Genomic DNA, 55,961 nt, shown 5'->3' with positions numbered 1-55,961 from the left:
GATCCACTTCAGGCCGCCAAGCGCATTGGCGTCCTTGAGGGCATAGTACTGGTCGAGGCAGGTGTGCATGCGACCCTTTCCGGGGGTCTCGCTGGCATATTTCGGCGAGATCGCGGACGGGAAGGTGACGCCCTTGGGCGCAACCGTCGTCGGCCTCGCCGGCTCCTTGGTGTAATTTGCTTCACTCGGGGCAGGCACGGTGTCGTCATCCGAGGCGCTGGCGCCGCATTCGGCCTTGCGGAAGTCGTTCCACTTCATGCCCTTCAGGGTGTTCGCCGTCTTGGCAGCCTGGTACTTGGTGCTGCACTCGGCCATGCTCAGGCCCTTGCCGCCACTGTCGGCGGGAGCCGCGGCTGCCTTGGTGGTTGCCGGCTTGGTGGTGTCAGCGGCGGCGGATGCGCCGGCGGCGCATTCGGTCTTGCGGAAGTCGTTCCACTTCATGCCGTTCAGCGTGCCGGCGGCCTTCGCCGCCTGGTACTTGGCGCTGCATTCCTTGGCCGTCAGCCCCTTCGCGGCGCCCGCGTCGGCGGCCGCTGCCTTGGCTGCCTTGGCCGGCTTGGTTTCGGCGGCCTTCTTGGTATCGGCCGGCTTGGTGTCCGTGGTGGCGGCGGCATCGGTGCCGCATTGCGCCTTGCGGAACTGGTTCCAGGTCTGGCCGGCCAGTGTCCCCGCATCCTTGGCGGCGTTATACTTCGTGCTGCACTCGGCCATCGTCAGTGCGTTGGCTGGCGCGGCCAGGAACAACGTCACTACGGCGAGGCCGGTCAAAGTGGCAAGTCGGTGGATGAGCATAGCGTTTCTCCATTGCAGCAGCCCATTATACGTCCCTGCGAATCAATAACGCTCAACGGTCGGTTGCGCCAGATGCTAAGTGGCGTATATATCGCCCAAAGCTTGCTCCTCCGATAAGGTGATGAAATCATTGTGCCTTACCGGGTCAAAAACAAGATTTTCCGCGTGCAGCTGCGGCATATAGCTCGCAGAACTGGTATATTGCAGCGCCGCGGTGCCATCATGTTGGGCCGCTGCCTTGTTGTGTGCAGCGCACAACAATGATTTTCTAAGGATTGGTAACATATAATCACACAATGTGATCATGGCTCGCCGGTCAATTATGGCATTAAAGCGCCGGCAAAGAACCTTCAGGGAATTGAACTCGCATGGCAGGGAATTACTTCGGCACGGACGGCATTCGCGGGCGCGCCAACAAGTTTCCGATGACCGCGGAGATCGCCATGCGGGTCGGGATGGCCGCTGGCCTTTCGTTCCAGCGCGGCAGCCACCGCCATCGCGTCGTTCTGGGCAAGGACACCAGGCTTTCCGGCTACATGATCGAGAATGCGATGGTGGCGGGTCTCTGCGCCGCCGGCATGGACGTGTTCCTGCTAGGCCCGATCCCGACCCCGGCCGTCGCCATGCTGGTGCGTTCCCTGCGCGCCGATATCGGCGTCATGATCTCGGCCTCGCACAATCCCTATTACGACAACGGCATCAAGCTGTTCGGTCCGGATGGCTACAAGCTTTCGGACGAGATCGAAGAGCGCATCGAGAGCATGCTCGACAAGGATATCGAACTGACACTCGCCGATTCCGACGGGCTTGGCCGCGCCAAGCGTGTCGATGGCGTGCATGACCGCTATATCGAGTTCGCCAAGCGTACGTTGCCGCGCTCGATGTCGCTTTCCGGCCTCAGGATCGTCGTCGATTGCGCCAATGGCGCGGCCTACAAGGTGGCGCCCGAGGCGCTGTGGGAACTCGGCGCCGAGGTCGTGGCCATCAATGTCGAACCCAACGGCTTCAACATCAACAAGGAATGCGGCTCGACGCATCCGGCCGGCCTGCAGAAGAAGGTGCATGAAGTGCGCGCCGATATCGGCATCGCGCTCGATGGCGATGCAGACCGCGTCGTCATCGTCGACGAGAATGGCGCTATCGTCGACGGCGACCAGATCATGGCGATGATCGCCGAGTCCTGGCACCAGAGCGGACGGCTTGCCGGCGGCGGCGTGGTATCGACGGTCATGTCCAATCTCGGCCTCGAACGCTTCCTCGGCGACATGAAACTGCAATTGCACCGCACCAAGGTCGGCGACCGCTATGTCGTGGAGCATATGCGCGCGCATGGGCTCAATGTCGGCGGCGAACAGTCCGGCCACATCGTGCTGTCGGACTTCTCGACCACCGGCGACGGCCTGGTGTCGGCGCTGCAGGTGCTGGCCTGCATCAAGCGCCAGGGACGCCCGGTCAGCGAACTGTCGAAGAAATTCGAGCCGGTGCCGCAACTCTTGAAGAATGTCCGTATCGCCGGCGGCAAGCCGCTCGAGGAAGCTCCGGTCAAGGCCGCGATCGAGGATGCGCGCAACCGTCTCGGCAAGGCCGGGCGTCTGGTCATCCGTCCGTCCGGTACCGAGCCGCTGATCCGTGTCATGGCCGAAGGCGACGATCCGCAACTGGTCGAGGCCGTCGTCAACGACATTGTCGAGGTCATTTCGGAGACCCGCAGCGCAGCCTGATCTCCAGCGCGCCCTCAGCGTGTTTCACCGGTTCACGGAATTGCTCTGGGGGTCACGTCACTGCTCCGGTTGCATATCCAGGCCCGCCATTTCGGCGGGCTTTTTTATTGGCCGGAGAGCGACCCCCTTACTATCGAAATCATGCCCGGATTCCTCGAATTTTAGAGATTCGTGGTTAACCGACAGGGTTAAACGCCTTTTAACTTTTCCAATTCATTATCCACGCCTGAAAGCCAATCTCGTTCGGACGCGATCGCGTTCCGAGGGTTCCTAGGGGTGACAAGCATGTTCAATACAGCAAGAAAGGCCCTGTTCGCGTTGCTGTTCGCGGGCCTGGCCTGGCCGGTGTTCGCGGCCGACCTGCCTGAGCCGCAGGTAGAAGAGGCACCGCCGCCGGTCTACGAACAGCCGGTCGACGTCGGCGGCTGGTATATCCGCGGCGACATCGACTATCACAAATCCGATGTGCGCGGCATCGACTACATGACCTACGGCATCGATCCCTGTAATTGTACGGTCATACCGGGCGGCAAGAGTTTCGACTACGGCAAGCTCAAGGGCGGCTTCTCGCTCGGCGGCGGTGTCGGCTACAAGATCAACGATTACCTGCGTACGGACGTGACCGCCGACTACTGGTTCAAGTCGAACTTCAACGGCGGCACCTCGGATCTCGTCTCGACGTCGACCGAAGTGTCGAAGATGAGCGCCCTGCTGCTGCTGGCCAATGCCTATGTCGATATCGGCACCTGGCACGGCATCACGCCTTATGTCGGCGCCGGTATCGGCGGCGCGCACGTCAAGTGGGATACCGTCTACGACCCGAACACCACCGAGACCAACCCCGGAGCATCCAACTGGCGCTTCGCTTATGCCCTGATGGCCGGTGCCTCCTACTGCTTGACCGACAAGATCATCCTCGATGCGGGCTATCGTTTCTCCCATATTCAGGGCGGCCGCATGTTCGAATGGGATGCGAGCAGCACCGGCCCGGGTTTCGACCGCGGCTTCAACACCCACGAGGTGCGCGGCGGCCTGCGCTATCAGTTCGGTGGCAACAATGGGTGCGCGGCACCGGTGGTGGCCTACCAGCCCGAACCTGAGCCGGTCTACACCAAGTAAGAAATCTACAGCTTCCAATATACACGAACCGCCCGGCTTGACCGGGCGGTTTTCGCTTGAGCTGTCGCCAATGAAGCGCCCTGACAGGGAGGGCAATTTAGGCGCTATGTATTAGCTGAGATGAATTCGCTAACGCTCTATTAGCCTTAACCGTGACTTAACCACTATGGTTAACAATGCTCCCTGAAACGATGGCTGCCGTGTTGATCGCAGGTGTCGTCAAATCCGGGAGTCGGGGACTATGACACTCACATCGCGTACTGTGCTGGCGCTTGCCGGACTCGGTCTCTTGCCACTGACGCCGGCAATCGCTGCCGACTACGATCCGCCGATCTATACCGATCAGGCGCCCGACTATGTGCCGGTCGAGGTCGGCTCCGGCTGGTATCTGCGAGGCGACGTCTCCTATCTGGTGCAGAAGAGCTTCAAGAATGATGATTTCGCCTTCACGCCGGCGAGCTTCGACGAAAAAGAAGATCCGATCTTTGCCAGCATCGGCTTTGGCTACCACTTCAACGACTATCTGCGCGCCGATCTCAATCTCGGCTATCTGCCTGGCAACAAGATCGGCGTTGGCTATGATGATTCGGGATCCACGATCGCGTATACCCAAGCGTCGGCTGACCTGAAGAATTACGCCTACTCGCTCATGCTCAACGGCTATGTCGACCTTGGCACTTATGTCGGGATCACCCCTTATCTGGGCGGCGGCGTCGGAATCGTACAGAGCACGCGCAAGCTCTCGGCCAGCTATTTCACCAACAATTTCGATCCCACCGACGATTTCGAGCAGACCGACGACAAGACGAAGTACTCCTTGGCCTATACGCTGAATGCCGGCCTTGCCTACCAGGTGTCGAAGAACGTTTCGGTCGACCTCGGCTATCAGTATTTCTCCGCCCCGGATGCCGAATATGTCACGGCCGCAAGTCTGACCTCCTTCCCCGTCCACAAGGGCATCAGCAATCACCAGATCAAGCTCGGACTGCGCTACGATCTCTGGTAGGCCAGGGCCCGGGCGAGACTTTAGCGGCGGATCCCTGTGGTCCGCCGTTCGTGTTTGATATCACGCGATCCTGATCACGGATCGCCGGTATCCCGGCAGCGACAAAAACTTTCCTCTTGACGCCCGAGGCCTGAACGCATATCGCCGTCCGTGGGCTACCCCTCCCCAACGAGGGGCCACTATCTGGAAGGATAGACCACGATGACGACGCATACGAAGCCCGGACTCCGTCCGGCAAACCCCAATTTCTCCTCAGGTCCTTGCGCAAAACGCCCCGGCTGGTCGGTCGAGGCGCTCAAGAATGCCGCGCTCGGCCGTTCCCACCGCGCCAAGATCGGCAAGACCAAGCTCGAACAGGCGATCGAGCTGACGCGCGAAATCCTCCAGGTTCCGGCCGACTACCGCATCGGCATCGTGCCGGCGTCGGACACAGGCGCCGTCGAGATGGCGCTGTGGTCGCTGCTCGGCGAGCGCGGCGTCGACATGGTCGCCTGGGAAAGCTTCGGCTCCGGCTGGGTCACCGACGTGGTCAAGCAGCTGAAGCTGCCCGACGTGCGCAAGCTCGAGGCCGGCTATGGCGAGTTGCCGGATCTGGCCAAGATCGATTTCGACCGCGACGTTGTCTTCACCTGGAACGGCACCACGTCGGGCGTGCGCGTGCCGAATGGTGACTTCATCCCGGCGGATCGCAAGGGCCTGACCATCTGCGACGCCACTTCGGCGGCTTTCGCGCAAAGGCTCGATTTCGAAAAGCTCGATGTCGTCACTTTCTCCTGGCAGAAAGTGCTGGGCGGCGAGGGCGCGCATGGCATGCTGATCCTGTCGCCCCGCGCCGTCGCGCGGCTGGAGAACTACAAGCCTTCATGGCCGCTGCCGAAAATCTTCCGCCTGACCTCCGGCGGCAAGCTGATCCAGGGCATTTTCAAGGGCGAGACCATCAACACGCCGTCGATGCTGTGTGTCGAGGACTATCTCGACGCGCTGCACTGGGCGAAGTCGATCGGCGGCCTCGATGCACTGGTCGCCAGGGCGGATGCCAATGCTGCCGTGCTCGACGAATTTGTCGACAAGTCCTCCTGGCTCGGCCATCTCGCCGTCCAGCCGGCGACGCGGTCGAACACGTCGGTCTGCTTGTCCTTCACCGATGCCGATGTGGCGGCGCTCGACGCCGACGGTCAGGCGGCTTTCGCCAAGGGGCTGGTCTCGGCGCTCGACAAGGAAGGTGTCGCCTACGACATCGGCTCCTATCGCGACGCGCCTCCGGGCCTGCGTATCTGGTGCGGTGCGACGGTCGAGACATCGGATCTCGAGGCGCTGCTGCCCTGGCTCGACTGGGCCTTCGCCGCGCAGAAGGCGTCGCTGAAAGCGGCGGCCTGAGACTTTCCGTGGCGGCCCGCGGGCCGCCCGTTCCCGGATCAATCCCATTTCAAGGAGGCCGCAATGGCGCCCCGCGTTCTCGTCTCTGACAAACTCTCTCCCACCGCCGTGCAGATCTTCAAGGATCGCGGCGTCGAGGTCGACTATCTGCCAGACCTCGGCAAGGACAAGGAAAAGCTGCTCGAAGTGATCGGCCAGTATGACGGCCTCGCCATCCGCTCGGCTACCAAGGTCACCGAAAAGCTGATCAACGCCGCCACCAGGCTCAAGGTCATCGGCCGCGCCGGCATCGGCGTCGACAATGTCGATATCCCGGCGGCGAGCCGCAAGGGTATCATCGTGATGAACACGCCCTTCGGCAATTCGATCACGACAGCCGAGCATGCCGTGGCGATGATCTTCGCGCTGGCGCGCCAGATCCCGGAAGCCAACGCCTCGACCCATGCCGGCAAGTGGGAGAAGAACCGCTTCATGGGTGTCGAGATCACCGGCAAGACGCTGGGTGTCATCGGCTGCGGCAATATCGGCTCGATCGTCGCCACACGCGGCGTCGGCCTGAAGATGCATGTCATCGCCTTCGACCCGTTCCTGTCGGACAAGCGCGCCGAGGAGCTCGGCGTCGACAAGGTCGAGCTCGATGAGCTGTTTGCGCGCGCGGACTTCATCACGCTGCACACGCCACTGACCGACAAGACGCGCAACATCATCGACGCCGGGGCAATCGCCAAGATGAAGAACGGCGTGCGCATCATCAATTGCGCGCGCGGTGGGCTGATCGTCGAGGCCGATCTGATCGCGGCGTTGAAGAGCGGCAAGGTGGCGGGCGTCGGCATCGACGTGTTCGAGGTGGAGCCGGCCGAGCAGAACGCCCTGTTCGGCATGGAAAACGTGGTGGCGACGCCGCATCTCGGCGCCTCGACGGCGGAAGCGCAGGAGAATGTCGCGCTGCAGGTCGCCGAGCAGATGTCGGACTATCTGATCAAGGGCGCGGTCTCCAACGCCATCAACATGCCGTCGATCACGGCGGAAGAAGCGCCGCGGCTGAAGCCCTTCGTCAAGCTCGCCGAAGTGCTCGGCGCCTTTGTCGGCCAGGTCACCGAGGATCCGATCACGGAGGTCGAGATCCTGTTCGACGGCTCGACCGCGACGATGAACACGCGCGCGCTGATCAGCGCGACGCTGGCCGGGCTGATCCGGCCGCAGGTCTCCGACGTCAACATGGTTTCGGCGCCGATCATGGTGAAGGAGCGCGGCATCATCGTCGCCGAGGTCAAGCGCGACAAGTCGGGCGTGTTCGACGGCTACATCAAACTGACGGTCAAGACCGAGCACAGGACGCGCTCGATCGCCGGCACCTGCTTCTCGGACGGCAAGCCACGCTTCATCCAGATCAAGGGCATCAACCTTGACGCGGAGGTCGGCCAGCACATGCTCTACACCACCAATGCCGATGCCCCCGGCATCATCGGCCTGCTCGGCACGGTGTGCGGCGAGAATGGTGTCAACATCGCCAACTTCCAGCTTGGCCGCAACCGGCCGGGCGGCGACGCCATAGCGCTGCTCTATCTCGACGCGCCGTTCCCGGAAAAGGTGCTGGAGCAGGTGCGGGCGCACAAGTCGATCGATTCGGCCAAGCGGCTGCAGTTCGACGTCGGCGGGATCTGACCCCCGGCTTTTCGCCAAGATCAGAAGGCGCGGCGTCTGTCGCGCCTTCCTGCTGCTCAGCGCGCCCTGGCCTGCCGGGTCATCGCGCTCTTGCGCCCGCTATGTTCGGCAAGCCCGATGCCGCCCAGCACGAGCACAAGCGCCAAGGCCTGATAGAGCTGGAACGTCTCGCCGACGATCAGCACCGAAAGCAGCGTGCCGAAGATCGGCACCAGGTTGATGAACAGGCCGGCGCGGTTGGCGCCGATCAGCTCGTTGCCCCTGATGTAGGTTATCTGCGAGACGACCGAGGCACCGATGGCGGTGTAGACGATGACCGTCCAGCCGCGTGCGTCGGGCACGATGGCCTTGCCGGCGGCGACCTCCCACAGCAGGAAGGGCAGCGAGGTGATGAGCGCGGCGATCGACATGGCCAGCATCAGGCTCTGCCAGTGCAGCGCCGGCTTCAGCCGCAGCCCGACCGAATAGCCGCTGTAGAGGACGACCGCCACCAGCATGATGGCGTCGCCGAAATTGAGCTCCAGCGTCAGCAGCCGGCGCGGATCGCCGTGGCAAGCGGTCAGGATCACGCCGGCGATGGTCAGCACGACGCCGGCGATCTGCGCCAAGTTCACGCGCAGCCGGAAGAAGACGAAATTGGCCGTCATGATCAGGATCGGCATCGCCGCCTGTTCGATCGAGACGTTGATCGCCGTCGTGTAGTTGAGTGCCGTGTAGAAGATCACGTTGAACAGCGTGAAGCCGCTGGCGCCGAGTGCCGCCAGAACGAGCCAGTGCCGGCGCACCACCGGCCAGTCCTCCTGGATCGTGCGCCAGCCGAGCGGCAGCAGGATCGCCACCGCCAGCAGCCAGCGCAGGAAAACCAGCATCATCGGCGAGACGTGATCGACCGCCAGCTTGCCGGCCACCGAATTGCCACCCCACAGCAAGGTGGTGAGCAGCAGGAATAAGTAGGCGCTTCGATGCATCGCAGGATTCCGGCCGCGACGGATGCGTTGCGGTGTTTGCCGGCCTATTGCCCCTCTCAGCCCAAGTAAATGATGTCAAAGCCGAAAATTGTTGTGCCTCAGGGCATTTTCGGCGGCAAAGAAAGGTCGCGCTCGCGAGGTCTTGACGCTATAGAGGCCTGTCGTTTCGAACCATATCCAAGCCGCTCGGCGGCGTCTCAAGGGAAAAGAAACATGGCCAATGTGGTGGTCGTCGGCTCGCAGTGGGGCGACGAAGGCAAGGGCAAGATCGTCGACTGGCTGTCGGAGCGCGCCGATGTCGTGGTGCGTTTCCAGGGTGGCCACAATGCCGGCCACACGCTGGTCGTTGACGGCAAGGTCTACAAGCTGTCGCTGTTGCCGTCCGGCGTCGTGCGGCAGGGCAAGCTGTCCATCATAGGCAATGGCGTGGTCTTCGACCCGCATGCTTTCGTGGCCGAAGTGTCAAAGCTCAAGGCGCAGGGCGTCGAAGTGACGCCGGATCGCCTGAAAATAGCCGAAAACACAGCGCTTATCCTTTCGCTGCACCGGGAGCTGGACGGATTCCGCGAGGACGCCGCGTCAAATTCCGGAACGAAGATTGGCACGACCCGCCGGGGCATTGGTCCGGCCTATGAGGACAAGGTGGGTCGGCGCGCGGTGCGGGTGATGGATCTGGCGGATTTGGAAACGCTGCCTCTGAAGGTCGACAGGCTGCTGACGCATCATAATGCGCTGCGCCGCGGGCTTGGCCATGGCGAAGTCACGCATGACGCGATCATGGCCGAATTGACCTCGGTTGCCGACGAGATCCTGCCCTACATGGACCGTGTCTGGAAGATCCTCGACGACAAGCGCCGCGCCGGCGAGCGCATCCTGTTCGAAGGCGCGCAAGGCACGCTGCTCGACATCGACCACGGCACCTATCCGTTCGTCACCTCGTCCAACACGGTGGCCGGCCAGGCCGCCGCCGGCTCGGGCGTCGGTCCAGGCGCCATCGGTTATGTCCTTGGCATCACCAAGGCCTACACGACGCGCGTCGGCGAAGGTCCGTTCCCGACCGAACAGAAGAACGAGATCGGCGAATTCCTCGGCACGCGCGGCCATGAATTCGGCGTCGTCACCGGACGCAAGCGCCGCTGCGGCTGGTTCGACGCGGTGCTGGTGCGCCAGGCTGTCGCCGTCAACGGCATCATGGGCATCGCGTTGACCAAGCTCGACGTGCTCGACGGGCTGGACGAGATCAAGGTCTGCACCGGCTATCGCCTCGACGGCGAGATGATCGATTACCTGCCTGCGAGCCAGGGCGCGCAGGCCCGTGTCGAACCGGTCTATGAGGCGCTGGAAGGGTGGAAAGGCACCACTGCCGGCGCGCGCAGCTGGAACGACCTTCCGGCCCAGGCCGTCAAATATGTCCGATACATAGAGGAGTTGATCGGCGCGCCGGTGGCCCTCCTCTCCACCAGCCCGGAACGGGACGATACGATACTTGTGACCGATCCGTTTCAAGACTAGTTTCTGAAGCCTTTCCGGGCATCACGGCTGATTTGCGGGGGCCGGCGCGGAAGCAAAATACAGGTCGACTGAAGCATGGCAGATTTTGTTGCTGTTCTGAAAAAGGCGCTCGACAAGCACGGTGACGAGACGCCTGAAAAGCGTACGCGCATCTATGACAGCGTTCGTTCCATGCTGGCCAAGAAGCTCGCGGAATATTCGCCGCCGCTGGCCACCGAAGCCATAAGCGCGCAAAAGCGCTCACTGGAAAACGCCATTACGAGCGTCGAGCGCGAGTATGCCAAGAGCGTGCCGGAAACGGACCCGCTCGCGGAGCTGGAGCACATCTTTTCCTCGATCGACCGCAACAAGAACCAGCCGAGCCACACGCGCCAGCCGGTGAAGGCGGAGCCGGCGTGGCCGGCACCGCCAGCCGCCAAGGCCGAGCCTTACCGTCCCGCGCCGCCGCCTGCCGCCACGCCGGAACCTTACCAGTCCGCGCCTTCGCCCGTGGCCAAGGCCGAGCCAGGCTGGCAGAAACCCACGCCGGTGCAACCGGTGGCCCCCGATCTCGCCGATCCTGCCTTGCCGGGCATGGATACGGACCAGGACGATGATCGCGCCGACGTCTTCCCGGACGATGAGGAACCGGCGGCAGCCGATACTTTCCGCCTGCGCCCTGCCGAGCGCAAACGCAGCTATGGCGGACTGATCGCCGCCGTCGTGGCCTTGCTGGTCGTTGCCGGCGGCGGCTATGGCATCTGGCTCAACAAGGACGCCTTCAGCAAGATGCTGGGCCTCGACGGCAGCAAGGTCGTCGCCAAGACCGAACCCGTGAAGCCGGCGCCGGCCAAGCCGGCGACCGACGCCCCGGCGGCGCCAGCGCCCGCGGCAGGTGCCGAGGGGACGAAATTCACGCAGCGGCTGACGCCCGAAGGCGGCGAAACCGACCCCGGCCCGGCCGCTGGCCAAACCGGCATAGGCGAGGGTGAATCCGTCGCAGCGCTGACGACACCGCCATCGGCGACGAATGCCCCGGCCAATCCGCCCCCGGCCGCAGCCGCGCCCGCGCCAGCCGCGGCGGCGCCTGCCGCACCCGCACCGGCGGCTGGCACCGCGCCCCCCGCGACCCCGCCTGCCGACAGCGCCGCACCAGCCGCGCCGGCCAATGCCGCCGCCACGCCACCGCCCGCCCCGGCGGGCGCCACGCCCGCGGCACCGGCGGCTGCCCCAGCGACGCAGACCTCGGTGCCGGTCGGCCAGAAGGCGATCTTCTATGAGGAGCGCACCAGCACCGCGCAGGGTTCGGCCGAGCCCGGCAGCATCGTCTGGTCGCTGGTGCAGGAATCGCCCGGTGGCGACCTGCCGCCCGAGCCGGCGATCCGCGCCGAGGCGACCATACCCGGCAAGGACATCCAGTTGCGCATGACCATCCGCCGCAACACCGACCAGACGCTGCCGGCCAGCCACATCATCGAGATGATCTTCCTGACGCCCGACGGCTTTGAAGGCGGTGGCGTCGACAACATATTGCGCGTGGCGATGAAGAGTTCCGAGCAGGATGCCGGCAGCCCGCTGATCGGTATACCCGCCAAGATCGCCGACGGCTTCTTCCTCGTCGCGCTCAACGACACCAAGGCCGACGAGGACGCCAACATGACCTTGCTGCGCGGCCAGGACTGGATCGACGTTCCGGTCGTCTACAAGACCGGGCGCCGGGCCCTGCTGACGATGGAAAAAGGCATTCCCGGCGAGAAGGTGTTCGACGAGGCGATCAAGGCCTGGCAGGCAAAGACGGCGGGCTGAGAAGGCGGCGCAACGGTCGCCTTCACTCAGAAACCCCGGAACAGCATGTCGAGCGCGGCGACGATGTCGTCATGGTGCCTGGAAAGGTTTCCTTCCGGGCTCTGCAGTTCAGAGGCACTGAAGGCTGACAAAAACTGTGTGACCATTACATGATCCTTGCCGTTTATGGCGAAGGTCGGGTTTAGCCGGCGGCCAGGAACCGGCGCCGTGTTAGCCGGCATCAAGGGAATGATGGCCCTCGTGCTCAGCCCTTCAAGAAGGTCTGACTGCACATCCAGCAGATAACCGTCGCCCTCGGCATTCCGATAAAAGTCGTAACGCGCCATCAGAACGGCCGGTGTTTGGCCAATGGCTGTCCGTTGCGCCTGACATATTCATTGGAGCTTTCGATGGCTTCCTTGTTTTCTTCCTGCCATCGGCGCGTTTTTTCCGTCGCTATCGCTTTCGCGATACCTGCCTCGGCAGCGCGGGAGATGTTGATGCCCAACGCCTTGGCGTCTTTGATCAATTGAGAGTCAATGGATGTGTTGACGGACGTCCTCTGAGGTTTTGGTGCCGATTGAAGCATGGAGAGGTCCTTCTTTATGCGCACAATATACGCGCACAAAAGGCCGCATACAATCGTTTACCCCTCCATCTCCTCGCGCAGCATCTCCAGTTCCAGCCACTCTTCCTCGAGCGCGGCCAGCGTTGCGCGCTCCTTGTCGAGGGCGGCGATGGTTTTCTGGAAGGAGGCCGGATCGCGCTCGTAATAGGCCGGGTCGGCGATGTTGTTCTCCAGCCGCGAGATCGACGCGGTCACCGCCTCGATCTTCTTGGGCAGCGATTCCAGGGCGAATTTCTGCTTGAACGACAGTTTCTTCGCTGGCCCTTTCGGAGCTGCCGGTTCGCTCCTGTCCGTCGCCGGCGCATCGGCGGCTTCAGCCCTGGCGCGCGCCTTGCGGTCGTCGAGCCTGGTGCCGCCGCGCTGCGCCAGCATGTCGGAATAGCCGCCGGCATATTCGATCCAGCGGCCGCCGCCGTCCGGCGCGATGATGCTGGTCACGGTGCGGTCGAGAAAATCGCGGTCGTGGCTGACCAGGATGACGGTGCCGGCGAAGCCGGCGACCAGTTCCTGCAGCAGTTCCAGTGTTTCCATGTCGAGATCGTTGGTCGGCTCATCGAGCACCAGGAGGTTCGCCGGCCGTGCCAGCACGCGCGCCAGGATCAGCCGCGCCCGCTCGCCGCCGGACAGTTCGCGCACCGGTGTGCGGGCCTGCTCCGGCTTGAACAGGAAATCCTTCATGTAGGAGACGACATGGCGCTGCTCGCCATTGATGACCAGATTCTCGCCACGCCCGTCGGTGAGGTACTGCGCCAGCGTCTCCTGCGGATCGACCGCCTCGCGCTTCTGGTCGAGCGTGGCGATTTCCAGATTGGTGCCGAGCCGCACCGAGCCGGCATCCGGCGCCAATTCGCCGGTCAGCATCTTCAAAAGCGTCGTCTTGCCGGCGCCATTCGGTCCGACGAGGCCGACGCGGTCGCCGCGCTGGATGCGGGTCGAGAAGCCCTTGACCACGGTGAGGTCGCCAAAGCTCTTCTCGATGTTCTTGGCTTCGATCACCAGCTTGCCGGATTCGGCGGCGTCGCTCGCCACCATGGTCGCGGTGCCTTCGGCGCCGCGATGGCCGCGGAAACGCTGGCGCATGGTCTGCAGCTCGCCCAAGCGGCGCATGTTGCGCTTGCGGCGTGCGGTCACGCCATAGCGCAGCCAGTGCTCCTCGCGCACGATCTGGCGGCCAAGCTTGTGCTGCTCGCGCTCTTCCTCTTCTAGCACCTGGTCGCGCCATTCCTCGAAATGGCCAAAGCCCTTGTCCAGCCTGCGGGTCTGGCCACGGTCCAGCCAGACGGTGGCGCGCGACACGCGCTCGAGGAAACGGCGGTCGTGCGAGATGACGATGAGCGCCGAGGAGGTGCGCACGAGCTCTTCTTCCAGCCATTCGATGACCGACAGGTCAAGATGGTTGGTCGGCTCGTCAAGCAACAGAATATCAGGCTCCGGCGCCATGACACGGGCCAGGGCTGCGCGCCTGGCCTCGCCGCCTGAGAGATCGCCCGGCCGTTCCTCGCCGGTGAGACCAAGATGCTCCATCAGATAGGAGGCGCGGTAAGGATCGTCGGCTGGCCCAAGCCCCGCCTCGACATAGGCGCGCACGGTGGCGAAACCTTCCATGTCGGGCATCTGCGGCAGATAGCGGACGGTTGCCGAGGGCTGGCGGAACACCTCGCCATCCTGCGGCTCGATCAGGCCGGCGGCGATCTTGAGCAGCGTCGATTTGCCGGACCCGTTGCGGCCGACCAGCGCGATCTTGTCACCAGCCGAAGCGGTCAAGGCGGCGCCGTCGAGCAGCGGTGCGCCGCCAAAGGTCAGTTTTATCCCGTCGAGATTGAGAAGAGGCGGGGCCATGTCAGCTTTCAGGTAGTGGATACGGATGCGCGAGCAGCAGCGCGCGGCCGTGGCCGAGCGCGATTTCGAGGCGGCCCTTGACCTCGTTGGAAATGGTCAGCGACGAACCGAAGGCCACCTCGACCTGGTCGAGCGGCCATTTGGCGCCGGTGACGGTCAGGCCGACAAGTTCGGAAAAGCCGAGGATCGAAAACAGCGTGCCGTCGGCATAGTCGAAGCCGGCCGTTCCCAACGCCAAGGGTACGCCTTCCTGCGCGCCGCTGGTCAACAGCACCTCCGTTCCGGCCTCGGCCAGGCGCAGGGCGAGCGCCAGATGCAGGAAAGCGTGGTCGGCGCGCTTGCCGCCGAACGCGCCCGCCAGCACCAGGCTGGTCGCGCCGCGCTCGCGTGCGGCGGCGATGGCCAGTTCGCCGTCGGTCTTGTCCTTCTCTCGCGGGAAGGTCTGGCGGGGCACCGCGGCGAGATCGTCAGGCAGGTCGGCCGGCACGGAATCGAAATCGCCGACCCACAGTTCCGGGATCAGACCCAGCAGCCGCGCATGGCCGATGCCGGCGTCGGCGGCGATGACGCGCGAGCCTTCGACCTGGCGGTCGAGCCGGGGCGTGCGGATGAGATCGCCGCCAAGCAGAATGGTGAATGTGCTCATATCTGGTGGCCTGTACCAGCCCGGCAGCGGAAACGGAAGGCCGGCAAACTGCCACTTGCGCGGTTCCCCGGCCCGGCCTATGTGTCAAAACGCTCTAACGGGGTGCCGGACGCGATCTTCGCGGACCGGCTGAGAGGCAGTCTCGCCAACCCGCTGAACCTGATCCGGTTTGTACCGGCGGAGGGATTAGACGTTTCGGACAGTCCGACGCCTCAATTCCTTTCAATTCGAACGAAGGAGGCGCCGATGCGCACGCTTTTATACGCTCTTGTCTCGACCATGGTCGTGGCGCTGTCCGGGCCGGCCTTGGCCAAGGACAAGCTCACCGTCTACACCTATGAGAGCTTCACCGCCGACTGGGGTCCAGGCCCGGTGGTGAAGAAGGAATTCGAGGCCGAATGCGGCTGCGACGTCGAGTTCGTCTCGGTCGCCGATGGTGTGGCCCTGCTCAACCGCGTCAAGCTCGAAGGCGCGTCGACCAAGGCCGATATCGTGCTCGGCCTCGACACCAATCTCACCGCCGATGCCAAGGCTAGCGGGTTGTTTGTCCCGCATGGCGCGGTCTCCGATATCAACGTGCCGGGTGGCTGGAGCGACGATACTTTTGTTCCCTTCGACTACGGCTACTTCGCCGTCGTCTATGACACCGAAAAACTGAAAACGCCGCCGAAGAGCCTGAAGGAACTGGTCGAAGGCAGTGCCGACGACAAGATCGTCATCCAGGATCCGCGCACCTCGACGCCGGGTCTCGGCCTGCTGTTGTGGGTGAAGTCGGTCTATGGCGACAAGGCGCCAGAAGCCTGGGCCAAGCTCAAGACGAAGGTGCTGACCGTGACGCCGGGCTGGAGCGAGGCCTATGGCCTGTTCACCAAGGGCGAGGCGCCGATGGTGCTGTCCTACACGACCTCGCCGGCCTATCACATGGTCGCCGAGAACACGCAGCGCTACCAGGCCGCTTCTTTCGAGGAAGGCGAATATCTGCAGATCGAGGTCGCCGGCATCACCACGACCGGAGCCAAGAACCCGCTGGCTGCAAAATTCATCGCCTTCATGACCGGGCCGAAATTCCAGGATGCCATTCCCGAGACCAACTGGATGTTCCCGGCAGGCAAGACCGACAAGCCGCTCAACCCGGCCTTCGACAAACTGGTCAAGCCGGCCAAGACCCTGCTGTTCAGCCCCGAGGAGGTTGCCGCCAACCGCAAGGCCTGGGTGGATGAATGGCTGGCGGTGATGAGCAAATAGTTTGGCCATATGATCGAAAGATGAGTGCTCTACGGCGCCCCCCTCTGTCCTGCCGGACATCTCCCCCACAAGGGGGGAGATCGAATGCTATCGGTGATTTCGCCAATCGCCGACGCTATAGGTATGAGCGAGGCCCTGAAACCGCCAATCTCCCTCCTTGTGGGGGAGATGTCCGGCAGGACAGAGGGGGGCGCCAAGGAACGCAACCTTCTATAAGTGTCGCTATGCGGAGACTGGCGGTCGATCGTGCAACGCGCTGATCCCCGCGCCAGCGCTGGCATCATTGCGCTCGGCGCGATCACGCTGCTGATCGGCGGTGCATTCGCGGGTCTGCTTGTCGAAGGCGCCCATGATTTCTCGGGAGCCTGGGTGGCCTTCGATCCCTACCTGCTGCGCGTCGTGCGCTTCACGCTCTGGCAGGCCACCCTCTCGACCCTGTTTTCGGTCATCCCGGCGCTGTTCGTGGCGCGCGCCCTGTCGCGGCATCCGCGTTTCTTCGGCCGCGCCTTCATCCTGCAGCTCTTCGCCGTGCCGTTGGCGCTGCCGGCGATCGTCGCGGCGCTTGGCATACTGGCGCTGTACGGCCGTGCCGGCTATTTCGCCGGGCTGTTCAGCGCCGTCGGCGGCCAGGGTTGGCCAGGCATCTATGGCTTGTCCGGCATTCTCGTGGCCCACGTCTTCTTCAACCTGCCGTTGGCGACCCGGCTGTTCCTCGAGGCACTGCAGACCATTCCCGCCGACCAGTGGCGGCTGGCAAGCCAGCTCGGCATGGCGGCGCGGCCGGCCTTCCGGCTGATCGAATGGCCGACGCTGCGCGCCGCTCTGCCGGGTGTCGCCGGGCTGGTCTTCATGCTCTGCATCACCTCCTTCACCATCGTGCTGACGCTCGGCGGCGGCCCGGCCGCGACGACGCTGGAGGTCGGCATCTACCAGGCACTGCGCTTCGATTTCGACCCGGCGCGGGCGGTCGCCCTGACATTGCTGCAGATCGCGCTGACCTTTGTCATGGTGCTGGCATTGACGCGGCTTGGCGCCAATGTCGTCGGCGACACCAACCTGCCGGTGGCGCCGCGCCGTTATCTCTCCGTCAATACGACGGAGGCGTCACTCAACGCCGTGCTCATCGTGCTGGCGCTGCTGTTCGTTGTCGGACCGATGGCCGCGACCGTCTCGGCAGGCTTGGGCGCCGATCTCGGCCGGCTCGCCGGCGAGGCCACAGTCCGGCAGGCGACGCTGACCAGTGCGGTGCTGGCTTTCCTGTCGGCGCTGCTTTCGGTGATGCTGTCGCTGGCGCTGACCATGGCGCGGCGGGCACTCGCGTTGAACCGCCGCTCCGGTCCACGAACACTGCTCGAACATGCCACGGATACCGGTGCCGGTTTTGTGCTGGTCGTGCCGCCGATCGTCATCGGAGCCGGCTGGTTCCTCCTGCTGCGCCATGCCGGCGATGTCTTTGCCATCGCCCCGGTCATGGTCGTCACCGTCAACGCGGTCATGGCTATGCCTTTCGCGCTGCGGGCCGTCCGTCCCGCCTATGACGCGGCGAGCGAGCGCCACGAACGGCTCTGCGCGCAGCTCGGCATTTCCGGCTGGGCGAGGCTGCGGCTGGTCGACTGGCCGTCATTGCGGCGGCCGCTCGCCACTGCCTTCGCCTTCGCCATGGCGCTGTCGCTCGGCGATCTCGGCGTCATCGCACTGTTCGGCAGTGATTCCGTGCAGACCTTGCCTTACCTTCTCCTGGCGCGCATGGGCAGCTACCGCACGCAGGACGCCGCCGGCCTGGCGCTGTTGCTTGGCCTCGCTTGCCTCGCCCTGGTGCTGGCGGCGGACTGGCTGGGAAGAGACAAGGTCCGCAATGTCTGACGGGGCGATGAGAGGGAAGGGTGTTCCGGTGCGGCTGGACAAGGTCTCGTTCAGCTATGGCGAGGTGCCGCTCACCTTCGATGTCGCGTTCGCGGCGGCGGAAATCACCGCCATCATGGGGCCGAGCGGTTCGGGCAAGTCGACCCTGCTCAACCTCGTCGCCGGCTTCGAGACGCCGCGGTCAGGCCGTGTTCTGATCGGCGGTGTCGATGTCGGCGCCGATCCTCCGGCTGCGCGGCCGGTGTCGATGGTGTTCCAGGAAAACAACCTTTTTGCGCATCTCTCCATCGAGCAGAATGTCGGGCTCGGCCGCTCGCCATCGCTGCGGCTGACCGAAGCCGATCGAACCGCCATTGCCGAGGCGCTGGAACGCACAGGCCTTGGCGGCAAGGACAAGCGGCTGCCGCGCGAACTCTCCGGCGGCGAGCGCCAGCGGGTCGCCCTGGCGCGCGTGCTGGTGCGCGATCGCCCGGTGCTGCTGCTCGACGAGCCCTTCGCTTCGCTCGGGCCCGCCTTGCGTGACGATATGCTCGACCTGGTTGCCGGTGTGCATGCGGAGCGCTGCATGACGGTGCTGTTCGTCACGCACCAGCCACAGGACGCCCGCCGCATCGGCCAGAATGTGGTGTTTCTGGACGATGGCGCCGTTGCCGCCACCGGCAGCGCGGACGATTTCTTTGCCGGGGCTGGTCCGGAGGCGTTCCGGCGCTATATCGGTGCAGGTGCCGGCAATGCCGTATCACGAGATATTGCCCGGAAGCGGACATAATTTACGGTCAAACCGGTATCAGGCGAAGGGGCGCTTGCTTGCCATGGCAGAAGTAGTGTGGCTAGGTCCGCCCTACTGGTCCGGCACAGGCCGTGATTTGCCTACTGCATCCGCCGCGCGCCCCAGGGGACGCGCAACGGGTGCCGTAGAAATTTGTTTTTTGCGCATGACAGGTTCCGAAGATCGCTCCCGATTTTCTTGGTCATGCGCCGGGACCTGAAAGGAAGCCGCTCTGGCGATCGGCGTCGACAAGCTACGAATGAACCCGCTAGCGCGCTTTCTGGCGCTGGCCGGCTTTGCCGTGGCGCTCGCAAGCTGCCAGATGTTCACGCCTCCGGAAGTCCAGGAATCCGGCTTCCAGCCGTCCGACAAGCCGATCACGGTCGACAATGTCAGTGCCAACAACAAGCTCGCCGAACTGGCCAAGGCGCAGCATCCGCGCATCCTGGCGACCTATGGCGGCGAATATTCCGATCCCAAGCTCGAGCGCATGGTCGCCAAGGTCGTCGGCAATCTGACCGTTGTGTCGGCGAACCCGACCCAGACCTACCGCATCACCATCCTCAATTCGCCCAACGTCAACGCCTTCGCGCTGCCGGGCGGCTATCTCTACATCACGCGCGGTCTGCTGGCGCTGGCCAATGATTCGTCCGAACTCGCCGCCGTCATCGCGCATGAGATGGGCCACGTCACCGCCAATCACGGCCTGCAGCGTCAGCAGCTGGAGGCCGAGGAAGGCCTGGCGACCAAAGTGGTTTCCGATGTGCTCGGCGACAGCCCGACCGCCAAGGCTGCCTTGATCCGCGGCAAGCTCCGGCTGGCGCAGTTCTCGCGCAACCAGGAGCTTGAGGCCGACGCCATCGGCATCAAGTCGATCGGCGAAGCCGGCTACGACCCCTATGCCGCCGGCCGCTTCCTGCAGTCGATGTCGGCCTATACCGATTTCCGCTCGATCAGCGGCGCCACCGACGCCAGCCTCGACTTCCTGGCGACGCACCCCAACACGCCGCAGCGCATCGACCTGGCGCAGCGCCATGCCCGCCAGTTCGGCGCGCCCGGCGTCGGCACCCGCGACCGCGATTCCTTCCTCGCCGGCATAGACGGCCTGCTCTATGGCGACACGCCGGAAGAAGGCTATGTGCGTGGCGAGACCTTCCTGCATCCGGGTCTCGGCGTGTCGTTCACGGTGCCGGACGGTTTCATCATCGACAATTCGGCGGCGGCGGTGACGGCGACCGGGCCGGGCGACATTGCGATCCGCTTCGACGGGGTTTCGATCGACAAGAACCGCGCCCTGACCGACTACATCAGAAGCGGCTGGGTGGCCGGTCTCGATGACAGCAGCGTCAAGCAGGAAACCATCAACGGCAACGAGGCCGCGACCGCGCATGCCAGTGCTGAAGGCTGGCAGTTCGACATCGCGGTGATCCGTGCCGGCGGCCAGGTCTACCGATTGCTGACCGCGGCGCCCTCGGCCAGCACCTCGCTGGAGGCGGTGGCGCGTTCGGTCAGCGGGTCGTTCCGCATCCTGAGTGCCGCTGAAAAAGCGGCTCTGAAGCCGCTGCACATCCGCGTACTCACCGTGCAGCCGGGGCAGACCATGGGATCGCTCGCCGCGCAGATGGTCGGCGTCGACCGCAAGCTCGATCTGTTCCGCGTGCTCAACGCGCTGTCGCCGGGGGCCGCGGTTTCGGCCGGCGACAAGGTCAAGATCGTCACCGACAAATAGGATCCCGCTGCGCGGAATCAGGCGGCTGTCGCCAGAAATTCCGGGTTCTGCTTCACCAGCGCCACTTTGAGCTTTTCCATGGCGCGGGCCTCGATCTGGCGGACGCGTTCCTTGGAAATACCGAGCGTCTCGCCGAGCGCCTCGAGCGTGGCGCCCTCGTCGTTCAGCCGGCGTTCCTCGATGATCCTGAGTTCACGGGCGTTCAGCGCGTGAAGCGCCTCCCGCAGCCAAAGCGAACGGCGCGCGACATCGATCTTGTCGCCGACGATCTCGTCGGGCAGCGGATCGTCGGAAACCAGGAAGTCCATCCGTTCGGTCGCGCCCGCATCGTCGGCAAGCGGCATGTTGAGTGAGGAGTCGGGCGCCGACAGCCGTGAATCCATCATCGCCACGTCAGCCTCGGAGACGCCAAGCGCAACCGACACTTCGCGGTAGAGCGTCGTGTTGGAAAGCGGCTCGGCGCCGTTCGCCAGCCGGGCGCGCAGGCGGCGCAGGTTGAAGAACAGGGCTTTCTGCGCGGAACTGGTGCCGCCGCGCACGATCGACCAGTTGCGCAGGATGTAGTCCTGCATCGAGGCCCGGATCCACCACGTCGCATAGGTGGAAAACCGCACCTCGCGCTCGGGCTCGAAGCGGGCGGCGGCCTCGAGCAGGCCGACATGGCCTTCCTGGATCAGGTCGCCGAGCGGCAGGCCGTAATGGCGGAATTTCGAGGCCATGGAAATGACCAGCCGCATATGCGCCACGGTGATGCTGTGCAGGGCGTTCTGGTCGTTGTCTTGCTTCCAGAGCAAGGCCAACCGATGTTCCTCGTCGCGTTCGAGATAGGGAGCCTTCATCGCCGCGCGGACCATGATCCGTCCTGCCGTATCTTCCATCATGAGGCGCTCCCTGCTCAGGCGATATACCCGATGTTACGAACTTGGCAGGGCACCGGTTGAAATCGCGGCGTCGCGCCCTAGAACAGCCAAAACTGCCATGCGCGAGAAAAGTTCCGCTGGCGCGGGCGGGCGAGTGATGCTGTCCGGGCGATTTCGACGCGGTCTCCAGGGACGTTCAGTCGCTGCACGGACTCGTATTTGGAGAATTTGGTTTCAGGATCTCTTGGTTTTTGAAATCAGGTTCCTTATTCTTTCGGCTCGCATCTGTCATTTTCCAACCCTCACAGCAGGCCAGACATCAGGCCAAGGACGGGATCACAAAAATATGAAATGGCTCAAATCGCTTATCGTCGCCGGAACACTGCAGGCCCTGGCGGCCACATCAGGCCATGCCGGCGCCAATCTCGATCAGATCAAGCAGGTCGGCGTCATCAAGGTCGGCACGGAAGGCACCTACGCGCCCTTCACCTATCATGACGCGTCCGGCGCGTTGGTCGGCTTCGACGTCGAGATCGCCAAGGCGCTCGCCGACAAGCTCGGCGTCAAGGTCGAGTTCCTCGAGGGCAAATGGGACGGGCTGATCGCCGGTCTCGACGTCAAGCGCTACGACGCCGTCATCAACGAGGTCGGCATCACCGACGCCCGCAAGGCCAAGTATGATTTCTCCGATCCCTACATCGCCTCCAAGGCGGTGCTGATCGTGCGCGGCGACAACCCCGACATCAAGACTTTCGCCGATCTCAAGGGCAAGAAGTCGGCGCAGTCGCTGACTTCGACCTTCGGCAAGCTGGCCGAGGCGAACGGCGCCGAACTGGTCGGCACCGACGGCTTCGACCAGTCTATCCAGCTGCTTTTGACCGGCCGCGCCGACGCCACCATCAATGACAGCCTGTCGTTCCTCGACTTCAAGAAGCACAAGCCCGACGCCAATGTGAAGATCGCCGCGCAAGAGGAAAACGCCGACTATTCCGGCGTCATCGTGCGCAAGGGCGATCCGGAACTGGTTGCCGCCATCAACAAGGCGCTGGCCGATATCAAGGCCGACGGCACCTACAAGAAGATCGCCGACACCTATTTCGGCCAGGACGTCTCGAAGTAATTTCGAGTGAGGGCGAGTTGTCGCCCCTGTAATGCATCAGTGGCGGGCCGTCTTTGACGGCTCGCCGCTTTTGTCTAGATATGGCTGACGCATTCGCGCTTCAATGAAGCCATCTCGACCATTCTGGAGGGTCTTTCGTGCCGCACTGGCTGCAACTGATGCTGGAGTCGCTGCCTTCGCTGCTCTGGGCCGCCCTGATTTTCACCGTGCCGCTGACGCTCTTGTCCTTCGTGCTGGGCCTGACCGTTGGCCTCGGGGCAGCCCTCGGCCGACTGTTCGGGCCGAAGCCGCTGGTCATGCTCGTGCGCTTCTATGTCTGGATCTTCCGCGGCACGCCGCTGCTGGTGCAGCTGTTCCTGATCTTCTACGGCCTGCCGTCGGTCGGCATCCTGCTCGACGCTTTTACCGCGGCGCTGATCGGCTTCACGCTGAATATCGGCGCCTACACGTCGGAAATCATCCGCGCGGCCATCGGCTCCGTGCCGAAGGGCCAGTGGGAAGCCGCCTATTCGATCGGCATGACCTGGAGCCAGGCGATGCGGCGCACCATCCTGCCGCAAGCCGGCCGGGTCGCGGTGCCGCCGCTCTCCAACACCTTCATCTCGCTGGTCAAGGACACCTCGCTGGCCGCCGCCATCACCGTGCCCGAGATGTTCCAGGCGGCGCAGCGCATCGTCGCCACCACCTACGAGCCGCTGATCCTCTATGTCGAGGCGGCGATCCTCTATCTGGCGATGAGTTCCGTGCTGTCGGCCCTGCAGACGCGGCTGGAGGAAAGGCTCAACCGCTATGGCGGCTTCCTGGAGGCGCGCGCATGATCGGCCTCACCAATATCGAAAAGCGCTTCGGCGACAATCTGGTGCTCAAGGGCGTGACGGTCGCGATCGCCGAAGGCAGTGTCACGGCACTGGTCGGCCCTTCGGGCGGGGGGAAGAGCACGCTGTTGCGCTGCATCAACCTCCTGGAGATCCCGACTTCGGGCACGGTGCGCATCGGCGACGAGACGCTCGAGTTTCGCCCGGGCATCAAGGTGCCGGCCGCCGATATCAGGCGGCTGCGCCTGCAGACCGGCATGGTGTTCCAGAATTTCCAGCTGTTCCCGCACCGCACCGCCATCGAGAACGTCATGGAGGGACTGGTGACCGTGCTGAAATGGTCGCCCGGGGAGGCGCGTGAGCGGGCGCTGGCCTTGCTGGAAAAGGTCGGGATGGCGCACAAGGCCGATGCGTGGCCAGCGACGCTGTCAGGCGGCCAGCAGCAGCGCGTGGCGATCGCCCGCGCCTTGGCGCCGTCGCCGAAGGTGCTGCTGTGCGACGAGCCGACTTCGGCGCTCGATCCGGAACTGGCGCAAGAGGTGGTCGACGTGCTCGGCAAGCTCGCCAGCGAAGGCACGACCATGGTGATGGCGACGCACGACCTGCGGCTTGCCTCCAAGATCGCCCAGGAAGCGGTGTTCCTCGATGCGGGCGTTATCGTCGAGCAGGGGCCGTCGGCCACATTGTTCGGCAATCCGGAGCGCGAACGGACCAAGCGCTTCATCGCGACGCTGAAGCAGGAGGCCGAGAAGGAAGGCGGCGGTCAGGTGTAGCCCCGACCCCTGCCTTGTCCGAGAAACAAAAAACCCGGCGCGAGGCCGGGTTTTTCGTGAACTTAAAGGCACAAGATCTCAGGCAGCTTCTTCCTGCTCGGCTTCCTCATTGTCGGCCTTGGCGCCGCGCTTAGGGCCCTTATTGAGGTTGACCTCGATCAGGCGCACGGCTTCGGTTTCCGACATGCGGTTGACGGCCGCGATCTCGCGGGCCATGCGGTCGAGTGCCGCCTCGTAAAGCTGACGCTCGGAATAGGACTGCTCCGGCTGGTTGTCGGCGCGGTAGAGGTCGCGCACGACTTCCGAGATGGAGATCAGGTCGCCGGAATTGATCTTGGCATCATATTCCTGGGCGCGGCGCGACCACATGGTGCGCTTGACGCGGGCGCGGCCCTGCACGACCTTCAACGCGCGCTCGACATAATCCTCTTCCGACAGCTTGCGCATGCCAATGGAGGTCGCCTTGGCGACCGGCACCTTCAGGCGCATCTTGTCCTTTTGGAAGTCGATGACGAACAGTTCCAGCTTATGGCCGGCCACTTCCTGCTCGTCGATCGACACGATCTGGCCAACGCCATGCGCCGGATAGACGATGTACTCGCCGGTCTTGAAACCGTGACGCGCACCAGTGGACTTCTTCTGCGGGGTGATCGTTGCCATTACGCCCTGAACTCCTTGTTATGGGCCGGCGGCGGTGCCGGCTGAACTCGTGCGACCGGAGAACCCGATCGTTAGCCGCACAACAGATGAACCCACCGGAAAGGTCGGGACCGGCAAACCGCACGAACTGCGACCGCCTAACCCCAGATCGCTCTGGTCCGGACTGGGATTTTCACCTTTCAGTGATTTGGGGCGTCTGCGCCATAAATCGACGTTGTGTCACCGGCATGTTTCGCTGATGTAGCACAAAAAGTCGGAAGAATCAAGGTTTTGCTGCGTAAGCGAAGGCCACAACCAATCGCCGCCTGTCAAGGCGGTTAATCCGATCTGCCTGTTACCCTGCGTCATACAAGCCTTTACGGCCGCATTGTCAATCGCCTTCGCCGGGCTCGGCGGAGAAGTATTTCTCGAACTTGCCGGCCTCGCCGTCGAAGGTCTTGGCGTCTGCCGGCGGCTCCTTCTTGGCGGTGATGTTGGGCCATTTCTCGGCATATTCGGTGTTGATCTGCAGCCATTTGTCGAGACCTGGCTCGGTGTCGGGCTTGATCGCGTCGGCCGGGCATTCGGGCTCGCAGACGCCGCAGTCGATGCACTCGTCGGGATGGATGACGAGCATGTTCTCGCCTTCATAGAAACAGTCGACCGGACAGACCTCGATGCAGTCCATATATTTGCACTTGATGCAATTGTCGGTCACGACATAGGTCATCGGTCGGCTCCGGGACGTCCCAGCTTAATGGGCCAGTTTTCTTGGGCTTTTTCCGTGAGGTAACGCCTTTGTCTCTCGCTTGCAAGGGTTGCCATGCGCGGCCGCCCCGGCGTTTGCGGAATGGAATTCCAGGCGGCAGGCGCGGCAAGGGCGGCTGATGTCCCGGGAGCATCTTGTTTGCCGGGTTCCGTTCTGCCCTGCGTCCGCAATTGCCCCGGGATCGCGGCCCGCGATCTGGCCGGCAAGCTTCAATCTTCGCCAAGCAGGCGGTCAGTCTGGCGGCGCTCTCTTTTGGTCGGACGGCCGCTGCCGGCCTCGCGCAGCGCCGGCATGGCGTCGGGAAGCGCCTCGCCCTTCGGTGTCGGCGGCGGCGACATATCCTCATAGAGGGTGCGGGCTTCCTCCGCGGGGCCGCGCCGGACACCAGCGCCAAGCACCTTCCAGACGAAAATGCGCCGGTCGAGCGTGATGGTCAGCACATCGCCCGGCTTGACCAGATCGGAGGCCTGCGCTGCTTTGTCGCGATTGATGCGCACGCGCCCGGCGACGACGAGCTTCGCCGCGAGCGAGCGCGATTTCACCGCGCGCGAGAAGAACAGCCATTTGTCGATGCGCTGGCGGCCTTCGGCAACCATCGGACCCTACCGAGCCTACTTCTTCAACTGGTCGCGCAAGGCGGCGAGCTTGGCGAACGGCGAATCCGGATCGAAGCGCACCGGACGTTCCTCGCGCGGCTTCGGCTGGAAAGCAGGCTTTGCGCCCCCCTTGCCGCGATCGGGACCGCCCTTGCCCTCGGGCCGGCCACCCTTCCAGTCGGGCCGGCCTTCGCGACGCTCGCCCTGCGGGCGGCCGTCACGGCGCTGTTCGCCTTCACCCTGCGGTTTGGGCTTGAACTTCGAACGGTCGAAGCGCGGCTTGCCGGCGCCATCGCGACGCCCCTCATGAGCGGGACGTTCGCCGGGCGCGCCGGTGGTTTGAGCAGCGACGGCCTCGGCCGGCGCATTGCCACGGCCGCGCGCTTGTCCGTTGCGCTGGCGGTTGTTGCGGCCTTCGTGATGGCGGGGGCGCTGTTCGAAACGGCCCTGGCGCCACAGCAGGATCGGCTTGGGCACTTCGGCTTCGGCGATGGGCTCGCTGCTCTCACCCTCCCCTTCGTGGGGAGGGTCGGCGCGCGGCGCCGGGGTGGGGGGAGCGGCGGTGCCGTCGGCACTGCCTGAATCGTTGGCTTCATCGCCACCACGTGCATCGTCGGCGCTGTCACCCCCACCCGCGTCGCTTCGCGCCGCGACCCCCCCCATCGAGGGGGAGGTAAGGGCGCTATCGCTTTCGGCGACAGCAACGTCAGCAACGGCTTCCGCCACGAGCGGAACTTCTTGCGCGGCTTCTGCCGGAGCTTCTTCCGCGGCAGGCTCTGCCCTCGTTTCCGCGACGACCTCGGCCGGCGCTTCGACGGCGGCCTCGGCGGCAGCCGGCTCCGAACCCTCGACCGCCGCCTCCGCGGCCGCGTCCGTAGCGGCGGCTTCGGCTGCCTTGGCCTGCTCGGCGCGCGCGGCTTCTTCCGCCGCAAGTTTCGCGGCGGCAGCTTCCCGCGCGGCGGTGTCCTGCGCCTCGAGCCGTGCTTTGACCTCCGCCGCCGGCTTCGGCTCGGCGCGGTAGCCGAGGCCCTTGAGGATCTCTTCCATGTCGTCGGCGGTGGCGCCGAGGATCGACATCATCGGCGGCGTCACCATGAAGGAATGGCCGTCATAGGCGCCGTCCGGGCGCTGGCCGAGGCCGGGCTTCCAGTTGGTTGCCGGACGGATGAGATCCGCCAGCCGCTCCAATATGTCGACGCGCACGGCGCGGCGGCCGAGATTGCGATAGCCGGCCAGCTTGTAGAAAGCCTTGTCGAAGGCAGGATCGATGACCACGGAGGTGCGGCCGGACGCCAGCGCGTGGACGACGTCGCCGAAACCAGGCTTGTCCTTGCCGTCGTTCTTCAGCGCCCACAGCAAGGTCACCAGCCCGGCGGGGGCCGGCTTGATCAGTGCCGGCACGAAGACATGGTAGGCGCCGAAGCGCACACCGAGCCGGCGAAGGGCCGCGCGGCCCTCCTGGTCGAGCGACTTCATCTCCTCGGCGATATCGCGGCGGTTGATGAGGCCGAAATTCTCGACCAGCTGGAAAGCGATGCCTCGGCCGATGCCGGAAATCTGCTCGGCGTTCTTCAGGTCGACCAGTGGCTTCAGCAGCGTTTCGATCTGGAAGTTGACGAAGCGTTCGGCGCGCGCGGCGACCTTGTCGCGTGCCGGGCCGGTCAGCTGTTCGTCGGCCAGCAGCACGAGGCGCGGCTTCAGCGCGTCTTCGCCGGAAACCAGCGTGCCGATCGGCGCGCCGATCCAGCGCAGCGTGCCGTCCGAGCCAAGCGCCAGGTCGCCATTGGCGCAGGCGCCGAAGCGTTCGGCGCGCGCCTCGAACTCGGCGGCCAGCGCCTTTTGCGCGGCCGTGCGCACGGCCTTGGCGTCTTCGCCGCCGGCGGTCTGGTCGGCGGTGAAGCGGAACCCTTGCAACTCGCCGACATGGTGGCCTTCGACAAGGACGGTTCCGGTAGGACTGATTTCGGCTTCAGGCATGGTATTTTCTCTAAGGCGCCGCATGAGGACGGAAGTCCTGCGGTCTACGAAGCGTTTCGTCAACCGCTCATGCAGCGCATCCGACAATCTGTCTTCGATTTCGCGCGTCTTTTCCTGCCAGTGTGCCTGATCGGCCAGCCAGCCGGGCCGGTTCGACACGAATGTCCAGGTGCGGATCTGGGCAATACGGTGCGACAGCGTGTCGATGTCGCCCTCGGTGGTGTCGGCGCGGCGCACCTGCTCGGCCATGTAGTTCTCGTCGACATGGCCATGACGGGCAAGGTCCATGTAGATGGAGGCGATCAGGTCGGCGTGCTGGGCAGGCGCGATCTTCCTGTAGTCGGGCAGTGCGCAGGCTTCCCACAGCAGCGCGACGCGCTTTGCATCGGTGGCGAGCGCGCGGATGTCATCGTCGCGGGAGAGATATTCGAGCGCCTGTGCGTCGACCGCCGGCAGGGCGCGCGTCAAGCCCTCGACCGGGGCGTTGGTCTCGATCGAGCGCTTGAGCGTATCGAGGCTGCCGAAGTCGAAATGCGCGGTGCGCCACTGCAGCACCTTCACCGGATCGAAGTCGTGGCCCTCGATCTTCTTGACCAGTTCTTCGTCGAGCGGGTCGACCTGGCCAGTGACGCCGAACGTGCCGTCGCGCAGATGCCGGCCGGCGCGGCCGGCGATCTGGCCAAGCTCGGCCGCCGTCAAGTTGCGGTACTGGTAGCCGTCGAATTTACGGTTCTGGGCGAAGGCGACATGGTCGAGATCGAGATTGAGACCCATGCCGATGGCGTCGGTGGCGACGAGATAGTCGACATCGCCGGACTGGAACAGCGCCACCTGGGCGTTGCGAGTGCGCGGCGATAGCGCGCCGAGCACGACGGCGGCACCGCCCTGCTGGCGGCGGATCAGCTCGGCGATGGCGTAGACCTCGTCGGCGGAAAAGGCGACGATCGCGGTACGGCGCGGCAAGCGGGTCAGTTTCTTCGAACCGGCATAGGCCAGATGCGACAGCCGCGGCCGCGTCACCACCGAGACGCCCTTCAGCAGGCGCTGCAGGATGCCGTGCATGGTGGCGGCACCCAGCAGCAGCGTCTCCTGGCGGCCGCGCAAATGCAGGATGCGGTCGGTGAAGATGTGGCCGCGCTCGAGGTCGCCGGCGAGCTGCACCTCGTCGATGGCGACGAAGGCGGCATCCGTCTCGCGCGGCATGGCCTCGACGGTGCAGACCGAATATTTGGCGCCCGGCGGCTGGATCTTCTCCTCGCCGGTGATCAGCGCGACCTTGTGTGCGCCGACCTTTTCGCAGACGCGTGTGTAGACTTCGCGGGCCAGCAGCCTGAGCGGCAGGCCGATGACGCCGGTTTCGTGCGCCACCATGCGCTCGATGGCGAGATGGGTCTTGCCGGTGTTGGTCGGCCCAAGCACGGCGGTCACGTCGCGGCCCGACAGGATCAGCGGCTCAGTGTGTTTCGGCTGGATGTTCATCGACCTGGAAATAAGGCTTTCTGGCCTCTGGTTGTCGGGAGCGTGCCTCAACTGGCGCGTATGACAGGCGACACATAGGGATTTCGGGCGCGAAGCGAAAGCGGAATGTTCCACCGGCGGCTCGAATGCAACTCTGTCTGGCGCTAAATTGGCTGCAGCTTAACTGATGGAACGAGTCTGGAACGAATCGGCGACGAATCGGCGACTCGCTCAGATTCAGCTTTTGTTCACGGCTACATATGGATTTTGTGAGCCCGAGTCTCACCACATGCTGAATCATCGAACTGGCCCGTTTTATGCTGGCGGGCCTTGTCCTTAACTTTTGCCGGCAAATGAACGAAGCATCTCGATGGCTGTCGCTCAACATTATGAAATTGTTAATCTTTCTGAATTTGTCGTTAATGAAACACGGCTGAATCCCGGGCATTAACGTTAACTTCCGCCCAAAGCCGGAACGAATCGGCGACAAATCAGCGCCGGCGGTATTTTCCCGTTTTGTTCCGTCAATATCTTGTGTTGTGAACAGCTTATCCACCGAGGATTCACAGGCTTGCCCACAGGGTTCGCACAGGCGGCGCTGCCGCCATTAACCTTTGCGTGCCGGATTGGGGCATTGCGCCGCAGCGGGGCGTCCAGGGCTCCAGGCATCCATTGAAAACGGACCGGTTTCCCGGTCCGTTCGTCGCGGGATGTGAGCCGCCGTCAGACGTCTCAGGCGAAGTACTGGCCGCCATTGGCGGTGATGGTCGAGCCGGTGATGAAGCCGGCATCCTGCGAGGCGAGGAAGACGACGCAGCGCGCGATCTCTTCCGGCTCGCCGAGGCGGCCGACCGGGATCTGCGGCAGGATGCGCTCGTTGAGCACCTTCTCGTCGATGGCCTTGACCATTTCGGTGGCGATGTAGCCGGGGCAGATGACGTTGACGGTGATGCCCGCGCGAGCACCCTCTTGGGCGAGCGCCTTCGAGAAGCCGATGTCGCCGGCCTTGGCGGCGGAATAATTGACCTGGCCGGCCTGGCCCTTCTGGCCGTTGATCGAGGAGATGGTGATGACGCGGCCGAACTTGCGCTCGCGCATGCCGTTCCACAGCGGATGCGTCATGTTGAAAACACCCGACAGGTTGGTGTCGATGACTTCTTTCCACTGGTCGCGGGTGATCTTGTGGAACATGGCATCGCGGGTGATGCCGGCGTTGTTGACCAGCACCGAGACCGGGCCGAGGTCGGCCTCGACCTGTTTGATGCCGGCGGCGCAAGCGTCATACTCGGCGACCGACCATTTGTAGACCGGAATGCCGGTCTCGGCCTTGAATTTCGCCGCCGCCTCGTCATTGCCGGCATAGTTCGCAGCAACCGAATAGCCGGCGGTCTTCAAAGCGATCGAGATCGCCGCGCCGATGCCGCGCGATCCGCCCGTGACGATTGCAACCTTGGTCATGCATTTCCCCTTTTTGATATCGCCCTGTTTTCGGGCTTGGCAGGCACTCGATATTGAACGGGCGGCTCGCGCCGCCCGGTCATCGTTTTCTCAGAGCGCTTCAACGCACATGGCGACGCCCATGCCGCCGCCGATGCACAGCGTCGCGAGGCCCTTCCTGGCGCCGCGGCGGCGCATCTCGTGGACCAGCGTGTTGAAGACGCGGGCGCCCGAGGCGCCGATCGGATGGCCGATGGCGATGGCGCCGCCATTGACGTTGACGATCGAGGGATCCCAGCCCATGCCCTTATTGACGGCGCAGGCCTGCGCGGCAAATGCCTCGTTGGCCTCGACCAGGTCGAGATCGCCGACCGACCAGCCGGCCTTCTCCAAAGCCCTGCGCGAGGCGGGGATCGGGCCGGTTCCCATGATCGCCGGATCGACGCCGGCGGTTGCCCAGGACGCGATGCGCGCCAGCGGGGTGATGCCGCGCCTTGTCGCCTCCGCTTCGCTCATCAGCAGCGCGCCGGCCGCTCCGTCATTGATGCCGGAGGCGTTGGCGGCGGTCACCGTGCCGTCCTTGTCGAAGGCCGGCTTCAGCTTGGTCATAGCGTCAAGCGTGGCGCCGTGGCGGATGTATTCGTCCTGGTCGACAATGGTGTCGCCCTTCTTGCCCTTGATGGTGAAGGCGACGATTTCGTCCTTGAATTTGCCGGCCTTCTGGGCGGCCTCGGCCTTATTCTGCGAGGCCAGCGCGAACTGGTCCTGATCGTCCCGGGTGATCTGGAACTGGCGGGCGACGTTTTCGGCGGTGTTGCCCATGTGGTAGCCGTTGAAGGCGTCCCACAGGCCGTCCTTGATCATGGTGTCGATCATCTTGTAGTCGCCCATCTTGACGCCGGCGCGCAGGTGCTCGGCGTGCGGCGACAGCGACATCGATTCCTGTCCGCCGGCAACGATCACCTTGGCGTCGCCGGTGGCGATCTGCTGCATGCCGAGCGCGATGGCGCGCAGGCCCGAGCCGCAAACCTGGTTGAGGCCCCAGGCAGTGGTCTCCTTGGGCAGGCCGGCAATGATCGAGGCCTGGCGGGCCGGGTTCTGGCCCTGGGCCGCGGTCAGCACCTGGCCGAGGATGACCTCGTCGACCTCGGCTGCCTCGACACCCGCGCGCGACAAAAGCTCCTTGATGACGACAGCACCGAGTTCATGCGCCGGCGTCGCCGCGAAAGCACCGTTGAAGGAGCCGACGGCCGTGCGCGTGGCACTGGCGACAACGATGGAATTGGCAGAGGACATTTTCTTCTCCAGACTTCGAGCTGTCGTGTTTTCAGGCATTGTTGGCAACTTTTCTTGCCCTTTCCATGACCCAAGTCAAACCGGAAATCGGCATGGCGCCCATGCACGCCAAGCAGGTCGCGCGCCGCCGCGCCGGCGGACTGGCCGCTGCTGCGCAGCATATTTCGCCTGCTATGCAGCATTATATGATCCCGCACTGCACAAACTGCTTGGAATTATGAGGCTTTTGCGCGTATCCTCAAAAAGGGCGCAATCGTTACCGGCTGCTTACTCAGGCGTGCCGGTGTCCGGGGAGGATGCAGATGGCCGCAAAAGACGACCCGATCATTATCAAGAAATACGCCAATCGCCGCCTCTATAATACGGGGACGAGCACCTATGTGACGCTCGAGGATCTGGCCGACATGGTCAAGAAGGGCGAGGAGTTCACCGTCCAGGACGCCAAGACCGGCGACGACATCACGCATCCGGTGCTGACCCAGATCATTTTCGAGCTGGAGAACAAGGATGGGCAGAACATGCTGCCGATCCCGTTCCTGCGCCAGCTGATCGCCTTCTACGGCGACCAGATGCAGATGATAGTGCCGAGCTTCCTTGAACAGTCGATGATCGCCTTCTCCAAGGAGCAGGAGCGCTTTCGCGAGCAGATGAAGGGCGCCATCGGCAAGTCGCCGCTCGATGTGATGAAGATGGCCACGCCGATCAAGGCGCTGGAAGAGCAGACCCGCCGCAATATGGAAATGTTCCAGAACGCGATGCGGCTATTCACGCCTTTCCCGCCCGCGGGCTCGGCCCCGGCCGCGGCCCCCGCCGAACCGGTCAGGAAGGACGCACCGCCGGAGAAATCCGACGATCTGCAGCAGCTGAAGGACCAGATCGCGGCCATGCAGCGCAAGCTCGACACGATGTCGTGAGCCGGCAAGCCGGCAAGGCTTAGGCCAGATCCGGCTGTGCGTTGCCCATCGATCGTCGGGGCGCCGCAATTCCCACGTTTCGCAGGCGCCGACATTCGCCGCTCGAATGGACGGACGATATCAGTCGCGCCAGGCTTCGAGTTAGGATCATGACCGCAGAACACCAGGTTCCCTGCCCGAGGCGAAAGGAAGCTCTTCGTCCTGCCAGCCTGAAATGCCGCCGATCATGATCTTGACCGGCAGCCCGAGGCTGGCCAGTTTGAAGGCCGCCCGGTCCGCGCCATTGCAATGCGGCCCGGCGCAATAGACCACGAACAGCGTGCCTGCCGGCCACTCTGCCATCCGCTCGGCCGATATTTCGCGGTGCGGCAGGTGCAGTGCGCCCGGCACATGGCGGCGCTCATAGGCATCAGGCGAACCGACCACGTGCAAAAGCACGAAGTCCGGCTCTCCGCCGCGCATTGCCGCGGCAACGTCCGAACAGTCGGTCTCGACCGAAAGCCGGCGCAGGAAATGGTCGCGCGCAATCTCCGGCGAGGCCGCTGGAACGTCTGTCACATAGCTCATCAAGGATCTCCATCGCCGATGGAGCTGGCCTCCATCGTTTTCGGATGGAGCTTGTCTCCATCGCTGATGGAGTTGAGGTAGCGCACCGGGCCTGGCGATTGCAGCTGGCAGCTTTGCCATATATCGTCAAGATCATGCCAAACATGCCTCCTGCCAACCCACTGGTCGTTGCCGTCGCCTATGACGGGCTGTGCACGTTCGAGTTTGGCGTGGCGGCCGAGATGTTCGCCTTGCCTAGACCCGAGATGGGCGCGGATTGGTACCGTTTTGCCGTCGCCGGCATCGATGCGGGCGAAATGCGTGCGATGGGCGGCGTGCGCATCGTCGCCGATGGCGGACCCGATCTGATCGGTGAGGCCGGCACGGTGATCGTGCCGGGATGGCGCGGTGTGGACTGTCCGGTGCCGCCATTGCTGATCGAGGCGCTTCGCAAGGCCAGCGAGCGGGGCGCACGCATCCTGTCCATCTGCTCGGGAGTCTTCGTGCTGGCCGCGGCCGGCCTGCTGTCAGGCAAGAAGGCAACCACGCATTGGCGCTACAGCGACAGGCTGAGGGAGATGTATCCCGACATCACCGTGGTCCCTGACGTTTTGTACATCGATGAGGGAAACGTGCTGACATCGGCCGGCAGTGCTGCGGGCATCGACCTTTGCCTGCATCTGGTGCGGCGCGACTTCGGCACCAAGGCGGCCAATATGGTGGCACGCCGCCTGGTCGTGCCGCCGCATCGCGACGGCGGCCAGGCGCAATATGTCGAAAGTTCGGTTCCCGAGCCGCACGAACGCGGCCGGCTTGGACCGTTGATTGACAGAATGCGCGCGGATATTTCCGCCAACTACCCCGTTGCCACCCTGGCCGGTCTTGCCGGGATGAGCGAGCGGACATTTTTGCGCCGGTTCGCGGCCGCGACCGGTGTCACACCGGCGCGCTGGCTGCTTTCGGAGCGGCTTTCGCGGGCGCGCACTTTGCTGGAAGACACGAGCATGCCGATCGAGCGGATTGCCGAGACCGCCGGCTTTGGCGCGGCGGCGACGCTGCGGCATCATTTCCGCCGGCAATTCGCCACGACGCCCGCTGCGTACCGGGCGCGATTCGGGACCAACTCCGCTTGACGGCTGACAAAGTTGAGCCCGGGTCGAAACCGCATCAGGCAAAACGCTGTCAGGGCAACAGCCCTTCATAGCGGCCGCGTGGCCTGATGATGCTGCCGCCCATGATCTGTTCGACCATATGGGCTGCCCAGCCGACGCTGCGCCCGAGCGCGAACAGATGGAACGGCGCATCGGGCGGCAGCCCGAGGCCGCGCGTCAGCACGGCCAGGGCAAAATCGATATTCGGCTGGGCGCCGGTCGCTGCGATGGCGGCGATCTCCAGCAACCGCAAGGTCTCATCGGTGTTGCCGATGGCTGCCAGGAGCGCCGTGGCCCGGGGATCCCCCTCGGGATAGAGTTGGTGGCCGAAGCCAGGCAGCGGCCGGTCGTGGCCGAGCCAGCGCCGGACCGCGGCGTCGGCGCCGTGCCGCGCCGCATCTTCAGCAAGCTGCATCACCGCTTCGCCGGCACCGCCATGGCGCGGACCGGAGAGTGTTGCCAGGCCCGCCAGCAGGCAAGCGGCGGGCGAGGCGCCGGTGGAGGCCGCGACGCGGGCCGTGAAGGTCGATGCATTCAGCTCGTGATCGGCGAGCAGCACAAGGGCGCGCCGGATCGCATCGGCGCCACCCTCATCGACCGACCAGCCCCGTGCCAATCGCCGGTGCACCGGATCCGGCCCCGCTTCGGCACCGAGGGCGCCGGCCAGCACGCCGATTGCGCGCGCGGCGTCGGCACATAGCGAGGCGGCGCTGCGTCCAAGCGAAGGCCGAGCCTGGCCGGCCAGCAAGGCAAGTTGCGCGAAGGCCGGGGCGCGGCCGGAGTGGCGTGGCGCATCCGGCAGCGGCGCTTCGAAGCGGACCGGTTCAGGCAGAGCCCAAAGCACAGCGGCGGTTTCTTCCAGCGTGGCATGGTCGGACAGCAGGGCGGCGTCCTGGCCCCGATAGATGAGGCGACCGTGCCAGACGGTCGAAATCGCCGTTGCGATCGACGGCTCGCCCCAGGCAATCGCGCTTTCGGCGATGGCCGAGGGGCTGCGTCCGCGCGCCCGGCGTGTTGCCAGCGCCGCGATGTCGTCGGCGCGATACTGGCTGCGGCGTGGATCGGCGCGGTCGGGACGCATGCCGATGCGCCCGCGGCTGACATAGGCATAGAGCGTCTGCGGCCTTACCCGCAGCCTGTCCAACGCCTCTTCCCGCGATAACCATTCCGACATTTTCGGCTCTGGTATTGATTCTATTGATCAAGATTGATGCTTGGGTTGACCAGCCTTATCTGCGATCGGGAAAAGCTTCAAGGAGACAAGGTCATGGCGAATGGGCTCGATGATGTGGTGGCGGCCGAAACCGTGCTGTCCGACGTGGATGGTCTGGGCGGCCGACTGACGATCCGTGGTCATTCGCTGGCGGAACTGGCCGGACGATGGAACTTTCCGCAGGTCGTCCGGCTGTTGCTCGACGGCTTCTTCGAGGATCTGCCTGACGATACCGAACTGGCGGCGCAACTGGGCGAGGCGCGTGTCGAGGTGTTCGAGCGGACCCTGCCTTCGCTGTCGCTGCTGGCACCACTCGAAATCTACAGTGCCATGCGCGCCGGCATGGCTCTGCTGCCAGACGGCGAAACATTGGCGGACGCGCTGCGGCTGATCGCGGCGCCCGCCGTGCTGACGCCTGCCTTGCTGCGCCTGCAGCGCGGCGAGCGGCCAGTCGAGCCGGATGGCAAGGCCGGCCATGCCGCCGACATGTTGCGCATGCTCCGGGGTTCCGCTCCGTCGCCGGCATTGGCAAAAGCGCTCGACACCTATCTGGTGACCGTCTGCGATCACGGCCTCAACGCCTCGACCTTCGCCACCCGCGTCGTTGCTTCGACATTGGCCGGCCTGACCTCGTCGGTGCTGGCCGGGCTCGGCGCTCTCAAGGGGCCGCTGCATGGCGGCGCGCCCGGCCCGGTGATCGAGATGCTCGACGCGATCGAGGCGCATGGCGATGCGGCCGGCTGGCTGCGCAACGAGATCGCGCATGGCAGGCGGATCATGGGATTCGGCCATCGCATCTACCGTGTGCGCGATCCGCGCGCCGATGTGCTGAAAGCGGTCGTGCGGCAGCTTGGCGGCGAGGGCGAGACCGGTCGCCGGCTGGCTTTCGCCGAGGAGGTCGAAAAGACGGCAATCGAGGTGTTGCGGATCGCCAAGCCGCAGCGCTCGCTGCAGACCAATGTCGAATTCTACACCGCGCTGGTGCTCGAAGCGGCGGGTTTCCCGCCACAGGCCTTCAGCAATGTCTTCGCCGCCGGTCGCGTTGCCGGCTGGATCGCGCATGCGCGCGAGCAGCAGACGACCGGACGGCTGATCCGTCCGCAATCGCGTTATGTCGGCCCGGTGCCCGATCTGGTCGCCTAGGCTCCCATCTGTTTTCGAAAGAGAAAGCCTCTCCGCTTCAAGCGGAGGGGCCTTTCTCTCATGGCGGAAATTTCATGTGATCACGCGACCGTGTTCGTGTTCTTGCCTTGGTCCGTCCTTATATGCTGCACTGCAACATGGGCCGCCGATTGCTGCTTCCTTCCGTGACGTAGGGGCAGGTTGGCGCATAAGGACGACAGGAACGCCATGACGAAGAACGGCAAGGCGGAGGAAAGCAAGAAGATCAACATCGCGCTTCAAGGCGGCGGTTCGCACGGCGCATTCTCCTGGGGCGTGCTCGACCGATTGCTTGAGGACGGCAGGCTGGAGATATCGGCGGTTTCCGGCACCAGCGCCGGCGCCATGAACGCGGTGGCGCTGGCCGACGGATTTGTGCGTGGCGGGGTCGAGGGCGCGCGCAAGAAGCTCGACGATTTCTGGCGTGCGGTGGCGGCAAAGGGCCGGTTCAGCCCGGTGCAGCGCATGCCGTGGGACGTCGCCTGGGGCAATTGGTCGATCGAGAACACGCCTGGCTATGTGTTCTTCGACACCATGTCGCGGGTATTCTCGCCCTATGTCGCCAATCCGCTGGGCCTCAATCCGCTGCGCGACGTGGTGGCGCAGGAGATCGACTTCAAAAATGTCCGCGCCTGCAAGTCGATGGAGCTGTTCATCTCGGCCACCAATGTCGAGACCGGGCAGCTGCGGGTCTTTTCCGATGGCGAGATCGACCTCGACACGGTGATGGCCTCGGCCTGCCTGCCGCAATTGTTCCGCGCCGTCGAGATCAAGGGCGTGCCCTATTGGGATGGCGGCTATGGCGGCAACCCGGCGCTCTATCCGTTCTTCAAGACGGCGGCGACCGAGGATGTGCTGCTGGTGCAGATCAATCCGGTGGTGCGCGAAGGAACGCCCAGAAGCGCCAACGAGATCCAGAACCGCATCGACGAAATCACCTTCAATGCCGGGCTGCTGCGCGAATTCCGCTCGATCGCCTTCGTCAAGGAACTGATCGCCGCCGGCCGGCTGCCGCATGGCGAGTATCGCGACATCCGGATGCACCGCATCGATGCCGACGAGGCGTTCAAGGACCTGTCGGCGTCATCGAAGGTCAATGCCGAATGGGCTTTCCTGACCTATCTGCGCGATCTCGGCCGCACCGCCGCCAGCGACTGGCTGGAAGAAAACTACGCTGCCGTCGGCAAGCGGCCGACGCTCGATCTCTCCGGTGAACTCGATGACGGCTTCAAGCCGGTGCGCGGCCCCGCACCCGGCCGGCGGGTCAAGGAATTTCTTGCAGCGCGCAAGAACCCCGAGGCGGAGCGCCGCCGGGCCTGAGCGGAACCCCGACACATCTCGGCTTCATCCGGCTTTCAGCGCCAGGTCGATCACCTTGACCAGGGCGGCGGCCGCCTGCCGCTGCCCCTCAGGATCGCTGATCCGCGCTTTCATGCCTTCCAGCCCATCGAGCAGCATGTCGGCAAGCAGTTGCGTCGACAGGCCCCTGGCCGCCAGATCCACGCCGTTCCTGGCCGCCTCGCCATGAATAGCGGCGGCGATATGTTCGACAAGAGCGCCGCGCCAGCAGCCGACCAGATCGCCGAGGCTCGATTTCATGTCCAGCAATTCGGCGCCATGCGGCGAAGCAACGACGGCGCTCATCATCGAGATGAAAGCTTCGTCGATGGCTCGCATGATGCGCTCGGTGAAAACACCATCGCCGGCCAGAGCCATTTTTGCCGCCGCGACCGAGCGCGACAGCACCATCATGGCGATGGCACGGAAAATGTCGGTCTTGTTCTTGAACTGAAGATAAAGCGCCGGACGGGACATGTCGGCGGCGCGGGCGATGTCGTCCATGGTGGTGCGGGTGAAGCCATAGGCCAAAAACACCTTCATTGCGCCATCCAGGATACGGACGCGTTTGGGGTCGGCGGCGGCGATGTCTTCGTTCTGATTCATGGAGCAACACTATCCTGCAAAATCTCAATTGACAAAATGACGTAATTTGTCAATCTGTTTGAAGGGAAAGCGACCCAAGGCTCCCTCGGGCCGTGGACGACAACAAAGGGTATCCCCATGCGCCTCACCGTCGACGGGCAGTCATTCGACATCGACGTCGATCCGGACATGCCGCTGTTGTGGGCACTGCGCGATCTCGTCGGCAAGACAGGACCGAAGTTCGGCTGCGGCATTGCCGCATGCGGCGCCTGCACCGTGCATGTCGATGGTCAGCCGGTGCGCTCCTGCTCGCTTCCGGTCGGCCAGGTCGACGGCGCTGTCACCACCATCGAAGGCATCGGCACGGCGGACAGGCTGCATCCTGTGCAGCAGGCATGGCTGGAGGAACAAGTCGCGCAATGCGGCTACTGCCAGGCCGGCCAGATCATGAGCGCGGTGGCGCTGCTTGACGAGGTCGCCGACCCGAGCGACGCCGATATCGACAACGCCATGGGTGGCAATCTCTGCCGCTGCGGCACCTATCCCAAGATCCGCTCAGCCATCCGGAAGGCTGCGGCGCTCAAGACGGCGGGGCTCTGACCATGGCCAGTGTCGGAAAGATCGCCCGCCGCACGTTTCTGATCGGCGCGGCCGCTGTCGCGGGCGGCGTTGCCGTCGGCTACTATTATTATCGCAAACCGTTTGCGAATCCGCTCGAGACCGACCTCGGCAAGGGCGAGGCGACCTTCAACCCCTATGTGAAGATCGCCGCCGACAACACCACCACCATCGTCGCGCCGCGCGCCGAGATGGGGCAAGGCATTTCGACGACGCTCGCCATCATGGTCGCCGAAGAACTCGATGTAGGTCTCGACCAGATCAAGGTCGAGCACGGCCGGGCCTCCTACGCCTATTACAACGCGGCGATCCTCGAAGAGGGTGGTCCATTCGCCTTCTTCGACGAGAGCATGACCGCGCAGGCGGTGCGCTCAGGTCTCGGTGTGGTCGGCAAACTCCTTGCTCTCCAGGTCACCGGCGGCTCGGCTTCGACGCGCGACGGTTTCGACAAGATGCGCCAGGCGGGCGCCGCAGCCCGGCATCTGCTGATCGCGGCGGCTGCGCAGAAACTCGGCGTTGCCGCCGCCGATCTGGAAACGGCCAATGGTTCGATCCTGCACAAGGCATCGGGCAAGTCGCTGACTTATGGCGCGGTCGCGGCGGCTGCCGCAGCAATCGCGCCGCCGACGGAAGTCAAGCTCAAGGACAGAGCCGACTGGAAACTGCTGGGAAAGCCGCAGAAGCGCATCGACATGCTGGCCAAGGTCACCGGGGCGCCGATCTTCGGCATCGATGTCAGGATGCCGGACATGCTCTACGGCACGGTCAAGATGAGCCCGCGCTTCTGGGCCAAGCCAGTCAAGGTGGATCTCGCCAAAGCCGAGAAAATGCCGGGCGTGATCAAGATCGTGCCGCTCGAGACGAATTACGGCCACGGCTTCGGCATCATCGCGCAAAATACCTGGGCGGCCTTCAAGGCGGCCGACACCATCGACGCCCAGTGGGCGGATCCCGAATATCCGCTTAGCAGCGCCGCCATTTTGGACGTGCTGAAGCAGGCGCTCGGCACCAAGGGCTCGGCGATGCGCGACAATGGCGATGTCGATACCGCCTTCGCCGACGCGCCGCGCGAAAAGATAGTCGAGGCGGACTATGCGGTGCCCTATTTGGCGCATGCGACCATGGAGCCGATGAATGCCACGGCGCGCTTCAAGGATGGCGCCCTCGACATCTGGTGCGGCAACCAGACGCCGACGCTGGTGCGCCAGCTCTGCGCCAATGCGGTCGGTATCGAGCAGGACAAGGTCACTGTCCACACCACCTTCATGGGCGGCGGCTTTGGCCGCCGTACCGAGATGGACTTCTCGCTTTGCGCAGCGTTGATGGCGAAGGAGACGGGCGGGCGCCCAATCAAGGTGACCTGGACGCGCGAAGAGGACATGCGTCACGACGCCTACCGGCCTGCTGCGGTCGGCAAGTTCCAGGCACGGCTTGGCGACGACGGCATGCCGGTCGCCGTCGACATGAGAATCGCCTCGCCATCGGTGATCGCCAGCACCTTGCGCAGGCTGTTTCCCTCGATATCGCCGGTCGGTCCCGACAAGTCCATTGTCGATGGTGCCTATGACCAGCCCTACACCATTGCGAACTATCGGGTGAGCGGCGTCGCGGCGCCCGTCTCGATTCCGGTCGGCTTCTGGCGCTCGGTCGGCAGTTCCATCAATGGCTTCTTCCATGAAGGGTTCATGGACGAGATCGCCACCGCCGGCAAAATCGACCCGGTCGAGCTGCGCAAGAAGCTGATGGCCGCCTATCCCGCAGCGGTGAAGGTGGTGGAGAAGGTCGCGGCGATGGCGAAATGGGGCGAGCCGCTGCCCGCCGGCAAGGCCAAGGGCGTGGCCTTCACGCTGTCTTTCGGCAGCTGGGTCGGCGAGATCGTCCAGGTGGCGGACACGCCGGCCGGCATCCGCATCGAGAAGGTATGGATCGCCGCCGATGTCGGCACCGCCCTCGATCCGGGCATCGTCGAGGCACAGCTGATTTCCGCCGCCATCTACGGCCTGTCGGCGGCAATGGGACAGCAGATCACCTTCGCCGACGGCATGGTCGAACAGTCGAACTTCCACGATTTCGACGCCATGCGGATCTTCCAGTGCCCGGTCTTCGAAGTCGCCATCCTGGAAAACTTCCACAAGATGGGCGGCGTCGGCGAGGTTGGCACACCGCCGGCGGCACCGGCGCTGGCCAATGCCATCTTCGCGCTTACCGGCAAGCGCATCCGCACCCTGCCGCTGTCGACAAGGGTGGCCTTCGCATGAAGAAGCTTCTCATCATGCTGACGCCTGCTGCCATCTTGTTTTCGGCGGCGCCTTCTGCAACCGCGCAGGAGAGCCAGACATCACCGAGCCCGACGGTCGGCATGGCCAAGGGTCTGTCCGAATGGGACAAGATCTATGCGGTGTTCTCACATCCGCGCTGCGCCGATTGTCATGTCGCGGACGACCGGCCGCGTTGGTCGGGTGCGCATTATGGCGCCACATTTGTGCACGCCTTCAACGTCCAGCGCGGAACCGACGGATCGGGCTTCGGCAATCCGGGCCTGCGCTGCACGACCTGCCATTTCTCCAGTAATTCCAAGGCATTGCACGGACCACCCGGCGCCGAGGGCTGGCATTTGGCGCCGACCGAGATGGCCTGGTTCGGTAAGTCCTCGGCCGAAATCTGCGCCCAGATCAAGGATCCGGCGCGCAATGGTGACCGCAAATTGGCCGATATCGCGCTGCATGTCCGCGACGATAAACTTGTCGCCTGGGGCTGGGCGCCGGGCTCGGATCGAGAGCCGGCTCCGGGCTCGGCCGAAGCGACCTATCAAGCAATCGAAAACTGGATGGCGGCGGGTTCACCTTGCCCGATGCCGTAATGGTCTTGCAACTTTAAGGCTATATTGCAGTGCAACTTTGATGTAGAAGCGCGCTCGCCTATCACGGCAATTTGAACACGGTCAGGCGCGCACCCATATCGGCGACGCGCCCGCGTCATCAAGGCGCGGTGCTGGCTGAACCCGCAGTGGAAAAATGACGATGCCTAAAATCAGGTTTCACAAGCTTGCAGCCATTGTTGTGCTCATCGGTTTCGCGGCGTGGATGGCGACAGGCGAATTCTCATCGGTCGGCAGCGTAGCGGCCAACAAGGCCAAGGCGGCCGAAGTCGAACAGGGCAAGGCGCCGGACGCTGGCAAGCCGAAGACCGCGGAAGCCGAACCGAAGGCGCCGCTGCGCACCGTTGCCGTCGTGACGCCACCACGAAAGACCTACGCGCGCGCCATCCGCATTTCCGGCCTGACCGAGGCCGACAAGCGCGCGGTTCTGGCAACCCGCGTCGCCGGCGTCATCGACAAGCTGCCGGTCAAGCAAGGCGATCATGTCAAGACAGGCGACCTGGTGCTGATGCTGGCGGCGGAAGAAAAAATCTCGAGCGTCGACAACGCCAAGCAGTTGCTGACGCAGCGAAAGGCCGAGCTCGATGCCGCGGAACGGCTCGCCAGGACCGGCAATCTGCCCAAGCTGCAGCTCGACACCGCCCGCTCCAACCTGACCCAGGCGACATCCCAGCTGGATACAGCGCAGGCCGAGCTCGACCGCAACGAGGTCAAGGCACCGTTCGATGGCGTCATCGACCGGGTGCCGGTGGAGCTTGGCAGCTCGGTCATGCAGGGCGGCGAGGTGGCCACCATCCTCAAGCTCGATCCGGTGATCGCCCGCGGCGAGATCAGCGAGCGCGACCTCAGCTATCTCAAGATCGGCGACAAGGCCAGCGTCCGGCTGGTCAGCGGCCAGACCGTCGAAGGCACCGTGCGCTACATCAGCCGCGACGCGTCGTCGGCGACCCGCACCTTCCGCGTCGAGGTCGCCATCCCCAATGCCGATGGCTCGGTGCCGGCCGGCATGACGGCGGAAATCCAGCTCAGCGCGCTGCCGACCGACGCGGTCCTGCTGCCGCGCTCGGTGGTGACGCTCGGCGACAAGGGCGATCTGGGCATCCGCGCCGTCGGCAAGGACAACAAGGTTGCGTTCTTCCCGATCGACCTGGTCGACGACACCCCGACCGGCCTCGTGCTTGGCGGCATCCCGGCCGATGCGCGCATCATCGTCGCCGGCCAGGAACTGGTGAAGGAAGGCGATGAGGTCAAGCCGGTCGAGGCCGACCAGGCGACCATCAACAAGCTGATCGGCGAAGCCACCGCCGGGACGCAGTAGCGCAGCGACGCCGGCGCCGGGCCCTGCCCGGCGACGTCAGTCCGTTCGCCACTCCCGAAAGCAACAGGCATAAGTCATGGATATCGTCAGACTCGCCATCAACAATGCCCGCCTGACCATCTCGGTCCTGGTCTTCCTGCTGATTGCAGGCTGGGTCGCCTATCAGTCGACGCCGAAGGAAGCGGAACCCGACGTTCCTACCCCTTACGTTTACATAAATGTCGCCTATCAAGGCATTGCGCCCGAGGACGCTGAAAGACTTCTGCTTAGGCCCCTGGAGGCAAAGCTTAAGAGTCTCAAAGGGTTAAAGGAGATGAAGTCATCCGCCTATCAGGGCGGCGCCTTTGTCTTTCTTGAGTTTCTGCCGTCTATAAAAGTCGACACCGCGGTGACTGATACACGCTCGAAAGTTCAGGACGCGAAGGCTGACCTGCCCCAGGCGGCAGAAGAACCGGTTGTTACCGAGGTCAACATTTCCGAGTTTCCCGTCCTAGTTGTGACGCTGTCCGGCGATTTGCCCGAGCGTGTGCTGACGGCGGCGGCGCGCGAACTGCGCGACCGCATCGAGGAAGTGCCCGGCGTTCTCGAAGGCACTATACAAGGCGCGCGCGACGACCTCGTCGAAGTCGTCATCGATCCGATGAAGCTGTCGTCCTATGGGCTGCAGCTCGACCAGCTGATCGGCGCTGTCGGTGCTTCCAACAGCCTGGTCGCCGCCGGCAACATCGAGGGCTCGGAAGGCAAATATGCCGTCAAGGTGCCGTCGCTGATCGAGACGCCCGAGGATGTGGCGGCGCTGCCCGTGGTCGCCGGGCCCAATGCTGTGGTGCAGGCCAAGGACATCGCGACGATACGCTCGACCTTCGCCGACGCGACGACAATCACACGCCTCAACGGCAAGCCGGCCATCGCCATCGAAGTCAAGAAGCGCATCGGCGCCAATCTGATCGACACGCTCACCAAGGTGAGGGAGGTGTCCGACGCCTTCGTCAAGACGATGCCCGAGGGCATGCACGTCACCTACACGCAGGACAAGTCGGTTTTCGTCAACCAGCTGCTGGGCGACTTGCAGAACCACGTGATGATCGCCGTCATCCTGGTGTTCATCGTCATCCTCTACGCGCTGTCCGGCCGTGCGTCGCTGCTCATCGGCCTCGCCATCCCGTCGTCCTTCCTGATCGGCATCCTGCTCCTGGCGATGATGGGCTACACGATCAACATGATCGTGCTGTTCAGCCTTATCCTGGCGGTCGGCATGCTGGTCGACGACGCCATCATCGTCACCGAATTTGCCGAACGGCGGATGAGCGAAGGCATGCCGAAGCAGGAAGCCTTCGCGCTTGCCGCCAAGCGCATGGCCGGTCCGGTCATCGCGGCGACGATGACGCGCATCGCCGCCTTCTCGCCGCTGCTGTTCTGGCCGGGCATCATCGGCGACTTCATGAAGTACATGCCGATCACGCTGATCGTCACGCTGTCGGCCTCGATGCTGTATGCGCTGGTCTTCGCGCCGACGCTTGGCGCGATCTTCGCCAAGGCGCCGGAACATCACGCCGACGACAATCGCGACGGCTGGTACATGGCGGTCGTCAAGCAGGCGGTGCGCTTCCCCATCACAGTGCTGGTGCTTACAGTGGTCTTGCTGGCCGGCATCTTCGTTGGCTATTCGAAGTACGGCGCCGGCGTCGAATTCTTCCCGAGCGTCGAACCCGACTACGGCCTGCTTTATGTGCATGCCCGCGGCAACCTCTCGCTGGCCGAAATGGATACGGCGACCAAGATCGCCGAAAACCGGCTGCTCGGCTGGCCGGGCGTGAAGTCGGTCTATACCCGCGTTGGCAAGACGCAGGGCGGCGGCCAGGATGTGCCCGAGGATGTCGTCGGCGTCATCCAGTACGAATTCATCGACTGGCGCGAACGCAAATCGGCGAACGATATCCTGAACGATCTGCGCGGCGTCATGGCCGGCATACCAGGCGTCGATGTCGAGGTTCGCGTGCCGGAAGCCGGCCCGCCGACCGGCAAGCCGATCCAGATCAGGCTTTCGGCAGTCGACCCCAAGGGATTGGACGAGAAGGCGCGCGCCGTCGCGGCGCGTATCGCCAATGTGCCGGGCGTCATCGACGTTTCCGATGGCCTGCCGCCGCCCGGCGTCGACTGGGCTCTCGAGGTCGACCGCGCCAAGGCCGCGCAATACGGCATCAGCCCGACTTCCGTCGGCACCGTGGTGCAGCTGGTGACGAACGGACTGAAGCTATCCGAATACCGGCCCGCTGGCGCCGATGACGCCGTCGACATCCGCCTGCGTCTTCCGGAAGACCGGCGCACGCTGTCGACGCTGGACGAGCTCAGGGTGCAGACCTCGCAAGGGTCGGTGCCGATCTCGAACTTCGTCGTGCGCAAACCCGAGCCGACGGTCGGCATCCTCAACCGCATCGACGGCGCCCGCACCGTTGTGGTGCAGGCCAACGTCGCCGCCGGCAAGCAGGTTGCCGCCGTGCAGCAGGAGGTCACCCAGGCCGTCGCCGACATGAATCTCGGCAGCGGCATACGCTGGAAACTGGCCGGCTCGAATGAGGACAGTGCCGAAGCCAGCGCCTTCCTCAGCAAGGCCTTCGGTGCGGCGATCTTCCTGATCTTCCTGGTGCTTTTGGCGCAGTTCAACAAGTTCACCAGCGTCTGGCTGGTGCTTTCCTGCGTGGTCATGGCGACGATCGGCGTGTTCCTGGGACTGCTGATAACGGGCGAAACGTTCGGCATCGTCATGTCGGGTATCGGCGTCATCGCGCTGGCCGGCGTGGTGGTGAATAACAACATCGTTTTGATCGACACCTACGACCGGCTGCGCGAAGAGGGTTGGGACAAGATGGATGCCGTGTTGCAGACCTGCCGCGAGCGCGCGCGACCGGTGGTGCTGACGGCGGTGTCGGCCATCCTCGGCGTGCTGCCGATCGCCTTCGGCCTTGGGCTGGAGATCTTCCATCACGAGACGACGATCAACGCGCCGTCGACGCAATGGTGGATTTCGCTGTCCTCGGCGATCGTCTTCGGCCTGTCCTTCGCGACGGTGCTGACACTGGTGGTGACGCCGTCGATGCTGATGGTGTTCACCCGCGCCAAGGTCAAGCCAGGTGCACGGCGCGGCTTGATCAGCCGGCTGTTCCGGCGCGGCAAGGGCGAGATCTCGTCGGACGCGCCGACGGTGGACGACGGCGCGGAACCCGCGACCGCCTTTCCAAAAGCCGCCGAGTAGGCACGCTTCCCAATCTGAACGGCAAAGGCCGCCCGGAACAACCGGGCGGCCTTTTGCATTGTTCCCCTGTGGGGGGATGCGAAGACATCGTCCTCGAGCGAACTCAATGCGGGGAATTTCCCATGCCGATCAGCACCCTTGTCATCGTCATCCTGATCCTTGTCCTGATCGGCGCAGTGCCGGCATGGCCGCATTCACGCTCCTGGGGTTACGGACCCTCTGGCATCGTCGGTGTGGTGCTGGTGGTGGTTCTGGTGCTGCTGCTGATGGGGCGGCTCTGAGCCGCCTTTGCTGTCCGTGAGGAGGCTTTCGGTGTGAAGAAGAGGGGCGGGTATGGCCCGCCGGCTCAATTTAGGCGGCTTTCGTGGCCTTCACGGTGGCGATGCCGATGTCCTCGAGGGCTTGGGCGACGGCCTGATCGAGCGGCGTGTGCGGGATTTCGCCGATGATGCCCTGCAGCCGGGTCGAGGCCAGACGGTGCGGCTCGAAGCGCAGATAGGACATCGAGACGATCTCGCGCCACATCGCCACGAACGGGCCGCCGGCGCGCAGCACCCACCAGGGCATCGAGGTCATCTTGAGCGGTCGGCCAAGCGCCTTCTCCGCAGCGGCCTTGATCTCGACATCGGTGACGGCATGGCCTGGAAAGTTCAGCGCCTCATAGGAGCCGAGCTTGTCGAGATTCTTGGCCAGTGCGACGAAGCCCACGGCGAAGTCCGGCAGATACGCCCATTCATGCACGAGGTCGGCCGGGCCGGGCGCGGTGTAGACGCCCTTGCTGATCTTGGCGGCGACGACCAGGTCGAACCAGGAGCCGCTGCCGGTGCCGCCGAAGAAGTCGCCGGCGCGCAGCAGAATGGTGCGGACCCGGCCGGCCTCTGCCTCGCGGCGGAACAGCTCCTCCATGGCGCAGCGGATGCGGCCCTTCTCGGTCGTCGGATGGAACGGCGTGTCTTCCGTGATCACCGCCGGCATGGGCGAGCCGTAATTATAGACGGTGCCGGGGAACAGATGCAGCGCGTTGTTGGCATGGCAGGCGGCCATGACGTTCTCGGCCATCGGCAGGCATTTGCCCCAATCGGTGTAGATCGGGTTGAGGCCGTTGAAGATGATATCGACGCCTTCGGTGGCGCGGATCAGCGATTGACGGTCCAGCGCATCGCCGGCAACCGCCGTGGCGCCTTCGGCCGGCACCTTGCCGGTGCGGGTGACGGTGCGGACGTCGAAGCCGGCGTCGATGAAGGCCTTGGCAACCACGCGGCCGAGCCGGCCATTGGCGCCGAGAATTGCGATCTTGGTCATTTGAATTCTCCTTGGTTGGTGGTTGCAGTCCGTATCGGTGTTTGCAGGGCGAATATGATTGCCTCATCGATGAATTGAAATTGACCATGAATGCAGTTCTGATATTCATTCTTGAATGGCTGACATCGACTGGAACCTGATCAAGAGCTTCGTCACGGTCGCGGAAACCGGCAGCCTGTCGGCCGCCGCGCGCAAGCTGTCGGCCAGCCAGCCGACGCTTGGCCGCCACATCGGCGAGTTGGAACAGGCGCTCGGTGTGACGCTGTTCCGGCGCGGGCGGCGCGGCTACGCGCTGACGGAAGCCGGCGCTACGCTGTTCGAGCGCGGCAAGGCGGTCAGCGAACAGGCGAGCGCGTTTTCACGCCTGGCGCTGGGTTCGGTCGAGGCAATCGAAGGCACGGTGCGCATCGCCGCCAGCGAAGTGGTGGCGGCCTATGTGCTGCCCGAGATGACCGCACGGCTCGGCATCGAGGAACCCGGAATCGAGGTCGAGATCGTTGCCTCGAACCAGGTCGAGAACCTGCTGCGCCGGGACGCCGACATCGCCATCCGCATGGTCAAGCCGTCGCAGAACGAACTGGTGGCGCGCAAGGTCTGTGACATCCCGCTCTGCGCCTGTGCGGCCATTTCCTATCTCGACCGGCGCGGCCGCCCGCTCGGGCCGGCCGACCTTACCGATCATCCCTTGATCGGCTTCGACCGCAGCGAGGAGATGATCCGGGGCTTTACGCAATTCGGCCTCCCGGTCACCCGAAGCAGTTTCCGCTTCAGGGCCGACAACCAGATGGTCCTGTGGGAGGCGGTGCGGACGGGAAACGGCATTGGCCTCGGTCAGGAGCCGCTGGCCGATCGCGATCCGCTGGTGGAGAAGGTGCTGCCCGGCCTGCCGCTGCCAAGCCTGCCGGTATGGCTGGCCATGCATCGCGATGTGCGCAGCAGCGTGCGCATCCGCCGCGTGGCGGATTTTCTCCACGAGGAGTTGAAGCGCTATTCGGCGGGCGCTGGGGCGAATTCGGCGCGGTGGGCGAGGCCCGCCATCAGCAGGACGACGATCAGCAGCACCGACATGGCGATGAAGATCGGTCCGAAACTGGAATGCTCGGCGACGAAGCCGATCGCCGACGGCGCCACCAGAATGCCGGAATAGCCCATGGTGGTGACGACGCTCATGCCGGTGCCCGATGACATGCCTTCCTGGTTGCCGCCGGCCGAAAAGATGATCGGCACCAAGTTGGCGATGCCGAAGCCGCACAGCGCAAAGGCCGCGATGGCGAGCCAGGGCGAGGGCGACAGGCCGGCGACCAGCATGCCCGCGGCGGCGACGACCGCCGAGCCGCGCAGCGTCGTCACCGCGCCGAAGCGGTTGCGCACGCCATCACCGAAGAAGCGCATGATCGCCATGACGCCGGAAAAGGCGGCATAGGCAAGACCGGCGACGGCAAGGTCGGCGCCGAGTTCTTGTCGCAGATACAGCGCCGCCCAATCGAGCACCGCGCCCTCGGAGATCATCGTCAGCAGAGCCATCAGGCCGATCAGGTATACCAGCGGGTTTGCCGGCAGCGTGAACTTGTGATGCCCGGCCGCCTGTGGCCTGTCCTCGGCGACGAGATAACCGACCGCCATCGCGATCGCCGCGAAGGCAAGCACGGTCACGGCCGCGGCATGGGCGAGGTCGCCATAGTGCTGGATGGCAAAGCCGCCGAGGCCGCCGCCGGCGAAACCACCGAGGCTCCAGAAGCCGTGCGAGGAGGACATGATGGCGCGGGACATCTTTCGCTCCACCACCACCGCATTGGCGTTCATGGCGACGTCCATGCCGCCGATCGACCCGCCGAAGATGAACATGGCGATGGCCGCCAGCGGCACGTTGGGCGCCAGCGCCACGACCAGCAGGCCGAGGCTGCCGCAAAGACCGAACCAGCGCAGAACGGTGCGCGAGCCATGTTTCGAGATCAGGTGGCCGCACCAGGTCATGGCGGCGACCGCGCCGGCGCCGAACAAAAGGATCAGCAGGCCAAGCGTGAATTTCGAAATGTCGAGCCGGGTCAGGAACACCGGAATCTGCGGCGCCCAGCTGCCGGTCAGGAAGCCATTGGCAAGGAAAATGGCCGCTACGGCCCATCGCCCGCGAATGGCAGTCTGCATGGCGTTCGACGCGTTCATAGGCGAATCCGGTCAGAAAATGGCTTTGCGCGGCAAATTAGATCGATTCAATTTTCAGTCAAGCACCGGGTTGGAGGAAGCGTTTGGACCAAAGGCCGAAATGGAACCGACATCGTTCTTGGCGAACTTCCGTACGTCGGAGATTAGCGAAAAACGCCTCTCCCTTCGCAGATACCTTAGCCGGAGGCCGCTCGCCGTCTTCAGTGATCTTTCGGCCGCCTGGCCTCGAATTCAGCCTTCTTGGCGTCCGATGCTTCGGTCTGGTTGAGAGCCTGCCATTCGGCATAGGGCATGCCGTAGACGATCTCGCGCGACTGATCCTTGGAGAGGTCGACGCCCTCGGCATCGGCCGCCTCGCGATACCAGTTCGACAGGCAGTTGCGACAGAAGCCGGCGAGGTTCATCAGGTCGATGTTCTGGACGTCGCTGCGTTCCCTGAGGTGCTCGACCAGCCGGCGAAAGGCGGCGGCTTCGAAATCACGCTTCTGCTCGTCGCTGAGTTCGGTCATCGGAACCTCCGTCATAACGGCCCGGTGCGCGAGCCGAATATCTTTACCGCATGTATATCGGGACGGCGGTCTATCGCGTCAACGATCGGCGCCAGGCGCTCGGCCCAGGCAAGCGCGCCTTTCTGGTCCGCTATCAGGTCCTGGCGGATTTCGATCAGCGCGTGCGCATAGCCGTTGACGATGGCATGCCTGAACATGGTGTCGCCACGCAGCGCGCCGTCATAGGGCTCATTGTCGCCGACGATCAGGTTCTTGTCCTGCGCCAGCATATCGATCAGCGGCCGCGCCACCCGGTCGTCCCGATCCCATAGGATGCCGACATGCCAGGGCCGTTGCCTGCCCTGCATCACCGGCGTGAAGGAATGCACCGAGAAGATGAAGGGCGCCCGGCCGGAAGCCTGCGCGACCGAGGCGATCACCGCGCCGACGGCGTCGTGGTAGGGCCGGTAGAAGCGGTCGAGCCGCCTCTCGCGCTCTTGCGGCGCGATGGGATAGTTTCCCGGCACCACCGTGCCGTCATAGAGCTGGCGGATGAGCGTCGGATCGTCCTCGCCGCGATTGGGATCGATCAAGAGCCGCGAAAAATTGGCGAGGACCGCCGGCACGTCGAGCAGGCCGGCGAGCTCGCGCGTCACCGCTTCGACGCCAATGTCATAGGCGATGTGCCGATCGAATTCCGCCGCGGGCAGACCGAGGCTGCCATACTCGTCGGGCAGGTCGCGGCGGGCATGATCGGCCAGAAGCACGATGCCTCGCTTGCGGTCGCCCTCGACAACGTCGAAAGGCGCGAAAACTGTGGATCGGGTCATTGGCGGGAAATGGTCTGTTCGCTGGCTTCCGGGGAGGGTGCTATCGTCATTCCACGAAGACGACGCGTGCGCAATGCCGTTGTTTGGCCAAGGTTTATCGGGAAATCTGGCAAAGGGCGACGGATAGCGCGCCGGGAGCCTTCCTAAATCGATTGGAATTGATCAAAACGGCGCGTTGACATGCGCCCGGACTTTTCCGAAAAGGGGCGCAGAGAGATGCTGATGTGGTTCTTGAGGGGTTTTCGGATGGGTTCCGCCGGCAGGCAGCGCATGCGCTCTGCCTTTGCCATGCCGCTCCTGACCGTGGCCGTTGGCTTGTCGGCGATGGTCATGGCCTCGCCGGCGCGCGCCGATTTCCGCGTCTGCAACGCCACGCAGAACCTGGTCGGCGTCGGCATCGGCTATCGTGCCAAGGCCGGCTGGATCACGGAAGGCTGGTGGCACATTGAAGGATCGAGCTGCAAGACGTTGATCGAAGGGCCGCTGTCATCAAGGTTTTACTATCTTTATGCAGAAGACGCCGAGCGCGGTGGACGCTGGGACGGCCCGATCAACATGTGCGTGGCTGAAAAGGAGTTCAAGATCGCCGGTGTAAACGACTGCGTGGCCCGAGGCTTCCAGCGCGCCGGATTCCAGGAATATGACACGGGCGAACAGGCAAGCTGGATGGTCCAGCTGACCGATGAACCCGCAACGGGAGGCGCACCAGCCGCCCCGGGAACCAATAGTCAATGAGACGCAGCCGCAAGGTCAAGATCCTAGCCACAATCGGTCCGGCATCCTCCTCCGAGGAGATGCTGCAGAAATTGTTCGAAGCGGGCGCCGACGTGTTCCGCATCAATATGAGCCATACCGACCACGAACTGATGCGCACGCTGGTCGGCCGCATCCGCGCCGTCGAGGAAAAGGTCGGCCGGCCGATCGGCATCCTCGCCGACCTGCAAGGGCCCAAGCTGCGCGTCGGCAAGTTCGCCAATGGCAAGGAAGTGCTGACGCCAGGCCAGACCTTCACGCTCGACGACAATCCCGAGCCCGGCACCTCGACCAGGGTCTATCTGCCGCATCCGGAGATCCTGAGCTCGGTCGAGCCCGGTCACCGTCTTTTGATCGACGACGGCAAGCTCGAGCTGAAAGCGGTGAAGAGCGACGGCAAGTCGATCGCCTGCACGGTCGTCGCCGGCACCACGATTTCCGACAAGAAGGGCGTCAGCCTGCCCGATACCGACCTGCCGGTCGGCGCGCTGACCGAGAAGGACCGCAAGGACCTCGACGCGGTGCTCGCCACGGGTGTCGACTGGATCGCGCTGTCCTTCGTGCAGCGGCCCGAGGATCTGGCCGAAGCGCGCAAGATCGCGCGCGGCCGCGCGCTGATCATGGCCAAGATCGAAAAGCCGCAGGCCGTCGCCCGGCTGGCCGAGATCATCGAACTGTCCGACGCGCTGATGGTCGCGCGCGGCGATCTCGGCGTCGAGATGCCGCTGGAAGCCGTTCCCGGCATCCAGAAGCAGATCACGCGCGCCGCGCGGCGCGCCGGCAAGCCGGTGGTGGTCGCCACGCAGATGCTGGAATCGATGATCACCGCACCGGTACCGACCCGCGCCGAAGTCTCCGACGTTTCGACCGCCGTGTTCGAGGGCGCCGACGCCATCATGCTGTCGGCGGAATCGGCGGCGGGTGCCTATCCCGTCGAAGCGGTGGCGATGATGAACCGCATCGCCACCAAGGTCGAAACGGACCCGACCTATGCCGGCATCATCAACGCCCAGCGCTCCGAGCCGGAAGCGACCGGCGCCGACGCCATCTCGCTGGCTGCCCGCGAGATCGCCGAGACGCTGAAACTGTCGGCGATCATCACTTACACGGCATCCGGCACCACCGGGCTGCGCGCCGCGCGCGAACGGCCACAAGTGCCGATCATCGCACTGTCGCCGATCCTCAACACCGCGCGGCGGCTGTCGCTTCTGTGGGGCACGCACTGCGTCGTCTCGCCCGATGCCACCGATCTCGACGACATGGTCAACCGCGCCTGCCGCATTGCGCTGGAAGAAGAGTTCGGCAAGCCGGGCGACCGCGTCATCATCACCGCTGGCGTGCCGCTGAGGACGCCCGGCTCGACCAACATGCTGCGCATCGCCTATGTCGGCTCGGAAGCGCAGGGCGGCCGCGGCAGCTGATTTCGTGACTGAAGCGTATCGCGCGGTTTCGTGCGGCTCGCCGTGGCTGGGATACAGCAAAGGCGCGGGACAATGATCTCCGCCTTCATCTAGCCTCCAGCCGTTGCGATCCCAAGCGCTTTTGCGGCAGCCTCCGCGTGGTCCATGCGCTGGAGAAACCGACGCGCACGGAGACCTGCGTCATACAGATACTGATCCGGGCCCAGCATCTTTCGCCGGTTCAATTCTGTTGTGTCGAGCAGGTCGAAATCGACCTTCTCGATCGTGCAGTGCCAACCGGTCCTGTGGGAGGACCAGCCCCTGCGATGGTGCTCCAGGAGGCGCTCGCGGCTGGAGTAGCCGTGGTAATCGAATGCGATGATGCCGTTCGTCACATAAATATGGTTTCCCGAAAAGCCCTCGGCCGGGATGATCCGCTCGGCATGAAATCCTGCAAGCGGGGGATGCTCGAGGAAAGTGCCTGCAAGAATGTGGCACGCGCCGTAGCCGAAGAAGATGCGATCCGGCAGCGCCCATCGCCTTTCCGGGTTTTTCTTGATGCCGTGCTTGAGGACATACATCTCAGGTCGGTGCGAGTTCGGCCCGGGGCTCCTTGATGTCGGCGCACTTGCCCACACCATAGGCATCGCCGGCAATTCGTGCCTCGACCGTTCTGGCCATCGCTTCCAGATCGATATCCTTGCCGGCTACCTTCTCGATCGCGCCGACGACGAGGTCCGAGGCGATCCAGTCCGGCTTGTGGCCGAGATTGTGCACCCAGACGAGCTCGGCGCCCGGGATATCGCGCGCCAGGCCGACGGAGTGGATATGGGCATAGACGACCTTGTCGCGGTCGCCCGAAATGACCACGGTCGGCGCGCTGATCGCTTTGTAGTGCGGTGCGGCGCCAAGCGTATAGCGATAGAGGCCGGCGACGTCGGTGGCGTTGGCGCGAAAGGCCGACGGCCGCAACACCAGCGGGATCGCGGCCGTGCCGAGATAGTCGTCCGGCACCTTGTTGGGCGAGAATACGCAGGTCGTTGCATCGGCCATCTGAAACGTGCCGGCCGGATAGGTGAGTGTTTCGGAGAAGAGCCGGCCGATCACCGACACGGTGGTCAGGTCGTAATACCAGGATGTCGCGCCGCCCGGCCAGGGATGGGTCGCCGGCGCCAGGAAGACGAGGCCGAGCGTCCTGTCGGCATGCTCGCGGCCGAAAGCCGCCGTCACCACGCCGCCGAAGGAATGGCCGACGATGATTGCCTTCCTGATGCCAAGGCGGTCCATCAGGGCAGCGAGGGTATTGGCCTGCGCCGACGGATCCTCATTGTTGCCGGGCCCGCGTCCCGACCAGCCGTGACCCGGCCGGTCGAAGAACAGCATTTCGGCGCGTCCCGCCAGCAGCGGCCTGAGCGGCAGCATCTGATCCCCGAGATTGGCGCTGGCGCCATGGATGAAGACGATCGGCGGCAACTCCGCATTGGCGGGGGCGGGAATGTGGACATAGTGGATGCGGGCGCCGCCTATATCAGCGAATTCGCCAATGGCGGGATCACGGCGTTCGATCAGCCATGAGCCGACGCGGGTAACGCCGATCAGGACAAAGACGAGTGCAAAGAAGAAGGCGAACGCGGCGTAGATCAGGTTCATGCGGGGATATACGGGGG

The 55,961-nt window shown here is 64.3% G+C and carries 50 protein-coding genes, 1 pseudogene and 1 riboswitch (1 of these 52 running past the window's edge); of the genes and pseudogenes, 28 read left to right on the top strand and 23 right to left on the bottom strand.

What is annotated here, in order from left to right; all coding sequences use genetic code 11:
• Both CK226_RS35710 and CK226_RS35100 read right to left on the bottom strand, forming a co-directional pair.
• Positions 1–792: the 5' portion of a hypothetical protein gene (locus tag CK226_RS35710; protein WP_095793451.1), read on the bottom strand. The gene continues 51 nt to the left of window position 1, outside the view; the window shows 792 of its 843 coding nt (coding positions 1–792); the start codon lies at positions 790–792; its stop codon lies beyond the left edge, outside the window.
• Between the two features lie 75 nt (positions 793–867).
• Positions 868–1,098: a hypothetical protein gene (locus tag CK226_RS35100; protein WP_095793450.1), complete on the bottom strand. Its 231-nt coding sequence runs from the start codon at positions 1,096–1,098 to the stop codon at positions 868–870.
• Between the two features lie 62 nt (positions 1,099–1,160).
• Here CK226_RS35100 and glmM point away from each other — a divergent pair, with 62 nt between their 5' ends.
• The 5 genes from glmM (at position 1,161) to serA (ending at position 7,680) form a co-directional block, all read left to right on the top strand.
• Positions 1,161–2,513: a phosphoglucosamine mutase gene (gene glmM / locus CK226_RS26385; protein WP_095772060.1), complete on the top strand. Its 1,353-nt coding sequence runs from the start codon at positions 1,161–1,163 to the stop codon at positions 2,511–2,513.
• A 285-nt stretch (positions 2,514–2,798) separates the two neighbouring features.
• Positions 2,799–3,632, top strand: coding sequence for an outer membrane protein (locus CK226_RS26380; RefSeq protein ID WP_095772061.1), 834 nt, complete (start codon positions 2,799–2,801; stop codon positions 3,630–3,632).
• Between the two features lie 241 nt (positions 3,633–3,873).
• On the top strand, positions 3,874–4,638 hold the full coding sequence (locus CK226_RS26375) for an outer membrane protein (RefSeq protein ID WP_095772062.1): 765 nt from the start codon (positions 3,874–3,876) through the stop codon (positions 4,636–4,638).
• Positions 4,639–4,839: 201 nt separating this feature from the next.
• Entirely contained in the window at positions 4,840–6,015 is a 1,176-nt protein-coding gene (locus tag CK226_RS26370) for a phosphoserine transaminase (protein WP_095793449.1), read from the top strand.
• A gap of 63 nt (positions 6,016–6,078) precedes the next feature.
• Entirely contained in the window at positions 6,079–7,680 is a 1,602-nt protein-coding gene (gene serA, locus CK226_RS26365) for a phosphoglycerate dehydrogenase (RefSeq protein ID WP_095772064.1), read from the top strand.
• Between the two features lie 56 nt (positions 7,681–7,736).
• Here the strand turns inward: serA and CK226_RS26360 are convergent, their stop codons facing one another.
• Complete coding sequence (locus CK226_RS26360; protein WP_095793448.1) at positions 7,737–8,648, bottom strand: DMT family transporter; 912 nt, start codon at positions 8,646–8,648, stop codon at positions 7,737–7,739.
• Positions 8,649–8,861: 213 nt separating this feature from the next.
• Here CK226_RS26360 and CK226_RS26355 point away from each other — a divergent pair, with 213 nt between their 5' ends.
• On the top strand, positions 8,862–10,160 hold the full coding sequence (locus CK226_RS26355) for an adenylosuccinate synthase (protein ID WP_095793447.1): 1,299 nt from the start codon (positions 8,862–8,864) through the stop codon (positions 10,158–10,160).
• A 75-nt stretch (positions 10,161–10,235) separates the two neighbouring features.
• A complete protein-coding gene (locus CK226_RS26350) occupies positions 10,236–11,945 on the top strand; it encodes a hypothetical protein (protein WP_095793446.1) in 1,710 nt (569 codons plus the stop codon).
• 26 nt (positions 11,946–11,971) lie between these two features.
• Here CK226_RS26350 and CK226_RS26345 read toward each other — a convergent pair whose 3' ends face one another.
• The 4 genes from CK226_RS26345 to CK226_RS26330 are packed head-to-tail and all read right to left on the bottom strand — an operon-like array spanning position 11,972 to position 15,037.
• Positions 11,972–12,271 carry a CcdB family protein gene (locus tag CK226_RS26345; protein ID WP_095793445.1) on the bottom strand — a complete coding sequence of 100 codons (300 nt, stop codon included), beginning with the start codon at positions 12,269–12,271 and terminating at the stop codon, positions 11,972–11,974.
• Positions 12,271–12,513, bottom strand: a complete 243-nt coding sequence (locus CK226_RS26340) for a type II toxin-antitoxin system CcdA family antitoxin (protein WP_095793493.1) — start codon at positions 12,511–12,513, stop codon at positions 12,271–12,273. Before CK226_RS26340 ends, CK226_RS26345 begins: the two co-directional genes overlap by 1 nt.
• A 57-nt stretch (positions 12,514–12,570) precedes the next feature.
• Entirely contained in the window at positions 12,571–14,391 is a 1,821-nt protein-coding gene (locus tag CK226_RS26335; RefSeq protein WP_095793444.1) for an ABC-F family ATP-binding cassette domain-containing protein, read from the bottom strand.
• A gap of 1 nt (position 14,392) precedes the next feature.
• A complete protein-coding gene (locus CK226_RS26330) occupies positions 14,393–15,037 on the bottom strand; it encodes a thiamine diphosphokinase (RefSeq protein WP_095793443.1) in 645 nt (214 codons plus the stop codon).
• An 88-nt stretch (positions 15,038–15,125) separates the two neighbouring features.
• A riboswitch (TPP riboswitch) is annotated at positions 15,126–15,240 on the top strand.
• Positions 15,241–15,283: 43 nt separating this feature from the next.
• Here CK226_RS26330 and thiB point away from each other — a divergent pair.
• The 4 genes from thiB to CK226_RS26305 all read left to right on the top strand — a co-directional run bounded on the left by thiB (position 15,284) and on the right by CK226_RS26305 (position 20,643).
• Complete coding sequence (gene thiB, locus CK226_RS26325; RefSeq protein WP_095793442.1) at positions 15,284–16,282, top strand: thiamine ABC transporter substrate binding subunit; 999 nt, start codon at positions 15,284–15,286, stop codon at positions 16,280–16,282.
• Between the two features lie 246 nt (positions 16,283–16,528).
• Entirely contained in the window at positions 16,529–18,145 is a 1,617-nt protein-coding gene (gene thiP / locus CK226_RS26315) for a thiamine/thiamine pyrophosphate ABC transporter permease (RefSeq protein ID WP_179301134.1), read from the top strand.
• 7 nt (positions 18,146–18,152) lie between these two features.
• Positions 18,153–18,914, top strand: coding sequence for a thiamine ABC transporter ATP-binding protein (gene thiQ / locus CK226_RS26310; RefSeq protein WP_245437860.1), 762 nt, complete (start codon positions 18,153–18,155; stop codon positions 18,912–18,914).
• A gap of 259 nt (positions 18,915–19,173) precedes the next feature.
• Entirely contained in the window at positions 19,174–20,643 is a 1,470-nt protein-coding gene (locus CK226_RS26305; RefSeq protein ID WP_095788027.1) for a M48 family metalloprotease, read from the top strand.
• Between the two features lie 17 nt (positions 20,644–20,660).
• Here the strand turns inward: CK226_RS26305 and CK226_RS26300 are convergent, their stop codons facing one another.
• Entirely contained in the window at positions 20,661–21,524 is an 864-nt protein-coding gene (locus CK226_RS26300; protein WP_095772074.1) for an RNA polymerase factor sigma-32, read from the bottom strand.
• Positions 21,525–21,849: 325 nt separating this feature from the next.
• Here CK226_RS26300 and CK226_RS26295 point away from each other — a divergent pair, with 325 nt between their 5' ends.
• From CK226_RS26295 to CK226_RS26285, 3 genes are all read left to right on the top strand, one after another.
• A complete protein-coding gene (locus tag CK226_RS26295) occupies positions 21,850–22,623 on the top strand; it encodes an amino acid ABC transporter substrate-binding protein (protein WP_095793439.1) in 774 nt (257 codons plus the stop codon).
• 137 nt (positions 22,624–22,760) lie between these two features.
• Positions 22,761–23,441 (top strand): amino acid ABC transporter permease, encoded by a 681-nt coding sequence (locus tag CK226_RS26290; protein WP_095772076.1) that lies wholly within the window; start codon positions 22,761–22,763, stop codon positions 23,439–23,441.
• Positions 23,438–24,211, top strand: coding sequence for an amino acid ABC transporter ATP-binding protein (locus CK226_RS26285; RefSeq protein WP_095772077.1), 774 nt, complete (start codon positions 23,438–23,440; stop codon positions 24,209–24,211). The genes CK226_RS26290 and CK226_RS26285 overlap by 4 nt, the downstream gene beginning before the upstream one ends.
• A gap of 78 nt (positions 24,212–24,289) precedes the next feature.
• Here the strand turns inward: CK226_RS26285 and CK226_RS26280 are convergent, their stop codons facing one another.
• The 6 genes from CK226_RS26280 to CK226_RS26255 all read right to left on the bottom strand — a co-directional run bounded on the left by CK226_RS26280 (position 24,290) and on the right by CK226_RS26255 (position 32,383).
• Entirely contained in the window at positions 24,290–24,871 is a 582-nt protein-coding gene (locus CK226_RS26280) for a CarD family transcriptional regulator (protein WP_010911999.1), read from the bottom strand.
• Positions 24,872–25,241: 370 nt separating this feature from the next.
• The gene (gene fdxA, locus CK226_RS26275) at positions 25,242–25,580 is read right to left on the bottom strand and encodes a ferredoxin FdxA (protein WP_008873823.1); all 339 of its coding nucleotides are present in this window, start codon (positions 25,578–25,580) and stop codon (positions 25,242–25,244) included.
• A 248-nt stretch (positions 25,581–25,828) separates the two neighbouring features.
• The gene (locus tag CK226_RS26270; protein WP_095772078.1) at positions 25,829–26,215 is read right to left on the bottom strand and encodes an RNA-binding S4 domain-containing protein; all 387 of its coding nucleotides are present in this window, start codon (positions 26,213–26,215) and stop codon (positions 25,829–25,831) included.
• Between the two features lie 15 nt (positions 26,216–26,230).
• The gene (locus CK226_RS26265) at positions 26,231–29,671 is read right to left on the bottom strand and encodes a helicase-related protein (RefSeq protein ID WP_095793438.1); all 3,441 of its coding nucleotides are present in this window, start codon (positions 29,669–29,671) and stop codon (positions 26,231–26,233) included.
• Positions 29,672–30,382: 711 nt separating this feature from the next.
• On the bottom strand, positions 30,383–31,108 hold the full coding sequence (phbB, locus tag CK226_RS26260) for an acetoacetyl-CoA reductase (protein WP_095772080.1): 726 nt from the start codon (positions 31,106–31,108) through the stop codon (positions 30,383–30,385).
• A gap of 90 nt (positions 31,109–31,198) precedes the next feature.
• Positions 31,199–32,383: an acetyl-CoA C-acetyltransferase gene (locus CK226_RS26255; protein WP_095793437.1), complete on the bottom strand. Its 1,185-nt coding sequence runs from the start codon at positions 32,381–32,383 to the stop codon at positions 31,199–31,201.
• A gap of 65 nt (positions 32,384–32,448) precedes the next feature.
• Here CK226_RS26255 and CK226_RS35095 point away from each other — a divergent pair, with 65 nt between their 5' ends.
• Complete coding sequence (locus tag CK226_RS35095) at positions 32,449–32,604, top strand: hypothetical protein (RefSeq protein WP_179301133.1); 156 nt, start codon at positions 32,449–32,451, stop codon at positions 32,602–32,604.
• An 81-nt stretch (positions 32,605–32,685) separates the two neighbouring features.
• Positions 32,686–33,297: a polyhydroxyalkanoate synthesis repressor PhaR gene (phaR, locus tag CK226_RS26250; protein WP_095772082.1), complete on the top strand. Its 612-nt coding sequence runs from the start codon at positions 32,686–32,688 to the stop codon at positions 33,295–33,297.
• Between the two features lie 147 nt (positions 33,298–33,444).
• Here phaR and CK226_RS26245 read toward each other — a convergent pair whose 3' ends face one another.
• Positions 33,445–33,864, bottom strand: a complete 420-nt coding sequence (locus tag CK226_RS26245; protein ID WP_095772083.1) for a rhodanese-like domain-containing protein — start codon at positions 33,862–33,864, stop codon at positions 33,445–33,447.
• Between the two features lie 134 nt (positions 33,865–33,998).
• On the opposite strand from CK226_RS26245, the gene ftrA reads away from it, so the two are divergent.
• Positions 33,999–34,976 (top strand): transcriptional regulator FtrA, encoded by a 978-nt coding sequence (ftrA, locus tag CK226_RS26240; protein ID WP_095793491.1) that lies wholly within the window; start codon positions 33,999–34,001, stop codon positions 34,974–34,976.
• Between the two features lie 49 nt (positions 34,977–35,025).
• Here ftrA and CK226_RS26235 read toward each other — a convergent pair whose 3' ends face one another.
• A complete protein-coding gene (locus tag CK226_RS26235; RefSeq protein ID WP_095772084.1) occupies positions 35,026–36,168 on the bottom strand; it encodes a citrate synthase in 1,143 nt (380 codons plus the stop codon).
• Positions 36,169–36,261: 93 nt separating this feature from the next.
• Between CK226_RS26235 and CK226_RS26230 the strand changes: the two genes are divergently transcribed.
• Positions 36,262–37,350: a citrate synthase/methylcitrate synthase gene (locus CK226_RS26230; RefSeq protein WP_095793490.1), complete on the top strand. Its 1,089-nt coding sequence runs from the start codon at positions 36,262–36,264 to the stop codon at positions 37,348–37,350.
• A gap of 207 nt (positions 37,351–37,557) precedes the next feature.
• Positions 37,558–38,688, top strand: a complete 1,131-nt coding sequence (locus CK226_RS26225; protein WP_095793489.1) for a patatin-like phospholipase family protein — start codon at positions 37,558–37,560, stop codon at positions 38,686–38,688.
• Positions 38,689–38,712: 24 nt separating this feature from the next.
• On the opposite strand, the gene CK226_RS26220 is transcribed toward CK226_RS26225, so the two are convergent.
• Entirely contained in the window at positions 38,713–39,312 is a 600-nt protein-coding gene (locus CK226_RS26220) for a TetR/AcrR family transcriptional regulator (RefSeq protein ID WP_095772086.1), read from the bottom strand.
• 117 nt (positions 39,313–39,429) lie between these two features.
• Between CK226_RS26220 and CK226_RS26215 the strand changes: the two genes are divergently transcribed.
• The 6 genes from CK226_RS26215 to CK226_RS26190 all read left to right on the top strand — a co-directional run bounded on the left by CK226_RS26215 (position 39,430) and on the right by CK226_RS26190 (position 47,639).
• Positions 39,430–39,891: a (2Fe-2S)-binding protein gene (locus CK226_RS26215; protein ID WP_095793436.1), complete on the top strand. Its 462-nt coding sequence runs from the start codon at positions 39,430–39,432 to the stop codon at positions 39,889–39,891.
• A 2-nt stretch (positions 39,892–39,893) separates the two neighbouring features.
• The gene (locus tag CK226_RS26210) at positions 39,894–42,167 is read left to right on the top strand and encodes a xanthine dehydrogenase family protein molybdopterin-binding subunit (RefSeq protein WP_095793435.1); all 2,274 of its coding nucleotides are present in this window, start codon (positions 39,894–39,896) and stop codon (positions 42,165–42,167) included.
• Positions 42,164–42,769: a hypothetical protein gene (locus CK226_RS26205; protein ID WP_095793434.1), complete on the top strand. Its 606-nt coding sequence runs from the start codon at positions 42,164–42,166 to the stop codon at positions 42,767–42,769. Before CK226_RS26210 ends, CK226_RS26205 begins: the two co-directional genes overlap by 4 nt.
• A 160-nt stretch (positions 42,770–42,929) precedes the next feature.
• On the top strand, positions 42,930–44,105 hold the full coding sequence (locus CK226_RS26200) for an efflux RND transporter periplasmic adaptor subunit (RefSeq protein ID WP_095793488.1): 1,176 nt from the start codon (positions 42,930–42,932) through the stop codon (positions 44,103–44,105).
• A gap of 76 nt (positions 44,106–44,181) precedes the next feature.
• On the top strand, positions 44,182–47,358 hold the full coding sequence (locus tag CK226_RS26195; RefSeq protein WP_095793433.1) for an efflux RND transporter permease subunit: 3,177 nt from the start codon (positions 44,182–44,184) through the stop codon (positions 47,356–47,358).
• 122 nt (positions 47,359–47,480) lie between these two features.
• The gene (locus CK226_RS26190; protein ID WP_095793432.1) at positions 47,481–47,639 is read left to right on the top strand and encodes a DUF3309 family protein; all 159 of its coding nucleotides are present in this window, start codon (positions 47,481–47,483) and stop codon (positions 47,637–47,639) included.
• Between the two features lie 70 nt (positions 47,640–47,709).
• On the opposite strand, the gene CK226_RS26185 is transcribed toward CK226_RS26190, so the two are convergent.
• Positions 47,710–48,660 (bottom strand): SDR family oxidoreductase, encoded by a 951-nt coding sequence (locus CK226_RS26185; RefSeq protein ID WP_095793431.1) that lies wholly within the window; start codon positions 48,658–48,660, stop codon positions 47,710–47,712.
• A 115-nt stretch (positions 48,661–48,775) separates the two neighbouring features.
• Between CK226_RS26185 and CK226_RS26180 the strand changes: the two are divergent.
• Positions 48,776–49,681, top strand: a pseudogene (locus CK226_RS26180) (LysR family transcriptional regulator); the annotation flags it as partial.
• On the opposite strand, the gene CK226_RS26175 reads toward CK226_RS26180, so the two are convergent.
• From CK226_RS26175 to CK226_RS26165, 3 genes are all read right to left on the bottom strand, one after another.
• A complete protein-coding gene (locus CK226_RS26175; RefSeq protein ID WP_095793430.1) occupies positions 49,648–50,823 on the bottom strand; it encodes an MFS transporter in 1,176 nt (391 codons plus the stop codon). The pseudogene CK226_RS26180 and the gene CK226_RS26175 overlap by 34 nt on opposite strands.
• Before the next feature lie 200 nt (positions 50,824–51,023).
• A complete protein-coding gene (locus tag CK226_RS26170) occupies positions 51,024–51,332 on the bottom strand; it encodes a DUF1244 domain-containing protein (RefSeq protein WP_095793487.1) in 309 nt (102 codons plus the stop codon).
• A gap of 11 nt (positions 51,333–51,343) precedes the next feature.
• On the bottom strand, positions 51,344–52,141 hold the full coding sequence (locus CK226_RS26165) for an N-formylglutamate amidohydrolase (protein WP_095793429.1): 798 nt from the start codon (positions 52,139–52,141) through the stop codon (positions 51,344–51,346).
• Between the two features lie 270 nt (positions 52,142–52,411).
• Between CK226_RS26165 and CK226_RS26160 the strand changes: the two genes are divergently transcribed.
• Positions 52,412–52,876 carry a DUF1036 domain-containing protein gene (locus tag CK226_RS26160; RefSeq protein ID WP_179296400.1) on the top strand — a complete coding sequence of 155 codons (465 nt, stop codon included), beginning with the start codon at positions 52,412–52,414 and terminating at the stop codon, positions 52,874–52,876.
• Positions 52,873–54,315, top strand: a complete 1,443-nt coding sequence (pyk, locus tag CK226_RS26155; RefSeq protein WP_095772096.1) for a pyruvate kinase — start codon at positions 52,873–52,875, stop codon at positions 54,313–54,315. The genes CK226_RS26160 and pyk overlap by 4 nt, the downstream gene beginning before the upstream one ends.
• Positions 54,316–54,404: 89 nt before the next feature.
• Here the strand turns inward: pyk and CK226_RS26150 are convergent, their stop codons facing one another.
• Positions 54,405–54,875 carry a hypothetical protein gene (locus tag CK226_RS26150; protein ID WP_095772097.1) on the bottom strand — a complete coding sequence of 157 codons (471 nt, stop codon included), beginning with the start codon at positions 54,873–54,875 and terminating at the stop codon, positions 54,405–54,407.
• A gap of 1 nt (position 54,876) precedes the next feature.
• Entirely contained in the window at positions 54,877–55,944 is a 1,068-nt protein-coding gene (locus tag CK226_RS26145) for an alpha/beta hydrolase (protein ID WP_095772098.1), read from the bottom strand.
• Between the last annotated feature and the right edge of the window lie 17 nt (positions 55,945–55,961).

It is taken from the genome of Mesorhizobium sp. WSM4311, from assembly GCF_002295115.1.
Lineage (GTDB): Bacteria > Pseudomonadota > Alphaproteobacteria > Rhizobiales > Rhizobiaceae > Mesorhizobium.
The sequence above is the reverse complement of the archived record's forward strand: the minus strand, read 5'-3'. Positions and strand labels throughout refer to the sequence as shown.

What these genes read in the sequence shown, in the direction of transcription:
- CK226_RS35100 (WP_095793450.1), bottom strand. Translation starts at nt 1,098, where the DNA reads ATGATCACATTGTGTGATTATATGTTACCAATCCTTAGAAAATCATTG.
- glmM (WP_095772060.1), top strand. Translation starts at nt 1,161, where the DNA reads ATGGCAGGGAATTACTTCGGCACGGACGGCATTCGCGGGCGCGCCAAC.
- CK226_RS26380 (WP_095772061.1), top strand. Translation starts at nt 2,799, where the DNA reads ATGTTCAATACAGCAAGAAAGGCCCTGTTCGCGTTGCTGTTCGCGGGC.
- CK226_RS26375 (WP_095772062.1), top strand. Translation starts at nt 3,874, where the DNA reads ATGACACTCACATCGCGTACTGTGCTGGCGCTTGCCGGACTCGGTCTC.
- CK226_RS26370 (WP_095793449.1), top strand. Translation starts at nt 4,840, where the DNA reads ATGACGACGCATACGAAGCCCGGACTCCGTCCGGCAAACCCCAATTTC.
- serA (WP_095772064.1), top strand. Translation starts at nt 6,079, where the DNA reads ATGGCGCCCCGCGTTCTCGTCTCTGACAAACTCTCTCCCACCGCCGTG.
- CK226_RS26360 (WP_095793448.1), bottom strand. Translation starts at nt 8,648, where the DNA reads ATGCATCGAAGCGCCTACTTATTCCTGCTGCTCACCACCTTGCTGTGG.
- CK226_RS26355 (WP_095793447.1), top strand. Translation starts at nt 8,862, where the DNA reads ATGGCCAATGTGGTGGTCGTCGGCTCGCAGTGGGGCGACGAAGGCAAG.
- CK226_RS26350 (WP_095793446.1), top strand. Translation starts at nt 10,236, where the DNA reads ATGGCAGATTTTGTTGCTGTTCTGAAAAAGGCGCTCGACAAGCACGGT.
- CK226_RS26345 (WP_095793445.1), bottom strand. Translation starts at nt 12,271, where the DNA reads ATGGCGCGTTACGACTTTTATCGGAATGCCGAGGGCGACGGTTATCTG.
- CK226_RS26340 (WP_095793493.1), bottom strand. Translation starts at nt 12,513, where the DNA reads ATGCTTCAATCGGCACCAAAACCTCAGAGGACGTCCGTCAACACATCC.
- CK226_RS26335 (WP_095793444.1), bottom strand. Translation starts at nt 14,391, where the DNA reads ATGGCCCCGCCTCTTCTCAATCTCGACGGGATAAAACTGACCTTTGGC.
- CK226_RS26330 (WP_095793443.1), bottom strand. Translation starts at nt 15,037, where the DNA reads ATGAGCACATTCACCATTCTGCTTGGCGGCGATCTCATCCGCACGCCC.
- thiB (WP_095793442.1), top strand. Translation starts at nt 15,284, where the DNA reads ATGCGCACGCTTTTATACGCTCTTGTCTCGACCATGGTCGTGGCGCTG.
- thiQ (WP_245437860.1), top strand. Translation starts at nt 18,153, where the DNA reads ATGAGAGGGAAGGGTGTTCCGGTGCGGCTGGACAAGGTCTCGTTCAGC.
- CK226_RS26305 (WP_095788027.1), top strand. Translation starts at nt 19,174, where the DNA reads ATGAACCCGCTAGCGCGCTTTCTGGCGCTGGCCGGCTTTGCCGTGGCG.
- CK226_RS26300 (WP_095772074.1), bottom strand. Translation starts at nt 21,524, where the DNA reads ATGATGGAAGATACGGCAGGACGGATCATGGTCCGCGCGGCGATGAAG.
- CK226_RS26295 (WP_095793439.1), top strand. Translation starts at nt 21,850, where the DNA reads ATGAAATGGCTCAAATCGCTTATCGTCGCCGGAACACTGCAGGCCCTG.
- CK226_RS26285 (WP_095772077.1), top strand. Translation starts at nt 23,438, where the DNA reads ATGATCGGCCTCACCAATATCGAAAAGCGCTTCGGCGACAATCTGGTG.
- CK226_RS26280 (WP_010911999.1), bottom strand. Translation starts at nt 24,871, where the DNA reads ATGGCAACGATCACCCCGCAGAAGAAGTCCACTGGTGCGCGTCACGGT.
- fdxA (WP_008873823.1), bottom strand. Translation starts at nt 25,580, where the DNA reads ATGACCTATGTCGTGACCGACAATTGCATCAAGTGCAAATATATGGAC.
- CK226_RS26270 (WP_095772078.1), bottom strand. Translation starts at nt 26,215, where the DNA reads ATGGTTGCCGAAGGCCGCCAGCGCATCGACAAATGGCTGTTCTTCTCG.
- CK226_RS26265 (WP_095793438.1), bottom strand. Translation starts at nt 29,671, where the DNA reads ATGAACATCCAGCCGAAACACACTGAGCCGCTGATCCTGTCGGGCCGC.
- phbB (WP_095772080.1), bottom strand. Translation starts at nt 31,108, where the DNA reads ATGACCAAGGTTGCAATCGTCACGGGCGGATCGCGCGGCATCGGCGCG.
- CK226_RS26255 (WP_095793437.1), bottom strand. Translation starts at nt 32,383, where the DNA reads ATGTCCTCTGCCAATTCCATCGTTGTCGCCAGTGCCACGCGCACGGCC.
- CK226_RS35095 (WP_179301133.1), top strand. Translation starts at nt 32,449, where the DNA reads ATGACCCAAGTCAAACCGGAAATCGGCATGGCGCCCATGCACGCCAAG.
- phaR (WP_095772082.1), top strand. Translation starts at nt 32,686, where the DNA reads ATGGCCGCAAAAGACGACCCGATCATTATCAAGAAATACGCCAATCGC.
- CK226_RS26245 (WP_095772083.1), bottom strand. Translation starts at nt 33,864, where the DNA reads ATGAGCTATGTGACAGACGTTCCAGCGGCCTCGCCGGAGATTGCGCGC.
- ftrA (WP_095793491.1), top strand. Translation starts at nt 33,999, where the DNA reads ATGCCAAACATGCCTCCTGCCAACCCACTGGTCGTTGCCGTCGCCTAT.
- CK226_RS26235 (WP_095772084.1), bottom strand. Translation starts at nt 36,168, where the DNA reads ATGTCGGAATGGTTATCGCGGGAAGAGGCGTTGGACAGGCTGCGGGTA.
- CK226_RS26230 (WP_095793490.1), top strand. Translation starts at nt 36,262, where the DNA reads ATGGCGAATGGGCTCGATGATGTGGTGGCGGCCGAAACCGTGCTGTCC.
- CK226_RS26225 (WP_095793489.1), top strand. Translation starts at nt 37,558, where the DNA reads ATGACGAAGAACGGCAAGGCGGAGGAAAGCAAGAAGATCAACATCGCG.
- CK226_RS26220 (WP_095772086.1), bottom strand. Translation starts at nt 39,312, where the DNA reads ATGAATCAGAACGAAGACATCGCCGCCGCCGACCCCAAACGCGTCCGT.
- CK226_RS26215 (WP_095793436.1), top strand. Translation starts at nt 39,430, where the DNA reads ATGCGCCTCACCGTCGACGGGCAGTCATTCGACATCGACGTCGATCCG.
- CK226_RS26210 (WP_095793435.1), top strand. Translation starts at nt 39,894, where the DNA reads ATGGCCAGTGTCGGAAAGATCGCCCGCCGCACGTTTCTGATCGGCGCG.
- CK226_RS26205 (WP_095793434.1), top strand. Translation starts at nt 42,164, where the DNA reads ATGAAGAAGCTTCTCATCATGCTGACGCCTGCTGCCATCTTGTTTTCG.
- CK226_RS26200 (WP_095793488.1), top strand. Translation starts at nt 42,930, where the DNA reads ATGCCTAAAATCAGGTTTCACAAGCTTGCAGCCATTGTTGTGCTCATC.
- CK226_RS26195 (WP_095793433.1), top strand. Translation starts at nt 44,182, where the DNA reads ATGGATATCGTCAGACTCGCCATCAACAATGCCCGCCTGACCATCTCG.
- CK226_RS26190 (WP_095793432.1), top strand. Translation starts at nt 47,481, where the DNA reads ATGCCGATCAGCACCCTTGTCATCGTCATCCTGATCCTTGTCCTGATC.
- CK226_RS26185 (WP_095793431.1), bottom strand. Translation starts at nt 48,660, where the DNA reads ATGACCAAGATCGCAATTCTCGGCGCCAATGGCCGGCTCGGCCGCGTG.
- CK226_RS26175 (WP_095793430.1), bottom strand. Translation starts at nt 50,823, where the DNA reads ATGAACGCGTCGAACGCCATGCAGACTGCCATTCGCGGGCGATGGGCC.
- CK226_RS26170 (WP_095793487.1), bottom strand. Translation starts at nt 51,332, where the DNA reads ATGACCGAACTCAGCGACGAGCAGAAGCGTGATTTCGAAGCCGCCGCC.
- CK226_RS26165 (WP_095793429.1), bottom strand. Translation starts at nt 52,141, where the DNA reads ATGACCCGATCCACAGTTTTCGCGCCTTTCGACGTTGTCGAGGGCGAC.
- CK226_RS26160 (WP_179296400.1), top strand. Translation starts at nt 52,412, where the DNA reads ATGCGCTCTGCCTTTGCCATGCCGCTCCTGACCGTGGCCGTTGGCTTG.
- pyk (WP_095772096.1), top strand. Translation starts at nt 52,873, where the DNA reads ATGAGACGCAGCCGCAAGGTCAAGATCCTAGCCACAATCGGTCCGGCA.
- CK226_RS26150 (WP_095772097.1), bottom strand. Translation starts at nt 54,875, where the DNA reads ATGTATGTCCTCAAGCACGGCATCAAGAAAAACCCGGAAAGGCGATGG.
- CK226_RS26145 (WP_095772098.1), bottom strand. Translation starts at nt 55,944, where the DNA reads ATGAACCTGATCTACGCCGCGTTCGCCTTCTTCTTTGCACTCGTCTTT.